Raw genomic sequence first — 55,395 nt, 5'->3', positions numbered from 1 at the left:
CGGCTGCACGACCAGACCAGGGCGCCCCGTGCCGACCTCTGCGTGCTCCTCCGCTGCACACTCCGGGTTGTCGCGCAGCGTGCTGATCCGCCAGGACACTTCGTCCCAGGCGCGGGCCAGGTCGGTCGTCGGCTCGTCCAGTGCAGTGGATCCGGCGATCGTGACGGTGAGGTTCGGGGCGACCGTCGGGGCCCCGACGAAGTGCGCGAGGTCGGTCAATCCCGTTTCGTGCAAGGCCTTTTCGACATCCTTGCGGCGGGCGGCCGGCACCTCGAGGACCGCGCCGAGCTCCTCGGCGAAGAGGGAGGCGACGGACGGCACGTCGATGCTCGCGCCGCAACCGCCCGCAATGGCCATCTCGGTGACGGTCGCCCAGAGGCCGCCGTCGGACCGGTCGTGGTAGGCGCTGACCAGGTCGTCGGTGCGCAACCGGTCGAGCAACCGCACGAGAGCGAGCAGCTGCGCAGGATCGACGAGATCCGCTGGTGCGCCGCCGAATTCGCCCTGCACCTGGGCTGCGACAGAGCCACCCAGACGTGCCTTGCCGGCACCCAGGTCGATCAGCAGCAGCTCGGTCTCGTCCTGCGGGTGCAGCTGCGGCGTCAGCGTGCCGCGGACCTCCGGAAGTGACGCGAACGCAGTGACGACGAGCGAGACGGGGGAGCGGACCTCCCGCTGCTCGTCGTCGGCATCCCACCGGGTGCTCATCGACAACGAGTCCTTGCCGACCGGCACCCCGATGCCCAGCGCCGGGCATAGCTCCTTCGCCACGGCGTGCACGGTGTCGAAGAGCGCGGCGTCCTCACCCTCGCGGCCGCATGCGGCCATCCAGTTGCAGGACAGCTTGACGCCCTCGAGGCTGGAGACCGGTGCCGCGAGCAGGTTGGTGATCGCCTCGCCGACCGCCATCCGGCCGGATGCCGGAGCGTCGATGGAGGCGATCGGTGTGCGCTCGCCGGTGGACATCGCCTGACCGCTGAATCCGACCAGGTCCGAGAGAGTTACGGCCACATCGGCGACCGGGACCTGCCAGGGACCGACCATCTGGTCGCGGTGGGTGAGGCCGCCGACGGTGCGGTCGCCAATGGTGACCAGGAAGCGCTTGGACGCGACGGTCGGGTGGCGCAGGACGTCATACGCGAGGGTGCGCAGGTCGGCCGTCGCCAGGTCCAGCTCGGCGCTCGCACGCTGAACGCGCTTCGCGTCACGGGTCATCTTCGGCGGCTTGCCGAGCAGCACCTCCATCGGCATGTCGATTGGAGTCGCTCCTGCGTCGGTACTCGACCCGCTTTCGACGACCAGTTGGCCATCGTCGGAGGCGGTGCCGACCACGGCGAACGGGCAGCGCTCGCGGGCGGCCAGCTCGGTGAAGCGCTCCAGCGAATCCGGAGCAATCGCAAGCACATAACGCTCTTGCGACTCGTTGCACCAGATCTCCTTCGGCGACAGGCCCTTCTCCTCCAACGGGACCGCTGCGAGGTCGAAGCGCGCACCAAGGCCGGCGTCGTCCACCAGCTCGGGGAAGGCGTTGGACAGGCCGCCGGCGCCGACATCGTGGATCGCCAGGACGGGGTTGTCCGCGCCGAGCGACCAGCAGTGGTTGATGACCTCCTGCGCGCGACGCTCGATCTCCGGGTTGCCGCGTTGCACGGAGTCGAAGTCGAGGTCGGCAGCGTTGTCACCGGACGCCATCGAGGAGGCGGCACCGCCGCCCATGCCGATGCGCATGCCCGGCCCGCCGAGCTGGATCAGCAGGGAACCGCTGGGGAAACGGACCTTGTCGGTCTGCTCCGCGCTGATCGCGCCGAGGCCGCCGGCACTCATGATCGGCTTGTGATAGCCGCGGCGGATGCCGTCGACGGTCTGCTCGTAGACCCGGAAGAAGCCGCCGAGCCCCGGCCGGCCGAACTCGTTGTTGAAGGCCGCTGCTCCGATGGGGCCGTCGAGCATGATGTCCAGCGGTGTGGCGAGATGGTCCGGGGCGCCATACGACTCGCGCTCCCAGGGCTCGTCGGTGCCGGGCAGGTGCAGGTTGGAGACGACGAAGCCGGTCAGGCCCGCCTTGGGTTGGGAGCCGCGCCCGGTGGCTCCCTCGTCGCGGATCTCGCCGCCGGCTCCGGTCGCCGTGCCGGCGAACGGCGAGATGGCGGTCGGGTGATTGTGCGTCTCGACCTTCATCAGCACGTGCACGTCATCGGGCCGCTCGACGTATTTGCTTGGTGCGTCAGGGGATTCGGGCAGCCAGCGGGTGGCCGGGCCGCCCTGCATGATCGAGGCGTTGTCCTTGTAGGCGACGACCGTGCCCTCGCCGGAGACCTGCTCGGTGTGCCGGATCATCCCGAAGAGGGAGGTCGTCTGCGGCTCACCGTCGATGACGAAGTCGGCGTTGAAGATCTTGTGCCGGCAGTGCTCGGAGTTGGCCTGCGCGAACATCATCAGCTCGACGTCGGACGGGTTGCGCTGCAGACCGCGGAACGCCTCGACGAGGTAGTCGATCTCGTCGTCCGACAGCGCCAGGCCGAGCTCGACATTTGCGGTCTCGACGGCGGAGCGTCCGTCGCCGAGCACGTCGATCCGCTGCATCGGCTCGGTGTCCGGGTCGTCGAAGAGTGCGTATGCCGCCGCACGCGACGGCAGCACACTCTGCGTCATCCGATCGTGCAGGACGGCGGCCACGGCCTCCAGCTCGGCTTCGCCGAGCGGGGTGGTCGCCAGCTGGAACTCGGTGATCCGCTCGATCCGCCGGACGTCCAGCCCGCAGCTGTGCGCGATGTCGGTCGCCTTGGAGGCCCACGGCGAGACGGTGCCGAGTCGAGGGCTGACGACGAGCGTCATGGGGGCGTCAGCTCCGTCAGTGCAGTGAGGGAGCGACTCGTGCGCCGGGCCGTAGGTCAGCAGCTCGCGCAGGTGCTGCTCGGTGGGCTCGTCGATCGCGTCATCGGTGGCGACGAGGTGCACGAATCGAGCACTGACCGCGGAGATCTGCGGTGCGATGGCGCGCAACCGGGTCAGCAGTGTGGCCGCGCGGAACGGCGAGAGTGCCGCGCCTCCGTCGAATGTGGTCAGCACCATGCCGTGGGTGGGCGTCATGGGATGTAAGAGCTCCTCGACGAGGCGGGTATGACGGTCACCCAAGGGTATCGAGCGGGCTCAGCGCACCAGCCCGTAGACCCGGTCGACGTGCAGGTGGAGCGGGATCCGCTTGTCGGCGACCATCGCCTGGCGGTATTCGTCCCAGTCGGGGTGCTCGCCGCCGACTGCCCGGTAGATCGAGATGAGTTCCTCGACGCTGTCGTCGTCGGGTGCGGCCGCCACGGGCAGGACGGTCGCCGTCACGTCGGCGGCGGCATACGACCAGCCCTGCTTGCCATTGACGAGGATCGTCGCGCGCGAGTCCCTGCGCAGGTTGGCGGTCTTCGCCCGTCCGTCGGTGACCGACACCCGGATCAGGTCGCGCTCGCGGTCGTAGGTGTAGCTGACGTTGGACAGCTGCGGCCGGCCGTCGCGGCGGATGGTTGCGAGGGTGGCGAGGTTGTTATCCGCGATGAGGTCGCGGAGGGCGTCGTCGCTCATAGGAGCTCCTTCGGGGTGTTGGTCAACTCGTTGACGAGCTGCACCTCTCAAGAGTTGAGAGGTGTTGTCGGTTTGTCAACGGTCGCGAATGCCGGTGGCATCCGGTCGGTTTCGCGGACGGGGCTGCGCTGGGTTTCGATACGGCTTCGGCTAGCGCCTCGGCCTACTCAACCAGCTTGTGGCTCAGTCCCTGATCGTGCGGCGGCGGGAGCGCGGCTGACACTTCTTGCACCAGAACAGGTTTCGGCCCGCGAGGACCTTGGTGCTGACCGGTGTGCCGCACACCAGGCACTCCTGGCCGGCGCGGCGGTAGACGTAGACCTCGCCGCCGTGCGCGTCGACGCGTGGATCGCGGCCCATCGCCTCGGGTGTGTGCTCGGGGTAGACGGTGTCGATGCGGCCGTCGCGCACACCGAGCGGCATCAGCTCGACCAGGTCGTCCCAGAGCAGGTCGAACTCCGCGCCGCGCAGGAACTTGCCGGGCATGAACGGGTCGATGTGGTGCCGATAGAGCGTCTCGGCGCGATAGATGTTGCCGACACCGGCGAAGATCTTCTGGTCCACCATCAACACGCCGATCGGACTGCTGGACCTACGGATCCGGGCTCTGGCGATCTCCGGATCGGCATCCGCGCGCAGCGGGTCGGGGCCGAGCTTGGCGACGGTTGCGGCGATCTGCTCGGGGGTGCTGAGCTCGCAGACGTTGGGTCCGCGCAGCTCCATCGTCACGTCGGGTGCGAAGGCGGTGAGGCGCCACCGGGCGTTCTCGGTCTGCGGGTCCGCTTCTGGGAAGAAGAAGAACTTCCCGATCAGTCCGAGGTGGATGTGCACCTGCTCGGTGAGGCCTTCGAACGCGATGTACATGTGCTTGCCGAAGGCCTGCGCGGTGTCGAAGACATGCCCGTCGACGAGGTCGGCGCCGGTGAATTTGCCCTGTGGAGAGGTGGATCGGACCTCGTGCTGCCCGAACTCGCGGTTGAGCTCACCGCTGATGCGGTGAGTGACATGTCCCTCCGGCATACGCTCAGGAAGCGGCGCGTGCGGACTTCAACCCGCTGCCCGCCGGCGCGAAGCCGGGGTCGTCCCCGATCGATACCTGCTTGTTGGTGGCGTCGACGAAAACGACCGAGCCCTTGAAGTCGCGCGCCTCGGTGTCCTCGACCTGGCCGTAGCCGATGATGATCACCAGGTCGTCGGGCTTGACCAGGTGCGCCGCGGCGCCGTTGATGCCGATGATCCCGCTGCCCGCCTCGCCGGTGATGACGTATGTCGAGAGGCGATTGCCGTTGGTGATGTCGACGACGTCGACCTTCTCGCCCTCGAGCAGGTCCGATGCCTGCATGAGGTCCGCGTCGATCGTGATCGAGCCGACGTAGTCGAGGTCTGCCTGGGTCACGGTGGCGCGGTGGATCTTGGACTTCATCATCGTCCGGAGCATGCGTTGAGGTTCTTTCGTGGTCTCGCCCCGGCGACAGGACGGCAGGATTGGAACGCGTCGATCGTACCCGCGCCGCCAGAAGTTGACTCTCACACCGTGTCAGGGCCGAGACTCCTGGTCATGGCCGACACCTCGAAGCTGATGTCCATCGGTGAGTTCTCCGGTGCGACCCGCATCAGTGTGCGAATGCTGCGCTACTACGACGCGAACGACGTGCTGACGCCCGCCGACGTCGACCCGGTCACGGGATATCGGCGGTATGACGCACGCCAGCTCGCCATCGCATCGCGCATCCGCAGGCTGCGGGACTCAGGATTCGGCGTGTCCGCCATCGGTGCCCTTCTCGACAGTGTCGGGACTCCAGCGTTCGACCGTGCCCTGCAGATGCAACGCCGCACGCTCGTGGACGACGTGGCAGCGGCACGGGACCGACTGCGAGCACTCGATCGAATGCTCGCCGAATCCTCGAACGCAAAGGAATCAGCCATGTCCGACATCACGGTCGAACTCGTCGACCTGCCTGCCACAACCGTCGTCAGCCTGAGGGGCACCGTCGCGAGCTACGCGGCCGAGGGCACCCTCTGGGCGGACTTCATGCCCGCGATCGGTGCCCAGCAGCCGCCCATCATCGGGCCGGGCGGCTGCATCGAGCACGATGGTGAGTTCCGCGAGGCGGACGTCACCGAGTCGGTGTTCCTGCCGGTGCCGCCCGGCACGACAGCCGCAGAACCACTGACTGTGCTCGACCTGCCGGCACGGCGGGCGGTCGTGGCACGGGCCGTCGGCCCGTATGGCGAGGCCATCACTGCCGCGCACGAAGCGATCGCCCGGTTCGTCGCCGACAACGACCTACACGTCGCGTATGCCGCCGACGACGTCGCGACCCATGGGTTCAACATCTACGACACCGATCCGTCCTCGACGAAGCCCGAGGACTCCGTGACGCGGGTGCATGTGCCGGTGAGCTGAGACTTCAGCGTGCCCGCCAGGCGCCGAGCTCCGGCGGGGGCGGTGACGGTATGACGTCCTCGTCGGTGAACGGTTTCGCGGTGCCTTCGAGCGTCTTTGCCGGCCGGGCGGTCGTGGTGGCGGCCAATCGCGTTGCGCGGTGACGGATCTCGTCGAGATCGTGTGGGCTGTCGCTCGCGATCACGACGTAGTTGCCGAACCGTCGGCCCTTCATCACATCGGCGAGTGCCAGCACGACCGCATGGTCGAAACGTGTGGCGACCGTGGCCAAGGATCGGGCCAGGTGTCGACGATTCGGCTCGTCGGCGAGGTTCAGCAGCAAGAGGCCACCGGGTTTCAGCACTCGGCGGTAGTGCGTTATCGCGTTGGGGGACAACAGGTTTGCCGGCACACGTCCCTCGTCATACGCATCGATCACGATGGCGTCAGCGGAGTCGTCGCGCAGTGCGGCGACACCGCTGGCGCCGTCCTGCGGGCGGACGCGGATGCGGTGGTTGCGGGGGAGTGGCAGCTCACGTCGCACCGCCTCGGTGAGAGCCGCGTCCGGCTCAAGCACGATCTGCGGTGACCCCGGCCGGGTGTGCTGCACGTAGCGGGCGAGGGTGAGTCCGGCACCGCCGACGTGGGTGATGCCTGTCGGGCCCGGCGGGAGCAGATCGATGCCTATCGCGAGCTGGGCGACGTATTCGAAGACGAGCAGCTCCGGGTCGTGCAGGTCGACGTGTGACTGCGGGTGGCCGTCGCGCAGCACCGTGACGCCGCCGCGCTCGTCCTGCTGGAAGTCGAAGTGCGGCTCGTCCGTCATCGCGTCAGGGTATGTCGCCCAGTTCGTGCCAACCCTCAACGGTGCGGGTTCGTTCACGCCACGCGGCCACCGCGTCGCCGTGAGGGTCCCAACGGTGCGTGAAGTCCGTCAGCCATCGGCATCGGCGGATCATGGTGTCCTTGCGCAGGGTCCAGGGTGGCGTCGAGCCGTAGGCGTCGAAGAAGACGGGCAACTCGTTCACCACGTCAGGATGATGCATCCGGACGATCCACTCGCACCAGGCGATGTCCGTGACGGGGTCGCCGATCCCGCTGAACTCCCAATCGAGAACCGCCGTGGCACTGCCCGAGTCGGCATCGAACAGCAGGTTGTTCGGTCCGAAGTCTCCATGCTGGATCACCTGACCGGGCGTAGCCGTCGGATCGACCAGTCGCGGGTCGAGCGAGTGCAGCCGGCGAAGTATTCGACCGGACTCCGAAAGCACAGTTCGAGCACTGCCGGCGGCGATCAGATCTTGCCCGTGCGCACCGTCGATGTATGTCGTCTCCAACCAGCCCGCACCAACTCGGTGGACCGGTGGCACGGGCAGCTGACCGCGAAGTGCGCTCAGAGCACGGTGTTCGGCGGCTTGCCGCCGTTCGGCATCGGGCCCGGCATACACCTTCCGGACAGCGTCGCCCCGATGGTCGGTCCGGTTGGTGTATCCGTGCTTCACGTCTCTGAGCGTCTCACCGGGAGCTTCGAGCGTCGCGTTCGACCGTGCGCCCGTTGAGTCGTTGCAGCTCGAGCTTCGCGTAGCCGCGTCGAATGTCGAGGGCGTGGTGCTCAAGGTCGTGCAGCAAGTGGTGGAGCATCCAAGCCGGTGTGGCTGGGAAGTCGCCTCCGACGTCGATGGGTCGGTGCAGGTCGGTGCCGGCGACGCTGTCGAGCAGCGACCTCGCCTTCACCAAACCATCTGCGAGATCAGCAATCGCACACCTCGGTTCGGGTTTCCCGGTGTCGATCACGGAAATCGACTCTCCGAGTAGTTCTAGGCAATGGGCGGTGTACTCATCAGTCGACCAGGTTTCCGGAGTGGGGCGTTCGGTGGCGCGGGGGTCGTCGACGAGGCTTCGCAGCATTGCAATGCTCGCCGGAATGTCGACGTCCACGTTGGCTCGTCGACTGTCGAATCCGCATTCGTCGCACAGTTCATCGAGGTGCCCTGTGCCGAAGTCGCGCCATCCATAGCTCATGACGGTCAACGTATGGGGTTCCAATCGCATCGATGCGGCGTCGAATCGCCCGGGCGTGGCGTGCGCCCGGCGTGCTGAACCAGTGAATGATGTGTCGTATGCGGATTACGTATGACAGCGACGTCAATGCGGCATACATCGCTCTTGTCGAAAGCATCGGCGCGGGCGAGGTCGCGCTGACTCATGTCGCTGAGGTGTCCTCCATTGGCCGGTCGGTCAACCTCGACTTCGACTCGGATGGTCGACTGCTGGGCGTCGAAGTCCTGGGCGCGAATACTGGCTTGCGCGCAGAAACGCTGCACAGCGCTGGGCGCGCCGGACCGTCGGAGTGAGGCTGGCGCAGATCTGTGCCGTCAGACGTCACCCTCGTCCTCGCGGTCGCGTTCTCGTAGGTCGTGGTTGAAGAGGATGGTCATGAGGGTGCGTTCGGGGTGTGAGTGGGTGGGTGGTGGTTGGCCTGGTGGTGCGGGTGGTCGGCTGGTGGCGGTGAGTCCGGCGGTTTGGGTGGTGGTGTGGCCGGCGTGTCCGGTGACGGTGTAGTCGGGGTGTTCTTTGACGTAGTTGCACCACTCGCAGAGGCCTTGGCCGTTGCGTTCTGATGTTTCGCCGCCGTCGGTGTGGCGGGTGATGTGGTCGGTGTGTCGGACCGGTGCCGAGCACCAGGGGGTGCGGCAGGTCTGGTCGCGGAAGAGGATGAGTCTGGCCAGGAGTCCGGGGTAGTGACGGGCGCGGGTGTCCATGCCGATGATGTCGCCGGTGCCGGGGTGGGTGAACAGTCTGCGGATCTGTGGGCCGGTGGGGTCGCCGGTGGTGCACCATTCGCGGACGAGGTCGGCGGGGACGGGGCCGTAGCCGGGCACGTGCGCGGGGGCGTCGCCGAGCAGGGTGTCGGTCGGCATGATCAGGTTGACGGTGACACCGAATGCGTCCTGGTGGCGGGCGCGTCCGGTGATGCGTTCGGTGAGGGTGTCGGCCAGGACGTGGTCGCGCGCCGGTGCCGGGTGGCCTTGCGCTGCCGCATCGGCTCTGGCGGTGTCCGCGGCGGCGTTCAACGCTGCCATGCAGGCGAGGCCGTCTTTGACGGGGAGGAACGCGGACAGTCGGCACATGTTGTCGGGCGCGGGTCGCAGGCTGACCCGCCGGTCCTTCTCGGCGTGTTTGCGGCGGTCGGCGATGGTTTCGGGTGCGACCTGGCATGCCTGTTCTTTGGCGAGGTGTGTCAGCCGGCGGCCGGTGACGGTGCCGAGGTCGTCCCGGATGCCGTGGTCGACCTGGGCGCGTTCGGCGTGGGTCAGGCCGGAAGTCTCCTGCACGACCTGGTGTGCGTCGTGTTCGGAGATGACTCCTGCGGCCAGTGCGGTCAAGGTGTGTGGCATGTCTTCGGTCAGGGCGTGGGCCAGGTTCACGAACTGGCTGCCGCGATGTGGGGTGCACCGGCGGGCGAACCCGACCTGGGACCCGACCAGGCGCCTGGTGGCTTTGCGGGCGATCCCGCGTGCGTCGTCGGTGTCTTGTTGTTGCTCGTGGGCGGCGACCACGACGTGTGCGAGGCGGGCACTGATGGCGTTTTGTAGCTCGGACAGGGCTCGTGCTTGGGCCCACAGGTCCTCGGTGCCCGCGCCGCTATCGTCGCTCACGGTGGTGGCGGGGAGGGGGTCGTCGAGGCGGTCGTGGAATGCCCGGACCGCGGCGGCGTCGAGCACCGTGGTGCCGCCGTCGTCGTTCGATCCGTGCTCGTACATAAGTTCGAGTATGTCACGAATCATTAGGCATAGCAATAGTTTTCGGCGACGAGTGTTATCCACATCCCCCCTCGCTCGGCGGCATGATCGGCGGGGATGTGGACAACCTGGTCGGTGTCAGTGGCTCGCCATACGCTCGAGTTCATGACTGACGCACCCGCCATCGGCATCTGTTTCGACCGCAGCTTCCCGGCGTCGGAAGTGGCCGACTACGCCCGCCGAGCGGAGGCTGCCGGCCTGCAGGAGCTCTGGCTCATCGAGGACTGCTTCTTCACCACCGCGCCCCCATTGGCAGCGGTCGCGCTGACCAGCACGGAGCGGTTGCGCGTCGGGCTCGGCATCCTCCCTGCCGTGGCGCGGACCGCTGCAGTGACCGCGATGGAGATCGCCACGCTGGCCAGCCTCGCGCCGGGCAGGGTGATCGGCGGCATCGGCCACGGCGTGCAGCCCTGGATGCAGCAGATGGGGGTTCGACCGGCGTCGCCGGTGACAGCTCTGGAGGAAGTGCTGACCAGCGTGCGTCGGTTGCTGGCGGGCGAAACTCTTGATGTGTCAGGCGAATACGTGACAGCGCGCGAAGTGGCCCTGGAGCACCCGCCGCCACCGATCCCGCAGGTTCTGGCAGGGGTGCGGGGGCCGAAGTCGCTCGCCATGGCCGGGCGTTCGGCCGACGGAGTGCTGCTCGACGGACCGTGCGCCATCGACTACTTCGAGCTGACGAAGTCTCTCTGCGGACGTGACACCAGCGTCTTCTCCTACCGCTGTTTCGCCACCCTGTGCGTCTCTGATGATCGCCGTGAAGCCCGCCGTGTGGTCGCGCCCTTCCTGGCCGAGATGGTCGGCTTCGGGCATCTCGGTGTGACGTCGCTGTCGTTCTACGACGAGCTGCGTGAGCTCACCACGCGGCACCCGGACGACTGGGCGGACAGGGCGCCCGATCAGTGGTGGACGCGCATCGGTGCCATCGGCGACGTCGACGATGCCATGGCGTATGTCGGCGCCATGGCCGACGCCGGAATCGACAGCATCAGCTTCTTCCCGGCCGACGAGCTGCAGATCGCGCACGGGCAACTGGAGACCGCAGGGGTGATCGCCCGCCAGCTGCATGCGGGAGGATGACAGCTCGAGAAGGAGCTGGTCGATGGCAGCACGGAAGATCGACGCCGCGGAAGGGCGTGCGGCAGTCCTGGCATGGTGTGCCGACCCCACAGTCGGTCGCAAAGTGCTCGCGACCGCGGTGCGTTTCAGCTTGCAGGAGCTGGAGCTGCAAGCACCCGGTCGGAGTGTCGAAGTGCGGGTGCCGCCGTTCGGAGCGGTCCAGGTGATCGAAGGGCTGACGCACCGACGCGGCACACCGCCCAATGTCGTTGAGTTGAGTGCTGATTCGTGGCTCAAGCTCGTGGTGGGCGACACCACCTGGGAGGAAGCCGAGGAGGCCGCGACGGTGTCCGCCTCCGGATCGCGTTCGGACCTGTCGCCATACCTGCCGCTGATCCGGCGCCCCGCATAGGCTGGCCGCATGCGCGTTGGCATCACGATGCTGCCGGAGGCCCGGTGGGCCGACATGGAGCCGAAGTGGCGTGCGGCCGAGGAGTTCGGCTTCGATCACGCCTGGACCTACGACCACCTGGTCTGGGGAGGGTTGCCCGACTCCCCGTGGTTCGGCACCACTCCCACGCTGACCGCCGCCGCGATGGTGACCTCGACGATCCGGCTCGGCACGTTCGTCACGTCGCCGAACTTCCGGCACCCGGTCACCTTTGCGCGGGACGTGCTCGCGCTCGACGACATCTCCGGTGGCAGATTCTTGTGCGGCATCGGCCGCGGCGGAGACCTCGACTCCGGTCTGCTCGGCGAGTCGCTCACGGTGGCCGAACGCACCGGCCGATTCTTCGAATTCACCCGGCTGCTCGACCAAGTGCTCACCGAGGATCACGTCACGTATGACGGGAAGTACTTCACCGCGCACGACTCCCGCAACAAGCCCGGCTGCATCCAGCAACCGCGCGTGCCCTTCCTCATCGCGGCCAACGCGCCCAAGGCGATGCGACTGGCCGCAGAGGTCGGCCAGGGTTGGGTGACCTACGGGAAACCCACTGGCAATGAAGAGGATTGGTGGCGCGGGCTGCGCGAGGCGAGCAATCGTATGACGGCCGAGCTCGAGGCCGCCGGCCGAGCCGGTGAGCCCTTCGAGCGACACCTCAACGCCGACGGAGCACGTGGGTCTGTCTACGAGAGCGTGGACCGATTCGAGGATGCGGTCGGTCGTGCACGAGAGGCCGGCTTCACCGACCTCATCACCCACTGGCCGCGCCCCGACAAGCCCTACGCGGCAACGGTCGACGTGCTGGAAACCGTTGCCGCGCAGGTGCTTCCGAAGCTCAGTTGACGGCGACCCCGGCGCTCTCGTTGCCTGCGCCGTCGACGGCGCTGACGACATACACCTGGTTGTGGCTGCTTCCCGAGCGATCGGTCCACGTGTTGTGGCGCGGGTCGGCGGGGATCACGGCCGCTAAATGACGCGCATCGGCGAGGTCGCGGCTCTTGGCGTGAGAGTGCTTGCCCTCCACCGGAATCCGGTAGATCGCGAAGTGCGAGGTGTCGCGTGAACCCGTGCGCCACCGCAACTCGTCCCCGTGACGACGCAGGTCCGAGACGCGCGACGGCGGTCGGCGCTTGAGCCATGGGCTGGTCGGCAGCAACGCGGGACGGGAATACCAGGTCTCGTTCAGCAGAGTGGTGGCGCCGAGCTCATCGGCGCGCACCGGGACTGCAGAGAAGTAGATGTTCCCTTGCACCTGTGGGTATTTCGCGTTGAACTCCAGATGCGACGAGAGCTCCTCGGGGTTCAGCCAATGCGGGTCGACAGCACCGTTGGTGTTGACCTTGTAGGTCGCCTGGCCGATGTAGAGGTGCACCGGAGTGCCCCGCACGACGTCGGACCACCACGGGACGAGTTTTGCGTAGTCGGCAGGTGCAAAGCCGATCGACCAGTAGATCTGCGGGCAGATGTAGTCGATCCAGCCCTTCTTCACCCAGCCGCGAGTGTCGGCATACAGGTCGTCGTAGGTCTCGGCGCCGGCTGTCGTGTCGGAGCCGGTTGGGTCGGTCGCCTTGTTACGCCATACGGCGAACGGCGATACACCGAACTGGCACAACGGTTTTGCGCGCTTGATGCGACGCCCCAGGGTGACCATCAGATCGTCGATGTTGGAGCGCCGCCAGTCGTCCAGCGACCTGCCGCGTCCGTACTTGGCGTACTGGTCCTCGTCGTGGAAGATCTTGCCCTCGACCGGGTATGGGTAGAAGTAGTCGTCGAAGTGGACAGCGTCGATGTCGTATCGACGAACGGCGTCCATGATCGCGTTGACGACGAAGCGACGAACCTCGGGCAAGCCTGGGTTGTAGTAGAGCTTGCCGCCATACGGGAGCACCCAATCGGGGTGTCGGCGAGCCGGGTGGGACGGGATCAGTGTGCTCGGGTCCTCCGTCATTGCAGCACGGAACGGGTTGAACCAGGCGTGCAACTCCAGGTTTCGCTTGTGCGCCTCCTCGACGGCGAAGCCCAGTGGGTCGTAACCGGGGGCCTTGCCCTGCTCGCCGGTCAGCCAGGCGGACCAGGGTTCGTAGCGGGACGGCCACAGTGCGTCAGCGGTCGGCCGGACCTGGAGCACGACGACGTTGTGCCGTTGTTGCTGCGCGAGGTCCAGCCACGCGATCAACTCCGACTTCTGTTGGTCGGCCGTGAGCCCCGGCTTCGACGGCCAGTCGATATTCGCCACGACCGACAGCCACATCGAGCGGAGCTCGTGCTTCGGCATCGTCGGGTCGGTGCGGAATTGGCCCGGGTGTGGTTGGGGCACAACGTAATTGTGCGCGTGGCCGGGCTTGGCGGCTGCGCTGCAGGTCGTCGCTGCCGCCACCAGTGGGGCGGCAGCGACGCCGAGCAGGACACTGCGTCGAGCGGGGGTGTTCGGCGTGGGATCCAGGGACATCGCAACTCCTCATTCAGGGGGTATGCCGACCCTGTCACCACCAGNGGGGGGGGCCCGCGACGCCGAGCAGGACACTGCGTCGAGCGGGGGTGTTCGGCGTGGGATCCAGGGACATCGCAACTCCTCATTCAGGGGGTATGCCGACCCTGTCACCACCAGCCCCGCGCTGGGTGGTTTACGTGCTGCCTATTTGTCGGGAAAATTCCTAACGCTTGGACGGGTCCCAGTGCCGGAAGCCCGCAGCGGAGGCTGCCTGCTCGTCGCGGAAGTAGACCTCGGCCTCCTCGGAGTCGTATGACGGCGACTCGGTGGAGTGGAAGATCATCGTGTCGGCGTTGCCCTTGATCCATCCCTGCGGACCCGACCCGTCGTCCGCCGGCGCGGCCGATCCGGGACCGAACGGACCGTCCGTTGCGTCGTCGGTGGGCGCTGCCGGGCTCGACTGCTCAGAGCTCGGTTCAGGGCTCGACTGCTCCGGGGCTCCGCCGAACTCAACCAGCGGGAGCGGTGGCGTGTCCCAGTCATCTCCGCCGGAGGACTTGGCAGCAGGCGGTGCGGGCTGTGCCGGTGCGTCGGCATCCGCTTCGGCCGGCTTGGTCTCCGCGGCCGGCGTTGCGGCGTCGTCGAGCGCGGGCGGTGGCGTGTCCCAGTCATCTCCGCCGGATGCGGTGTCGGCGGGTGCGGTGTCACTGCTCGCCTCCGCAGGGTCAGCAGTGTTCGGAGTGTCGTCGAGCGGGGGTGGCGGGGCGTCCCAGTCGTCGCCGGACGAGGTGTCAGTGGTTGCCGGGGTGGACGACGCTGCCGTGCTCGGGGTGTCGTCGAGTGCCGGTGGCGGAGCCTCCCAGTCGTCGCCGGACGAGGTGTCAGTGGTTGCCGGGGTGGACGACGCTGCAGCGCTCGGGGTGTCGTCGAGCGGAGGTGGTGGGGCGTCCCAGTCGTCGCCGGAGGAGGTGTCGGTGCTTGCCGGGGTGGAGGACGCTGCGGTGCTCGGGGTGTCGTCGAGTGCCGGTGGCGGAGCATCCCAGTCGTCGCCGGACGAGGTGTCAGTGGTTGCCGGGGTGGACGCCGCTGCAGCGCTCGGGGTGTCGTCGAGTGCCGGTGGCGGAGCCTCCCAGTCGTCGCCGGACGAGGTGTCAGTGGTTGCCGGGGTGGACGACGCTGCAGCGCTCGGGCTGTCGTCGAGTGCCGGAGGCGGGGCGTCCCAGTCGTCGTCCGCGGCGGGCTGCTGCTCATCGAGTGCGGGCGGCGGAGCATCCCAATCGTCGTCAGCGGGTGCCGTCTTCGGCTCAGTCCTGGATCCGGTGTTCGACCCCGCGGCGGCGGCACCGTCATCCAGGGCCGGGGGAGCGGCGTCCCAGTCGTCGGCGTCGGAGGCCGGCTCAGCGGGTGCGGCCGGTTCATCGGCGGATTTGCCGTCGGCAGGCGACGCTTTGGACGCCTTGTCGTCCGAGCCTGCAGTGGCGGCTGCCGCAGCGACGCCACCGGCAGCTGCAGCGCCGCCGGCAACCGCGGCGGTCTTCGCGCCGGACGACTTCTCCTCGGCGGGAGCCTCGGCGCTGTCCTGCAGCGCTTCCGTGTCTGCGGTGTCCGCGGTGCTGACCTTGTGGTCACTGCTGACGCCGTCGATGCCCACCGAGCGGCCATGCTTCGGGTCGCGCAGCAGCAGCCACAACACGACTGCGATCAGGACGGCGATCAGGGCCAGGACCAGCCACACCATGCGGAACACCTCTGCCTTGGACGGAATGCTGACGGGAGAACTAGCGCCTCACCCTAACGATTACCAAGACCGGCTGCCGACCTGTCCTACCCGTTGGTAACAACAGCGACCCCAGCTTGTCCGGGTCCGGTCGGAGGGTGCGGCATACCTCCCGCAGGGCAACGACTACCGTTCTCCGGGTGACCCAGCAGGATGGCCCGGACGGCCCGCAGCAGGAGCCGCGGTTGGTGCGACGCCGCACCCCCAACTTCGTGCGCTTCATCGTCACCGGAGCGGTCGTCGGCTTCATCGTCGGCTTGATCATCGCCTCGACCGGGCCGGACACCCAGGGCTACTCGGATCGCACCGGCATGGTGCTGATCGGCGGGATCCTCGCTGCCTTCGGCGCCCTCGCCGGCGCCATCGTCGCGCTCGTGCTGGAACGCGTGGTCAATCGGCGCTGAGGAGTGGACCTCGACCGGCCCAACCATCCCGCTGTGACACACTGGAGCCGTGGCGCGTGGAGATGGACGGCTGACGCACGATCTCTTGGCTGACGAGAAGGGGCCGCAGGACGAATGCGGGGTCTTCGGAGTCTGGGCTCCCGGTGAAGAGGTCGCCAAACTCACCTATTTCGGGCTCTATGCCCTGCAACACCGCGGGCAGGAGTCGGCGGGCATCGCGACGAGCGACGGTCACAGCATCCTGGTCTACAAGGACATGGGGCTGGTGTCGCAGGTCTTCGACGAGGCCAGCCTGACCTCGCTGCGCGGGCATCTCGCCATCGGGCACACGCGTTACTCCACAACAGGCGGCAGCACCTGGGAGAACGCCCAGCCCACCCTCGGCGGCAGTGACCGGGGCACGGTCGCGCTCGCGCACAACGGCAACCTGATCAACTCCGCCGAGCTGCGCGACATGGTCGACGAGCAACTCGACGGCCGCGCTGCGCGCGGTGAGCTGGCCCGCGGCAACACCTCCGACACCGCCGTCGTCACGGCGTTGCTGTCCGAGAACCCCGACAAGCCGCTGGAGGACACCGCGCTGGAGGTGCTGCCCAAGCTGCGCGGCGCCTTCTGCTTCGTCTTCATGGACGAGCACACGTTGTATGCCGCCCGCGACCCGTATGGCGTGCGGCCGCTCGCCCTCGGCCGGCTCGAGCGGGGTTGGGTCGTGGCGTCCGAGACCGCGGCGCTGCAGACCATCGGCGCCAGCGTGGTCCGCGAGGTCGAGCCCGGTGAGCTCATCGCGATCGACGAATACGGTTTGCGCAGCCACAAGTTCGCCGAGCCCAAGCCCAAGGGCTGTGTCTTCGAATACGTCTACCTCGCGCGACCGGACGCCGTGATGCGCGACCGTGTCGTGCACGAGGCACGGGTCGAGATGGGCCGGGTGCTGGCCCGCGAGCACCCGATCGACGCCGACCTGGTCATCGGTGTTCCCGAGTCGGGGGTGCCTGCCGCGACCGGTTATGCGCAGGAGTCCGGCATACCGTTCGGCCAGGGCTTCGTGAAGAACGCCTATGTCGGCCGCACGTTCATCCAGCCCAGCCAGACGCTGCGGCAACTCGGCATCCGGCTGAAGCTCAACCCGCTGCAGCACGCCGTCAAGGGCAAGCGACTGCTGGTCGTCGACGACTCGATCGTCCGCGGCAACACCCAGCGCGCCCAGATCCGGATGCTCCGGGAGGCCGGCGCCGCCGAGATCCACGTGCGCATCTCCTCGCCGCCGATCAAGTGGCCGTGCTTCTACGGCATCGACTTCGCCACCCGCGCTGAGCTGATCGCGACCGGCCTCGGCGTCGACGAGATCTGCGCCTCGATCGGTGCCGACTCGCTGGGCTACATCTCCGAGGACGGCATGATCGCCGCCACCAAGCAGCCCAAGAGCGAGCTGTGCAGCGCGTGCTTCACCGGCGAATACCCGATCGAGCTGCCCGAGGACGGCCGCATCGGCAAGCACGTCCTGGAGACGCTGCCGATCGACGTGCGCACCGGCCACGACACCGATGTCGAGCTCGCCGACGAGGACCGCCGCAGTGACGCCGAAGGCGTGTCCCTCGGAGTGTCCGGCGGCGCCCAGAACTCCCTGCTGCAGCCCTGACCCGCCGTCATACCCCCGAAGGACTCCGATGTCTGAAACCCCGCAGATCACGTATGCCGCAGCCGGTGTCGACGTCGAGGCGGGTGACAAGGCCGTCGAGCTGATGAAGGCGTCCGTGCGACGCGCGACCCGGCCCGAGGTGATCGGCGGACTCGGTGGATTCGCAGGACTTTTCGACGCCTCGGCGATCGCCCGCTTCACGCATCCGGTGCTCGCGACCTCGACGGATGGGGTCGGCACCAAGGTCGCGATCGCCCAGGCGATGGACGTGCACAACACCATCGGCTTCGACCTGGTCGGCATGGTCGTCGACGACATCGTGGTCTGCGGCGCGGAGCCGCTGTTCATGACCGACTACATCGCGACCGGCAAGGTCGTGCCCGAGCGGATCGCGGCGATCGTGCAGGGCATCGCCGCCGCGTGTGAGCAGGCGGGCGTCGCCCTGGTCGGCGGCGAGACCGCAGAGCATCCCGGGCTGCTGGAGCCGAGCGAGTATGACGTAGCCGGTGCCGCCACCGGCGCCGCCGAGCGCTCCAAGCTGCTCACCCCGGACCTCGTGCAGGCCGGTGACGTGGTGGTCGGCATACCGTCCAGCGGCCTGCACTCCAACGGCTTCTCGCTCGTGCGACGCGTCATCGCCGAAGCGGGCTGGTCACTGGACCGGGACGTGCCGGAGTTCGGCCGCACACTCGGGGAGGAGTTGCTGACCCCGACCCGCGTGTATGCCGCCGACCTGTTGCGTTTGATCGAGGCGCTGCCGGTGCACGCACTGTCGCACGTGACCGGTGGCGGCCTCGCGGCAAATCTCGCGCGGGTGCTGCCGACCGGCCTCACCGCGGTCGTCAACCGGAGCAGCTGGACGCCGCCGGCGGTCTTCTCGGTGATCGGTCAGCTCGGCAACGTGCCCGCAGCAGACATCGAGCGCACGCTCAACCAGGGCGTCGGCTTCGCTGCCGTCCTGCCGCAGGACGCGGTCGACGACGCGCTGGCGATGCTCACCGCGTGCGATCTGCCCAGCTGGGTGATGGGCACAGTCGAGCGCACCGACGCCGTCGACACCGACGCAGCACCGATCGTGACCGGTGCCAAGGGCGCCGAGTCCGGTGGTGCACAGTTGATCGGCGCCCACGCGCAGTGATCCGCACGTTGCCCTGTTGGGCAGCGTGGCCGTCGGGGAACGACGGATCCACGGGCGGCAAGCCCGTGGATGCGGTGAGTTGCGTTGTGAGAGGCCCCGTCAGCTCGGGGCGGGGTCAATCGCGGTGCGATGCCCAATCTGCGTAGTCGCCGTAGTCGTCGTCATCACGCGACATGTCGGCTTCCTCTGCGCTCTTGTGAGAAGACTTCGAGCTGAGTTCACGCTCGAGTGCATCCAGATCTGTGTCGGGAGAGAAGTACTTCAACTCCCGGGCCACCTTGGTCTGTTTTGCCTTAGCCCGGCCGCGCCCCATGGCGAGACCCCCTCATGTGTGTTGCCGGGGTGCGACCAGACGGGACGCCGTGCGTGCACGGACCCGCCCTCGGACCCCGGGATCCTCGGTCTATGTCGTGAGGTAAACGGTACCTCAGCCGTCAGACATTCCAAGCATCGACCGGTGCCTCACCTCACAGATCGGCGTTGTCGTCGCGTCCACGCAGGCGAATCAGCGCCGCAAACCCGCCCACGACCAGCAGTGCGAGCACGACGGCGCCGATGATCAGCAGCGGCTCGTTGTTGGTCCGGTCGGTCGGCCGCTGGAAATTCGGCACGGTCGTCTGGTAGCTCGTCTCGGGCGAAGTCGCACCGCTGCCGCGCTGCAGACCGGTCGCCGTCGAGGTGGCGTCGGACGCCGGCCCGGATGACGTGTCCGACTTCTTCGCTGCAGCCGCGTTGATCGAGTATTTGAAGTTGCCGCTCACCGGGTGCCCGTCGGCGGAGGTGACCCGCCATACGACCCGGACCGTGCCGGGCACCTTGGTGGATTTCAGCCGCTGGGTGACCACGTCCTCGGCGATCTGCGGCTTCCCGGACTGCAGCTGGGTGCCTGCCGCGTCGGTCACCCGGATGGCGATGCCGGTGTCGCTCACGCTGTCGCTGAACGTCAGCCGCAGCGACGCGGGCGCCGTGTGCAGGTCGGTGCCGGCGTCCGGGTGCGAGCCGACGAGTTGGTCGTGGGCGGCTGCGGGACCGGCACCCGCGAGCCAGAGCGCGATGAGCAGAGGCAGGGCGAGCACGAGACCGAGGCGGGGACGCATGCGCTCGATTATGACGATCGAGCCCGTGCGTCCCCGCCGCCAGGTCGCGGTCAGTGCAGTTGCACCGTCGTCGCGTCGTCGAAGAGGTCGCTGCCGTTGAAGTCGATCGCGGTGGCTTTCACACCGACCGGCATGTCGTAGACGAGCACGCCGTCGACGGCGTTGCCGGGGTTGATCTCCTCGAGGAAGACGTCGTTGTTCTTCATCGAGAGCTCCGCCGTGGTGTCCGGTGAGTAGGTCTTGTTGTCGGCATCCTTGATCTTCTGCTCGGAGTCGAGCAGAAGCTCGGAGTCGTTGCCGACGTTGCGGACGGTGACGTAGACGAGGGTGTAGCGGCCCTGCGCCTTCTCGGTCAGATACTGCTGCCCGACCGTTGTCCGGTCACGCACCACCTTGGTGACGGTGAACTGCAGGTCGCCGGACTTGACCGGGGTTCCGATGCCCGGCGCGGCGTTCTTCTTCTCCGCCGTCTTCTTCGCCGCGGCCTTCGTCGCGGCGGGTTGACCTGAGCCCGCCGCCGTGTCCGCAGCGGTCTCGCCGGCTGTGGGCGCAGCGCTGGACTGCGGGTCCGACCCGCCCGCGCCGGCCGTCGCCGCGCTGCCGATGACGATCACCGCGAAGACGCCCAGCAGTCCGGTGAGGACCTTGTGACGGGCGAACCAATTGCGCTTCTTCGGCGCCGGTGCGGGAGGCGCCGGCGGGAGGTTGCCACCGGCATACGGCGGCCGGCCGCTCCACTGCATGGGGTTCTGCTGGTCGTTCGGGCCGCCCTGGGGCCCCTGCTGCTGGTTCATGGTTGCTCCTCCGTTGTGGTCGTTCGGTGATGCACCCAGTGGACCGTCGGAGGGGCTGCCGGGGCTTCCGGCGACCGGCTCGTCATACCTCCACCGATCGGTGGAGGCCGGGTGAGCCGGGTGGTGGAGACGCGGCGTCGGTGGGGCGCCATACAGTTCGGTCATGCAGACCGGATCCGAGGCTCAGTGGTGGCGATCGCCACGCCTACGACGCGGTGTCGTGTCCGGTCTGATCGTCGCGCTGTGCGTGGGCACCCAGGTGCTGACGGTGTCCTACGCGCAATACCGCCACGAGGGCATCACCGAGCAGTCGGTCGCGGACGCGGCACAGCTGTCCGACCGCTTTGTCCCTGCAGCGCTCGTCGCGCTCGCGGCGGCCGTCGTGCTCATCTGGCGGCACCGTTGGCCGGTCTGGATCTCACTGGGGATCAGTGTGGCCACGATCGCCCTGCCGCTCGACGCGATCACGCCGCTCTTCGCGCTGTATGCCGTGCTGCTGGCCGCTTCCGGTCCGTGGCTGTGGGTGAGCGTCGCCGCCGCGACCGCCGCCGAGTTGGCGAGCGTATGGCGCGACGGCACCGGCACCCAGGTCTCGTCGTGGGCGCGCGGCCTCTTCTCGATGGATGACGGCGCGACCTTCCCGTGGTGGCTGGTCGTGCTGGAGACCGTGGGTTTCCTCGCGGTGACCATCGGTCTGGCGATGCTGGTGCGCAGCCGGCGCGCGTTGCGGGTCAGCGAGGTCAAGGAGGTCCGCAGCGAGACCAAGCTGCACGCCCTGGGCGAGGAGGTCGCCCGGCAGGCCGAGCGCGAGCGCATCGCTCGGGAGGTGCATGACGCGCTCGGGCACCGGCTGTCGCTGCTGTCCTTGCACGCGTCCGGTCTCGAGATGGCCGCCGACGACCCCAAGCTCGCCAAGAGCGCGGCGCTGGTCCGCGAGGGCGCCCAGGAGTCGATGGCCGACCTGCGGTCGCTGCTGGCGGTGCTGCGGCAGCCGGGTGACCCCGACATCAGCACCGCGCTGCCCACGCTCGTCGACCTCCCGCAGCTGATCGACGAGTCACTCGCGGCGGGCAGTCCCGTGGCGTCAGCGGTCTTCCTCGACCGGGGAGCAGAGCTGCACGAGCAGGTCAGCCGCAGCGCCTACCGCATCACCCAGGAGCTGCTCACCAACGCCCGCAAGCATGCGCCGGGTGTCCCGGTGCGCCTGCAGATCGACGGCGGCCCGGACAAGGGCGTGCAGATCAGCACCGCCAACCGGTCACCGCATCCGGACGATCGCACGATCCGCCCCGGCAACGGCCTGACCGGCCTGCACGAGCGGGTGCAGCAGTCCGGCGGCGAGTCGTGGGTGTGGGTGGATGATGATGGCGCCTTCCGCACGCTGGTGCGGTTGCCGTGGCAGTGGAAGGGATCCGCAGGTGAGTGACGCGCAGGTGAGTGGAGCCGGGGCAGTGCAGCCGATCCGGGTGCTGCTCGTCGACGACGATCCGTTGGTGTGCTCGGGGCTGGAGCTGATCCTGTCCAGCACCGACGACATCGAGGTCGTCGGGACCGCGAACGACGGCGACGAAGCCGTGGCGGCGGTGCAGCGGCACTTCCCGGACGTGGTGCTGCTCGACGTGCGGATGCCACGGGTGGACGGCATCGCAGCCACCAGGGCGCTGGTCGCGCTGCCGAAGCCACCGCGCGTGCTGGTGCTGACCACCTTCGATGCCGACGACATCGTGATGCGTGCCATCGGTGCCGGCGCGGCGGGCTTCCTGCTGAAGACCTCCGCCGCGCCCGAGATCATCGCGGCGATCCGCAACGTGCACGCAGGTGACGGTGCGCTGTCGCCGCGCAGCGCCCGCCGCGTCTTCGAGCAGGTCGGCGACGACGCTGCCGAGCGCAGCCTCGCGCGTGCGGCGATCGCGGGGCTGACCGACCGCGAGCGCGACGTCGTGCGGCTGGTCGTCGAGGGGCTGAGCAACCAGGCCATCGGAGCCCAGCTGTATGTCGGGGAGGCGACCGTCAAGTCGCACCTGTCGTCCGCGCAGCGCAAGCTCGGTGTCGAGGGACGCGTGCGACTGGCCGTGGTCGCGACGAAGGCCGGGTTGGTGTGATGACGAACGCAACGGATCAGCAGACGGCCGCGCGGAGTCGGCATGCCCCGGGCCGCGTCGTACTAGCCGCAGTGGTGGCGATCAGCCTGGCCGTGAACGTCGGCGGTTGGGTCGCCTACAACCGGCGCGGTTCCGGGCTCGGCCTGGCGACCTTGCTGCTGATGATCATGTTGATCGTCATGGTGACGGCGGTGGCCGGTGCACTGGTCGTGTGGTTCTGGCGGAAGCCGGGCAGCAGCCTTGCGCAGTTGATCTTCGGAGCGGCGCTGGCGGTGTTGTCGGTGGGGCTGCTCGGGGTGAACTCGTGGTACCTGTGGACGACCGAGGTGTGCCGCACCTGCGTATGAGGCCACGAGAAGAGCCGCACCCGGGTCGGGTGCGGCTCTCTTCGTACGTTGTGCTCGGTGGCCAGAGACGGGGTCGAACCGCCGACCTAGCGATTTTCAGTCGCTCGCTCTACCAACTGAGCTATCTGGCCTTGTGCTGGTCTAACGTCCCTTCGGAAAGGGATGGCGACCCCGACGGGACTCGAACCCGCGACCTCCGCCGTGACAGGGCGGCGCGCTAACCAACTGCGCTACGGGGCCTTGCGGCCTTCTTACTTTCGTGCAACCTGCATCATCGCATGAGCGATGCGTATCCCCAACGGGATTCGAACCCGTGCTACCGCCGTGAAAGGGCGGGGTCCTAGGCCGCTAGACGATGGGGACTTCATCTTCGACGACCAGTCCTCAAGCGTTAGCCACCTCGGCTGGTGTCGAGGACTTGAAAACTATAAGGGAGCGTCGCCCGATCCACCAAAACGGGGTGGTCAGGACTTCGCCGCCCAGTCGAGGAGGCGGTCCTTCGGCCACGTGTTGACGATGCGATCGAGAGGCACCCCGAGCCGTTGCGCGCGCTCGCAGCCGTACTCCACGAAGTCCAGCTGCCCCGGAGCGTGCGCGTCGCTGTCGATGGAGAAGAGGCATCCGGCGTTGAGGGCCAGTGCGATCAGCTCGTCCGGCGGGTCCTGGCGTTCGGGCCGCGAGTTGATCTCCACGGCGACGTCGTGCTCGGCGCATTCGGTGAAGACCGCCTCGGCATCGAAGGCGGACTGCTCCCGGCGCAGTGCCTTGCCGCGGCGCTCGCCGTCGACCATCCGGCCGGTGCAGTGGCCGAGGATGTTGGTGCGCGGGTTGCGCACCGCGCCGATCATCCGGCGGGTCATCGGCGCCTTGGCCATCTTCAGCTTCGAGTGCACGGACGCGACCCGGACATCGAGTTTCGCCAGCATCGCGTCGGTCTGGTCCAGCGAACCGTCGTCGAGGATGTCGACCTCGATGCCCTTGAGCAACGTGAAGTCGCCGGTGCGCTCGTTGATGCGGTCGATCAGTTTCAGTTGCCTGGTGAGCCGTTCGGCGCTGAGCCCGTTCGCGACCCGCAGCGAGGGGGAGTGGTCGGTGAGCACCTGGTATTCATGGCCGAGTTCCATTGCGGTGGCGACCATTTCGGGGACCGGCGAGCCTCCGTCACTCCAGTCCGAATGGCTGTGGCAGTCGCCGCGCAGTGCATCGCGATAGCGTTCGCCGCCCTCGACGAGTCGCTCGTGATTCTTCGCCTCCAGGCTGGTCAGGTATGCCGGGCGCTCACCCGCCAGCGCCTCGCGGATGACCGCCTCGGTCGACTTCCCGATGCCCGGCAGGTCGTGCAGCGTGCCGTCGCCGACCCGTTGCTCCAGCTCCTCGCGGGGTGTGCCGATCACCGTGTCGGCGGCCTGGCGGAATGCCTTGACGCGGTAGGTCCCTGCGCGCGATCGCTCCAGCAGGAAGGCGATCCGGCGCAGCGCGTCGATCGGTTCGATGGGTTCCTCGTCCGGCATACGACCAGCTTGCCGGATGCGCGGGCCGGCGTGTCCCGAAGTACCGACGGTCGGTCTGTCGGGACGGGTTGGGCGTGGTTTGCTGTCCCGAAGTGCCGACGGTCGTGATCTCGGGACAGGTTCCGCGGCGATGCGTGTCCCGAAGTGCCGACGGTCGTCGGCTGGGTACAAATTTTCTGCGGTGGCTTACCCTTCCCTCCGTGCGGATCTGGATCATGGTGCCCCTGCTGGTCGCCGGCATCGCCTGGGCGTGGTGGGTGCGCCGCCGGATGCAGCAGTCGCAGTTGCACTGGCTGATCGATCGGGCGCGGGACAGCACCGCGAAGGCGCGGGCGTTCACCGTGAGCACGCAGACTGTGGCGGCGCTGGTGGCGGTCGTCGTCCTGGTGGTGGCGCTGTGGGCCGAGCAGACGCATCGGGCGTTCTGGGTGCGAGTTCCCCTCGCGTTGTTGGTGATCTCGGTCTACGTGCCGTTCGCGACGCAGCTGGCTCCGGTCCGTTTTCGGCTCGGCAAGCTGCGTCGCTCGCCGCAGCAGCGGATGGTCGAGATGGGCGCCCGGCCACCGATCGCCGAGGCGATCGCGCGTGCCGGCAAACCCTTCGCGTTCGTCGGGTCGCTGATCTTCCTGGCCGCGGTCACCGTGCTCGCGTGGCACCACGTGCGATGAGGCCGGCGTAGCGGTCGAGGTCGACGTTGCCGCCGGACAGGATGACGCCGACCTTCGCGCCGGACATCGACGGGGCGAGAGTCTTCGCCGCCGCGAGCGCGAGGGCGCCGGTCGGCTCGACGACCAACTTGCAGGTGTGCGCGAGAGACCGCATGGCAGCGACGAGTTCGTCGTCCGTCACGCGCACGATGTCCTCGACGAGCTCACGGATGATCGGGAAGGTCAGCTCGCCGAGCGCCGTCGTCTGCGCGCCGTCGGCGAGCGTGTCCGGCACAGGGATGGTGACGATCTCACCGGAGTCGAAGGACTGTTTGCCGTCATCCCCGGCAGCCGGTTCAGCGCCGAAAATCCTTGTGTCCTGGCGCATCCCGCGCGTGGCGACCGCCGTGCCGCTGAGCAGCCCACCGCCGCCGAGCGGCGCGATCACCACGTCGAGGTCGGGCGCTTCCTCCAACAGCTCGAGCGCGGCCGTGCCTTGTCCGGCAGCGATGTGCGGGTGGTCGAACGGCGGTATGACGGTGCGGCCCTCGCGCTCGGCCAAGTCCCGTGCGATCGCGGCACGGTCCTCGGTGCGGCGGTCGTAAGGGACGACCGTGGCGCCATACCCCTTGGTGGCAGTGAGTTTGATCGCCGGCGCATCCGTCGGCATCACGATGGTCGCGGGGATGTCGAGCAGGCGCGCTGCGAGCGCGACCGCCTGCGCGTGATTGCCGGAGGAGAACGCCACGACGCCGGCTGCGCGTGCGTCGTCGTCGAGTCGGCTGAGCGCGTTGTAGGCGCCGCGGAACTTGAAAGCCCCCATCCGCTGGAGGTTTTCGCACTTCAGGTGCAGCTCGATCCCGAGCTCGTCATCCAGCCGGGACGACGTCACGACCGGGGTGCGGTGTGCGACGCCGTCCAGCGTGCAGGCGGCGTCCTGGACATCGCCGAGGTGGAACGCGCTCACGGGGTGTTCTCGGGGTGCGCCTCCTGCTCGGCCGAGGCCGGCAGAGTCGAGTTGGCCGGCTTGGCCGCGACCGACGGCTTCGGCGTGGCCTGCTGCCGCTCGGTCGCCGGCGGCTCCTGCTCGGTCGACCGCGACCGGTCCTGGATCGTCTTCACGGTGAACATCAGCGCGACGACTCCCACGGCCATCACCACGCGCGGAGCCTTGACCCCGTGCCGGACGAGGAACGCCTCGATCTTGTCGTCGGCCTTCATCCCGAGCCCGGAAGTGACCAGCATCAGGCCGCCGGTGGCGGCCGCGAGCACATCGCTGGCGCTGACCGCCTTGTGCAGCGGGTGGTCGTCGGGCAGGTCGTCGCCGCGGACGACGAAGAAGAGCGTGCCCGCGGTGCCGACGGAATTTGCCCAGCGCAGGCCGCGCCGTGCCCATTTCGGGAAGCGGGCCGGCCGGACCAGGGTGATCACACCGGCGGTTGCGGCCGACGCGAGGTTGAGGGCAGTGGTCTGCTTCGAGGACGCCATGGAAAAACCTTAGAGCGTGCTCAGTGCGTCGCCGGTCGGCACCACCGTCTGCGCCGCCGCATGTGCCCGGCGCAGCATCGGACCGGCGAGCAGCGCGAGCACGCACGCCAGACCGCCGGCGGTGACCGTGACGGCGAAGGATGCGGTCGCGCCGGAGATGTCGCCGAGCCGGCCTGCGACGGCCGCACCCACGGCATACCCGAGACCGGTGGCGGCAGCCAGCAGGGTCATCGCGACACCGGTCCGCGACGGCGGCGTCAGCTGCTCGCCGAGCGTGAACGTCGTGATCATGTATGGCGCGACGCAGCAGCCGAGCACGATCAGCACCGGGCACAGCAGGCTGAGAGCGTCGATGAGCAGCAGCGGCGTGGACAGCACGAAGAGCCCGGCCGCGGTCGCGCGCCACCGGGTGACGTAACCGATCCGCGCGGGCAGCGCCGCCATACTCAGCCCGGCGACGACGCTGCCGATGCCCAGCAGCGCCTGGATCAGCCCGGCGACGCCGGGATGACCGGCTGCCGTCGCGATGACGGTCGCGCCGGTCTGCACCGATCCGAAGATCATCCCGATGATCAACTGCGCCGCCATCAAGGTGATCAGCGCGGGCGTCAGCACGCGAGCGGTCGCGGTGACACCGGTGCGCGAGGAGCGCAGCCGCGCCGTCGGATGTATGCCGAACCACGTGCCGAAGACCGCCAACAGTGCCGCGGCCGTGCAGATGCCGACGCCCGGATCGACGACGGCGGCGATGGACCCGACCAGTGCCGGGCCGAGCACGAACGACGCCTCGTCGGCCGACCCCTCGTAGGAGAACGCCGTGTCGATCAGCCGCAACGACGAGTCCGAACGGCCGCTGGAGCTGATGATCGGTCGCCAACGCACTCGCGCCAGGGGACCGGTCTGCGGGATGAAGAAGCCGCCGACGGCTGCCGCTGCCGCGGCCCAGATCCAGTGGATGCCGCTCTCCGCAGCGACCACGACGGCCACGAGGCCGAGTGCGGCGATGAGCGACTGGGTGAGCACGACCGTGCGTTGGCCGAGGCGGTCGGAGGCGGCACCGAGCAGCGGCGACCCGATCGCGTTGGCGACCGCGAGCGCACCCGCGGTTGCGCCGCCGGCGCCGTAGCTGTCGCTGGTGTGGGCGACCAGGAGCAGGACGCCCATCTGGCTCATCGCGAGTGGCAGGCGGGCGAGGAACGCCACGACGATGTAGGTGCGTCCGGTCAGGCCGAAGAGATGTCGGTATGACGAAACAGGTGACACGGGAGGGGCTGCCTTTCGAAAGGGTCGACGGATGCTGCTGCGCGACTTCCCGCCTCCAAGTCGCGCCCGGACCCTGTGCGCATCCCAGTTTACCGCCATTTCGACGGGCTCAATGACCTGATCTAGTAGCTCGATGACCGGAGTTGGGGGCTCAACGACCTCATGAGGTGGCCGAGCTTGTCGAGGTCACGGGTGTCATCTCGTACGGCGCGGGGGCTTGGGAATGCCGGGCGGGTTTGTCACGCTGGGGCTGGACGCCGGGCGGGGAGAGCACGGTGCCCGGCAGCTCGAGGGACGGGGACCCATGGCAGCACTGAGCAGACGGGATGCGCTGGTCGGAGGAGTGGCAGCAGGGGCAGCGGCCGCCCTGACCGGGTGCGGCATCGCCCCGGGCGCCGGGGGAGAGGACAACACTCCATCGGGTGCGAAAAGCTCTGCGGGCGCACGGGATTCACGATCCGCGGCATCGACTCCGGCAGCCCGCCTGATCGGTGACGGGTCGACCTCCGACACGGGTCCGCAACCGCACCAGCCGACTCCGCGCAAGCTGAAACCCGGTCAGGCGCCGCCGCAGTTCGTGGTCATCTCCTGGGACGGTGCGGGTGAGATCGACGGGCTCAACCTGCTGTCGCACTTCCGAGGGGTGGCGCGCGAGGTCGGTGCGTCGATGACGCTCTTCCTGTCCGGGCTGTTCCTGTTGCCGCGGGACAAGAAGCACCTCTACCACCCGCCGCAGCACGACGTCGGTGCCTCCGACATCGGCTATCTGGACGACGGCGACATACACGCCACGATCGAGAACATCGGTGAGGCGTGGAAGGAGGGCCACGAGATCGGCACGCACTTCAACGGCCACTTCTGCGGCCCGAAGGGCGTGAAGAAGTGGTCGTCGGCTGACTGGCGCAGCGAGATCGAGCAGGCCAAGTCGTTCGTCGAGCACTGGCGCACCAACACCGGTTTCACCGACCTGCCGCCGTTGCCCTTCGACTACGACAAGGAGCTCGTCGGCGGCCGCACACCATGCCTGGAGGGAGCCGACGACCTGCGGATCGCCGCCTCGAAGCTCGGCTGGCGATATGACAGCAGCAAGACCGGCATCCAGATGTGGCCGTCCAAGGATCGCAACCTGTGGGACCTGTCGATGCAGTCCATCCCGTTCGCGAGGCACACCGGCCAGGTCATCTCGATGGACTACAACATCATGTTCAACCAGACCGGCGGCACCACGCGCGGCGCACGCTCCAAGCGGCCGGGCTGGGAGCAGGAAGCGGTCGACACCTACCTCGCCGGGTTCAAGCGTGTCTACGACTCCAACCGGGCGCCGCTGATCATCGGCAACCACTTCGAGGGCTGGAACGGCGGCATCTACATGACGGCGGTCGAGAAGGTGATGCGCAAGATCGTCACCTATCCCGACGCTCGGATCGTGTCCTTCCGGCAGCTCATCGACTGGATCGAGGCGCAGGACCCGACGGTGCTCGCCAAGCTGCGGACCGTGCCCTACGGCAGCAAGCCGGTCGGTGGCTGGGAGCAGTTCCTGGCCGCATGAGGCGGCACGATGTAAGGATGACGCTGTGCGGTCCTTCCACGTCATAGCCAATCCGCTGTCCGGGGGCGGCCGAGCCGTCCACGCCGCCCGTGAGGTCGCCGCCGACATCGGCGATGCCGGCGGCACCGTCCGCATCACCTTCTCGCCGGGCATCGAGGCGGCCGACTCACTGGTGCGGGACACCGCGGCGGCCGGTGAGCTGGCGGTCGTCGTCGGCGGCGACGGCATGGTCAGCACCATGGCGGGTCCGCTGCACCAGTACGACGTCTCCGCGGCGATCATCCCGAGCGGCCGCGGCAACGACTTCGCCAGGCAGCTCGGCATACCCGAGAACGTCCATGACGCAACGCGTTTGGCCGTCGGCGGGGTCGAGCGGAAGGTCGATGCGATCGAGGTCGCCGACCGGGTGGTCGTCGGCAGTGTGTATGCCGGGGTCGACTCGCGCGTGTCCGAGCTGGTCAACTCCAGCTCCGGTCGACTGCCGTCGGCGGCGCAGTATCAACTTGCCTCGGTGCGCGGCCTGTTGGAGTTCAGCCCGCGCAACTACCGCGTGCAGGTCGATGGCGAGGTCTTCGAATACCGCGGCGTCACCGCCATTGCCGCGAATTCCGGCTACTACGGCAAAGGCATGCACGTCGCGCCGGAGGCCGACGTGCACGACGGGCTGCTCGACGTGGTGATGATCGCTGCCGGCAACCGGCTGAAGTTCGTGCGCTCGCTGCCGCAGCTCTACCGCGGCACCCACGTGCGCAACCCCGAGGTGACGGTGGCGCGCGGGGTGGAGGTCCGTATCGAGGCCGAGGGCGTGGAGGCGTATGCCGACGGTGAGCCCCTCGCTCCCGCGCCGGTCACCGCACGCGCGCTCAGTGGTGCGCTCCGTCTGCGGTTGAATAACTGAGACACACTCCCGCTACGACGAAGGAATCCCCATGGCTGCCAAGGGATATTGGATCGCTCGCGTCTCCGTGCACGACAACGAGGGCTATGCGGCATACGTCGCGAAGGCCAACCCGGTCTACAGCGCCCACGGCGGTGTCCCGATCATCCGCGGCGGGCAGTACGAAGGTGTCGAGGGCGAAGCCCGGCCGCGCAATGTGGTGATCGAATTCCCTTCGTACCAAGCGGCTTTGGACTGCTACAACTCGCCGGAGTATGCCGAGGCGCGCGCCATACGACAGCAGGCCGCCGACGGCGAGATCGTCGTGGTCGAGGGCTATGACACGCAGCCGAGCGCCTGACGCATCGGCACGAGCTTGGCGTCGGACTCGCGCAGCTCGGAGTCCGGCTGCGAGCCGGCCACGATGCCGCAGCCGGCGAATATCCTGATCTGTGACGGGTTTTCGAGCTCGCCGCAGCGCAGCGCGATGCCCCATTCGCCGTCGCCGTCGGCATCGAGCCAGCCGACCGGGCCGGCATACCGACCGCGGTCCATGCACTCGAGGTCGGCGATCAGGTCCCGTGCGGCGAGCGTCGGGGTGCCGCACACCGCGGCGGACGGGTGCAGCGATGCGGCCAGCGTCAGCGACGAGACGTCCTCGTGCAGCACACCTGCCACGTCCGTTGCCAGGTGCATGACGTTGGGCAGGTGCAGCACGAAGGGCGACTCGGGCACGTTCATCGACGAGCAGTGCGGCGACAGGGCGTCGGCGACCGAACGCACCGCGTATTCGTGCTCCTCCAGGTCCTTGCTCGACCGGGCGAGCGAGGCGGCGAGCGCGAGGTCGTGCTCGTCGTCGCCGGTGCGGCGGATGGTGCCGGCCAGCACGCGCGAGGTGACCAGGCCCTTCTGCCGGCGCAGCAGCATCTCCGGGGTCGCACCGATCAGTCCGTCGACGCTGTAGGTCCAGGTGTTGGGGTAGGACTCCGAGAGGTTGCGCAGCAGGTAGCGCGGGTCGATCGCGTCCTCGGTGCGGACCACGACGTCGCGCGCCATCACCACCTTGTCGAGCGCGCCGGACTGGATCCGCTGCACCGCCGTGCCCACGGCCGAGGTCCACTCGGCACCGCTGAGAGCCCCGTCGTGGACGTCGGAAATCGTTGGTGTCGCGGGCTTCTCGCCCCTCGGGAGATCAGGTGTCGCGGGCAGCTCCGCCGCCGTGCTGACCGTCGTGATCCACGCGACGCCGTTGCGTCGGCCGACCACGACCGAGGGGACGTGCAACACGCCGCCCGACTCCGAGGTCGCCGCGAAGGCGAAGGAGCCGACGGCGATCAGGCCGGCGCCGGGCAGGTCGACCTCTGCGCGCACCACCGCGTCGCGGACGATGCCGCGCCACCACTGCTCGGCGTCCTCGAAGCGGGACGTCCCGTGCGTCTGTATGGCGCTCGCGGTGCCCCAGCCGACGAAGCCATCGCCTTCGCGCAACCAACTCACGGGGGAGTCGGCGTCGGCAGGTATCAAGGAGACGAGATCACCCGGGTCCGGAATGCGCATCGAGCGCACCACCAGAGCCGGGTGGGTTTGCGGCAACGGCATGGTCACGACCGGACACCTTACGCCGCACGTGACTGTGGACCCGCTTTCGCCATACGTGACAATGACGGTTATGAATCGTGCGAGCCTCGACAAGCAGCCACGTGACGTCGCCAAGATGTTCGACCAGGTGGCGGCCCGCTACGACCTGACCAACGACGTCATGTCGATGGGGCAGGACCGTCGCTGGCGCAAGGTGGTCGTCGACTCGGTGGCGCCCCGTCCGGGCGATCTGATCCTCGACATCGCGGCCGGGACGGGCACCAGCAGTGAGCCGTTCGAGCGACTCGGCGCTCGCGTCGTGCCGGCGGATTTCTCCCTCGGCATGTTGCGCAAGGGCAAGCAGATGCGGCCCGACATGGCGTTCACCGCCGCGGACGCGATGCAGTTGCCCTTCGCCGACGGTGTCTTCGACGCGGTGACCATGTCGTTCGGCTTCCGCAACGTGCAGTCGACCGAGGAGACGCTGCGGGAGTTCCGGCGGGTGACCAAGCCGGGCGGCAAGGTGCTGATCTGCGAGTTCTCGACACCGACCAACGCAGCCTTCCGCAAGGTCTACAGCGAATACCTCATGACCGCGTTGCCGCGTGTCGCCCGCAAGGTCGGCTCCAACGCCGAGTCCTACGTCTATCTGGCCGAGTCGATCCAGGCCTGGCCGGACCAGGCGGGCATCGCCGCGCAGATGCAGGACGCCGGCTGGAGCAAGGTCGAATGGCGCAACCTGACCGGTGGCATCGTGGCCCTGCACCGCGCCACCAAACCGCAGAACCTCCTCGCCGACTGACGGTCGGGGTTAGGAGTGCCTTAGTAGGTTCACTGACCGTGCTGGGAATACAGTGCAGGGGTTAGTGAAGACGTTCACAAGCTAGAAAGTTTTCCGAGTGAGCCTCCCCGGCGTTAGCCCTGCCCTGGACGAGAGCGCCGACGTCATCGTCGTCGGTGCCGGCCCCGGGGGTTCAGCCACAGCTGCTTACCTTGCAATGGCCGGTCTCGACGTGCTGTTGCTGGAGAAGACCCACTTCCCCCGGGAGAAGGTCTGCGGCGACGGACTGACCCCGCGAGCCGTGCGTGAGCTGATCACGCTCGGTGTCCCCACCCCCGAAGAAGACGGCTGGATCAAGAACAAGGGCCTGCGGATCATCGGCGGCGGCATGCGCCTGCAGCTGGACTGGCCCGACGTCTCGAGCTTCCCGCCATACGGCCTGGTGCGCACCCGGCAGGACTTCGACGACATCCTGGCCAAGCACGCCGTCAAGCACGGTGCGCGGCTGCGCCAAGGCGTCAACGTCGGCGACGCGATCCGCGACGACCGCACCGGCGCGATCGTCGGGGTCCAGGCCAAGGAGATGGGCGAGAACGGTCGCCCGACCGGCCGCGCGTTGACCTACCGCGCCCCGCTGGTGATCGCCGCCGACGGCAACTCCTCACGGCTGTCGCTGGCGATGGGCCGCGACAAGCGTGACGACCGCCCGATGGGTGTCGCAGTGCGCACCTACTACACCAGCCCGCGGCACGACGACGACTACCTCGAGTCGTGGCTGGAGCTGTGGAGCAAGGACAAGAACGGCAAGCGGGTCCTGCTGCCCGGCTACGGCTGGATCTTCGGCGTGGGCGACGGCACCAGCAACGTCGGCCTCGGGATCCTCAACACCTCCAGTGCTTTCGGCAAGACCGACTACAAGGACGTCATGCGTCAGTGGGTCGCCACCATGCCGGAGGAGTGGACCTACAACGAAGAGACGATGGTCGGGCCGATCCGCGGCGCGGCGCTGCCGATGGGCTTCAACCGGCAGCCGCACTACGCCGACGGACTGATGCTGGTCGGCGACGCCGGCGGCATGGTCAACCCGTTCAACGGTGAGGGCATCGCCTACGCGATGGAGTCCGGCCGGCTGGCCGCCGAAGTGATCGCGCAGGCCTTCGGCCGGGCCGACGACGCCGGCCGCGAGCGGGTGCTGCAGTCCTACCCGATGGTCATGAAGGACGCCCTGGGCGGCTACTTCACGGTGGGCCGCTACTTCGCACAGTTGATCGGCCACCCGGAAATCATGCGTTTTGCTGTCCGTTACGGCTTGCCGCGCAAGACGATGATGCGATTCTTGTTGAAGGTGATGGCCAACCTCGGCGACGAGCACGGTGGCAAACTCGATGACCGAGTGATGTCGGTGTTGGCCCGCATGGTGCCGGCGGCATGACGACGTCTCAGGTCACCGGCTCGAACAATGACGTTCGGAAGGACTCGTAAGCAATGAACTACTCCTACGCACCGTTGTTGTTCTTCGCCGGCATCGGCGCCGCGTTCGCGATCTTCTCGGTGCTCGGCGCCAGCACGCTGGCCGGCCCGAAGCGCTACAACCGCGCCAAGGCCGACGCCTACGAGTGCGGCATCCAGCCCAGCCCGCACGCCGAGGGCGGCGGCCGCGTGCCGATCAAGTACTACCTGACGGCGATGCTGTTCATCATCTTCGACATCGAGTCGGTGTTCCTCTACCCGTTCGCGGTGTCGTTCGACCGGCTGGGCTTGTTCGCCCTCATCGAGATGGTGCTCTTCGTCGTGACCGTCTTCGTCGCCTACGCCTTCGTATGGCGCCGCGGCGGACTTGAGTGGGATTGAGGTCTGTCAGACATGGGAATCGAAGAGAAACTGCCCGCGGGCTTCCTGCTGACCACGGTCGAGCAGGTTGCCGGCTACATGCGCAAGAGCTCGGTCTGGCCGGCGACGTTCGGCCTGGCGTGCTGCGCGATCGAGATGATGGCCGTCGGCACACCCGACTACGACATCGCCCGCTTCGGCATGGAGCGCTTCAGTGCGACGCCGCGCCAGGCGGACCTGATGATCGTCGCCGGCCGGGTGAGCCAGAAGATGGCTCCGGTCGTGCGCCAGGTCTACGACCAGATGCCCGAGCCCAAGTGGGTCATCTCGATGGGCGTGTGCGCCAGTTCCGGCGGCATGTTCAACAACTACGCGATCGTGCAGGGTGTCGACCACGTCATCCCGGTCGACATCTATCTGCCGGGTTGTCCGCCGCGGCCGGAGATGCTGATGAACGCCATCATCGAGCTGCACAAGCAGATCCAGAACACCAAGCTCGGCGTCAACCGGGTCGAGGCCGCGCGCGCTGCCGAGCAGGCTGCGATGGCCGCAACCCCGACGCACCAGATGAAAGGCCTGCTGGCGTGAGTGACGAGACGGAGCGCAGCAGCGAGGAGACGACGACCGACGCGGTGACGCCGGGCGAGATCGTCGAGCGGTCCACCGTCGGCGAGCCGATCAAGATCGCCGAGCGCCGTGGCATGTTCGGGTCGTCCCTCGGCAACGACACCAGCGGGTATGGCGGGCTGAACCGCCCCGTGCTCTTCCCGGGCACGGCCGGCAAGCCCTACGGCAGCTACTTCGACGACGTGACCGAGGCACTCGAGGCGGCACTGACCCGGCACGGCGGCGACTACGACGCCGCCGTCGAGCGGGTCGTCGTGGACCGCGGCGAGCTGACCCTCTTCATCGCCCGTGAGCACCTACCGCTGGTCGCACGCGCGCTGCGTGACGAGCCGGACCTACGCTTCGAGCAGTGCATGGGCGTCAGCGGTGTGCACTACCCGGAGGACACCGGTCGCGAGTTGCACGCCTGCTATCACTTCACCTCGATCACCAACGGCAGCAGGCGTGTTCGCCTCGAGGTCGCCGTGCCCGACGCCGACCCGCACCTGCCGTCGATCGTCGAGACCTACCCCGGTGCCGACTGGCACGAGCGGGAGACCTGGGACATGTTCGGCCTGATCTTCGACGGTCACCCGGCACTGACCCGGATCCTGATGCCGGACGACTGGCCGGGTCACCCGCAACGCAAGGACTACCCGCTCGGCGGCATACCCGTCGAGTACAAGGGAGCGACGGTGCCCCCGGCGGACGACAGGAGGTCCTACAAGTGACCGCTCAGACTGATCCCTTCGGCGCCACCACCCACGACGTCGACGACGACACCCCGGTCCTCAACGCGGTCGGCGGTGACTGGGACGACTTGGTCGACGAGGCCGCCGCGCTCCACGAGGAGCGGATCGTCGTCAACATGGGTCCGCAGCACCCGTCGACGCACGGCGTGCTGCGCCTGGTCCTCGAGCTGGACGGCGAGACGGTGACCGAGGCCCGCGCGGGCATCGGCTACCTGCACACCGGCATCGAGAAGAACATGGAGTTCCGCACCTGGACGCAGGGCGTGACCTTCTGCACGCGCATGGACTACGTCATGCCGATCTTCAACGAGGCGGTCTACTGCCTGGCCACGGAGAAGCTGCTCGGCATCACCGATCAGATCCCCGAGCGCGCACAGGTGATCCGCGTGCTGATGATGGAGCTGCAGCGCGTGGCCTCGCACCTGGTGGCGCTGGCCACGGGCGGTATGGAGCTGGGCGCGACCACCGTCATGACCGTCGGTTTCCGTGAGCGCGAGCGCATCCTGCGGATCTTCGAGGCGATCAGCGGCCTGCGGATGAACCACGCCTACATCCGTCCCGGCGGTGTCGCCGGTGACCTGCCCGCGGGCACCATCGACCAGGTCCGGGAGAACCTCCCGTTGCTGCGCAAGGGGATCGGCGAGATCGAGGCGCTCTTCAACGAGAACCCGATCCTCAAGGCGCGCATGGTCGACGTCGGCTACCTCGACCTCACCGGTTGTATGGCGCTGGGCGTCACCGGGCCGGTCCTGCGGTCGACCGGCCTGCCGCACGACCTGCGCAAGTCTGACCCTTACTGCGGCTACGAGACCTACGACTTCGATGTCCCGGTCCGGGACACCTCCGACGCCTACGCCCGTTACCGGCTGCGTGTCGACGAGATGTACGAGTCGCTGCGCATCGTCGAGCAGGCGATCCAGCGTCTGGACGACAACCCCGGACCGGTCATGGTCGCGGACAAGAAGATCGCCTGGCCGGCGCAGCTGTCGGTCGGCTCGGACGGCCAGGGCAACAGCCTGGACCACATCCGGGAGATCATGGGCGAGTCGATGGAGTCCCTCATCCACCACTTCAAGCTGGTGACCGAGGGCTTCCGAGTCCCGCCGGGCCAGGCATATTCCGCGGTCGAGAGCCCCAAGGGTGAGCTCGGCTGCCACGCCGTCTCCGACGGTGGCACGCGGCCCTACCGGGCGCACTTCCGCGACCCGTCCTTCAACAACCTGCAGGCCGTCGCCGCGATGGCCGAGGGCGGCTCGGTCGCCGACGTCATCGTGGCCGTGGCGAGCATTGATCCAGTCATGGGAGGCGTTGACCGATGACAGAGATGAACCAGGTGCACCCCGAGGACCGGGCGCACGCGTCCAACGCGATCCTGCACCCGCAGACGCCGCTGCACGCGACCGAGGAGCCCTACACCGACGAGCAGCTCGCGCAGCTGAGCGCGGACATGGACGAGGTCATCGCGCGCTACCCGGTGAAGCGCTCGGCGTTGTTGCCGATGCTGCACCTGGTGCAGAGCGTCGACGGTTTCGTGACCGGTCGCGGTGTGCGGTTGTGCGCGGAGAAGCTGGAGCTGTCCGACGCCGAGGTCAGCGGTGTCGCGACCTTCTACACCCAGTACAAGCGCCACCCCAACGGTGACTACACCATCGGTGTCTGCACCAACACGTTGTGCGCGGTCATGGGCGGTGACCTGATCTTCGACACGCTGTCCGAGCACTTGGGCATCGGCCACGACGAGACCACCGAGGACGGCTCGATCACGCTGGAGCGGGTCGAGTGCAACGCCGCCTGCGACTACGCCCCCGTCGTGATGGCCAACTGGGAGTTCTTCGACAAGCAGACCCCCGAGTCCGCGGTGCAGATGGCCGACGACCTGCGGGCGGGCAAGGACGTCGCGCCGACGCGCGGCGCCGCCAAGGTCTGCAAGTTCAAGCACATCGAGCGTGTGCTGGCCGGTTTCCCCGACGAGCACGCCAATGAAGGTGTCGGCGCCGGCGAGCAGTCACTGGAGGGCCTGCGGCTGGCACACCAGAACGACTGGCGTGCACCCGGTGACGAGGGCGGTCCGCTCTCGGAGGAAGCACACCAGAACACCGCGACCACCACGGAGACCGGCGGCCCACTGCCGGGTCACCCGCAGAGTTCTGCCGAAGGGCAGGAGGACTGATGGCTACCACCCTCACCCCGGTGCTCACCAAGCACTGGGACGACCCGCGCAGTTGGACGCTGGAGACCTACCGCCGCGAAGGCGGCTACCGCGCGCTCGACAAGGCGCTGACGATGGACCCCGCGGCACTGATCGATGAGGTCAAGAACTCCGGCCTCCGTGGTCGAGGTGGCGCCGGCTTCCCCAGCGGCCTGAAGTGGTCGTTCCTGCCCAAGCCGGACGGCGGTCCGCGCTACCTGGTGGTCAACGCCGACGAGTCCGAGCCGGGCACCTGCAAGGACATCCCGCTCATGATGGCGACGCCGCACACCCTCCTGGAGGGCGTGGCGATCACGTCATACGCCATCGGCTGCCACCACGCGTTCATCTACCTGCGCGGTGAGGTCGTGCACGTCTACCGCAGGCTGATGAACGCCGTGCAGGAGGCGTATGACGCCGGCCTGCTCGGCAAGGACATCAATGGCACCGGCTTCGACCTAGACGTCACGGTGCACGCAGGCGCGGGCGCCTACGAGTGTGGTGAGGAGACCGCGCTGCTGGACTCGCTCGAGGGACGGCGCGGCCAGCCCCGACTGAAGCCGCCGTTCCCCGCGGTGGAGGGCCTCTACGCCCGACCCACTGTGGTCAACAACGTCGAGTCGATCGCGTCGGTTCCCAGCATCGTGGCCAACGGCGCCGACTGGTTCGGCAGCATGGGCACCGAGAAGTCCAAGGGCTTCGGCATCTTCAGCCTGTCCGGTCACGTGACCCGGCCCGGCCAGTACGAAGCACCGCTCGGCATCACGCTGCGGGAGCTGCTGGACATGGCCGGTGGCGTCCGCGAGGGCCACGAGCTGAAGTTCTGGACGCCCGGCGGCTCGTCGACACCGATCTTCACCGCCGAGCACCTCGACGTGCCGCTCGACTTCGACTCGGTCGCCGCGGCCGGCTCGATGCTGGGCACCCGCGCGCTGCAGATCTTCGACGAGACGGTCTCGGTGGTGCACGCCGTCGCCCGCTGGACCGACTTCTACGCGCACGAGTCCTGCGGCAAGTGCACGCCGTGCCGTGAAGGCACCTACTGGATGAAGCAGATCATGACCCGGCTGGAGCACGGCAAGGGCACGGACGAGGACATCGAGACCCTGCTCGACGTCTGCGACAACATCTTCGGCCGGTCGTTCTGTGCGCTCGGCGACGCATCCACCTCGCCGGTCACCTCCGGCATCCAGCACTTCCGTGAGGAGTTCGAGCTCGGCACCCACACGCCGTGGTGGGAGGCGTTCCCGCCGGAGAACTCCGCACTCTTCCCGGTTCCGCAGAAGGAGGCCGCGTCCGTATGACGACCGTCGCCGATGACAAGACGCCGGACGCACCGCCGGTCGACCAGGTCAGCCTGGAGATCGATGGTGTGCCGGTCACGGTGCCCAAGGGCACCTTGGTGATCCGTGCGGCCGAGCAGGTCGGCATCCAGATCCCGCGTTTCTGCGATCACCCGCTGCTGGACCCGGTCGGCGCCTGCCGCCAGTGTCTGGTCGAGGTGCCCGACGCCGGCAACGGCCGGGGTATGCCGAAGCCGCAGACCTCCTGCACGCTCGCGGTCGCCGAGGGCATGAAGGTCGAGACGCAGCAGACCTCCGCCGTGGCCGACAAGGCGCAGCACGGTCAGATGGAGTTCCTGCTGATCAACCACCCGCTGGACTGCCCGGTCTGTGACAAGGGCGGTGAGTGCCCGCTGCAGAACCAGGCGATGTCCAACGGCCGGCCCAAGAGCCGGTTCGTCGACGTCAAGCGCACCTACCCCAAGCCGATCAACATCTCCTCCCAGGTGTTGCTCGACCGGGACCGCTGCATCCTGTGCGCCCGCTGCACCCGCTTCTCCGACCAGATCGCTGGCGACCCGTTCATCGCGCTCATCGAGCGCGGTGCGCTGCAGCAGGTCGGCATCTACGAGGAGAAGCCCTTCCAGTCCTACTTCTCCGGCAACACCGTGCAGATCTGCCCGGTGGGTGCGCTGACCGGTGCGGCATACCGCTTCCGCTCCCGGCCGTTCGACCTGGTGTCGACCCCATCGGTGTGTGAGCACTGCGCGAGCGGTTGCTCGATCCGCACCGACCACCGCCGCGGTGTGGTGCTGCGTCGGATGGCGTTGGAGGACAACGCGGTCAACGAGGAATGGAACTGCGACAAGGGCCGCTGGGCGTTCAAGTACGCCACCACCAAGCGGCTGGAGACCCCGCTGGTCCGTGACGAGAGCGGCGACCTGCGGGTCGCGTCCTGGCCCGAGGCGCTGGACGTCGCGGCCAAGGGCCTCGCTGCGGCCAAGGGGGCAGGCGGTGTCGGTGTGCTCACCGGCGGCCGCGTGAGCGTCGAGGACGCCTACGCCTACAGCAAATTCGCCCGTATGGCGCTCGACACCAACGACATCGACTTCCGCGCGCGGCCGCTGTCCGCGGAGGAGTCCGACTTCCTCGCGAGCTCGGTCGTGACGACCGGCCCGGACGGTGTGGGCGACGCGAAGGCTGTCACGTTCACCGACCTGGAGACCGCGCCGTCGGTGCTGCTGGTCGGGTTCGAGCCCGAGGAGGAGTCGCCGATCATCTTCCTGCGGTTGCGCAAGGGCAACCGCAAGAACGGCGTCAAAGTCATGTCCGTCGCGCCGTTCGTGACGCGCGGCCTGACCAAGATGGGCGGCTCGCTGATCGCGGCCGCTCCCGGCACCGAGGCCGAGGTGCTCGACGCGATCACCGCGGCCAGCGGTGACCTGGCGGAGACCTTCCAGGCGCTCAGCGCCGACTCGATCATCCTGGTCGGTGAGCGGATGGCGACCGTGCCCGGCGCACTGTCGTCCGTTCTCGCCCTGGCCGAGGCCAAGGGTGCCCGCGTCGGGTGGGTCCCGCGCCGGGCCGGCGAGCGCGGTGCGCTGGAGGCCGGTGCGATCGGCAACCTGCTGCCCGGCGGTCGTCCGGTCGAGGACGCCGCAGCGCGCAGTGAGGTCGGCACCGTCTGGGGCGCGACCGAGCTGCCCGAGCAGACCGGTCGGGACACCGATCAGATCCTGCAGGCTGCCGCGTCTGGCGAGCTCGCCGGACTGGTCGTCGGTGGCGTCGACCCCCGCGACCTGACGGCCCAGCAGGTCGTGCAGGACGCGTTGGACAAGGCGTTCGTGGTCTCGCTGGAGGTCCGCGAGAGTCCTGTTGCGCCATACGCCGACGTGGTGTTGCCGGTGGCAGCACAGCAGGAGAAGGCCGGCTCGTTCGTCAACTGGGAGGGTCGCGTGCGGCCCTTCGAGAAGGCCCTGGAGAGCACCGACATCCCCGACTTCCGTGCCCTGGATCTGCTGGCTGCGGAGCTCGGTGAGTTCCTCGGCACCCGCTCGGTGGCGCAGGTGCGCGCCGAGATGCAGGAGCTGGGTGCGTTCACCGGCGAGCGTCCGTCCCGGCCGCGGGTGCGGTCGCGCGGTGTGCCCCGCCCGCTGATCGGCGAAGCGGTCCTCGCGACCTGGACACACCTGCTCGACAAGGGTGTGCTGCAGGACGGCGAGCCCTACCTCGCCGGCACGGCCGTGGCGTCCGTCGCCCGGGTGTCGTCGGCGACTGCGGCGAGTGTCGGTGCCGGTGACGGTGACCGCCTGACGGTCTCGACCAAGGAGGGTGCGATCACCCTGCCGGTCGTCATCACCGAGATGCCCGACTACGTCGTGTGGCTGCCGACCAATTCGACCGACAGCGCGGTGCGTGCCACGCTCGGTGCCGACGGTGGCGCGATCGTCACGCTGGCCAAGGCGCCGGCGACCGTCGAGCAGTCCGACTCCGAGGAGAGTGCGCAGTGAACATGGTGGCCCTGGCAGCTGCCAGCACCGACAATCCGGCCGCCGATTTCAGCGACACCCCGTGGTGGTTGTCCCTGCTGAAGGCGTTGTTCCTGTTCGTCTTCCTGCTGCTCAACACGCTGCTGGTGATCTGGTTCGAGCGCCGGGTGATCGGCCGGATGCAGCAGCGTCCCGGCCCCAACCGGGCGGGCCCGTTCGGTTTGTTGCAGACCCTGGCTGACGGCGTGAAGCTGGCGCTGAAGGAGGACATCACCCCGCGCAAGGCGGACAAGTTGATGTTCATCCTGGCGCCGATCATCGCCGGTGCGATGGCGTTCGTGTCGTTCGCGATCATCCCGTTGTCGGGCAACGTGTGGATGTTCGGTCACTACACGCCGCTGCAGTTGACGGACGTGCCGGTCGCGGTGCTGCTGGTGCTCGCGGTCGCGGGTGTCGGTGTCTACGGCATCGTGCTGGCCGGCTGGTCGTCGGGTTCGACCTACCCGCTGTTGGGTGGGTTGCGGTCCAGCGCCCAGGTGATCTCGTATGAGATCGCGATGGGTCTGGCCCTGGTCGCGGTCTTCCTGTATGCGGGGTCGATGTCGACCAGTCAGATCGTGCTGGCGCAGAAGGACCTGTGGTTCATCATCCCGGCGTTCTTCTCCTTCGGCGTTTACATCATCACCATGGTCGGGGAGACCAACCGGTTGCCGTTCGACCTGGCCGAGGGTGAGGGCGAGCTGACCGGTGGTTTTCACACCGAGTACTCCTCGCTGAAGTTCGCGATGTTCTTCCTGGGCGAGTACGTCAACATGTTCACCGTCTCCGGCCTGGCGACCACGTTGTTCCTGGGCGGCTGGCAGGCACCTCCGGGCATCGCCGCCATCGGTGATGGCATGTTCAACGGTGGCTGGTGGGGCCTGTTGTGGTTCGTCATCAAGCTGTGGCTGTTCATGTTCTTCTTCGTCTGGCTGCGTGGTTCGTTGCCGCGGGTGCGCTACGACCAGTTCATGAAGCTGGGCTGGAAGGTCCTGATCCCGACCACCCTGGTGTGGGTGGTGGCGGTGGCGTTCCTGCGCGCCTCCAACGAGGGCTTCCTGGGTGACTCGATGGTCCTGGGCGGCCGACTGCACCGGTCGACGCTGATCACCATCGTCGTGATCGTGCTGCTGGTGCTGGCCGTGGCCTGGATCTACGACTACAAGGCCGCCGCCAAGGAGAAGGCCATCCCGCCGACACCGACCGAGGTCGACCCCTTCGCGGGCGGCTACCCGGTCCCGCCGCTGCCCGGCCAGACGCTGCGTGAGCCCGCGCCCGCGCTGACCCCGTCGGCGGCATACCAACCCGAGAGTTCCCAGAACGAGACCGATTCCGAGGAGGAAGAGACTCGTGGCTGACAAGAACAAGCCGTCCAACAAGCCGGCCGGATCACACGCTGCATCCGAGGACCAGCCCGGATTCCTGTCCGAGTTGTTCGCACCGGTGGCAGGCTTCGGCGTCACCTTCGCGACGATGTTCCGCAAGGTCGCCACCGCGGAGTACCCCGAGGAGAAGCGTCCGACGCAGCTGCGCTACCACGGGCGCCACCAGCTCAACCGGCACCCGGACGGGCTGGAGAAGTGCGTCGGTTGCGAGCTGTGCGCGTGGGCGTGCCCGGCGGACGCCATACTCGTCGAGGGCGCGGACAACGACGACGCCACCGGGCAGCGGTTCTCGCCCGGTGAGCGTTACGGCCGCGTCTACCAGATCAACTACCTGCGGTGCATCTTCTGCGGGCTGTGCATCGAGGCGTGCCCGACACGTGCGCTGACGATGACCAACGAGTACGAACTCGCCGACAACAACCGCGCGGACCTGATCTTCACCAAGGATCAGCTGCTGGCACCGTTGCAGTCCGGTATGGCGCCCGCCCCGCACCCGATGGTCGAGGGCATGGACGAGAAGGACTACTACAAGGGCCGGGTGACCGGCGCCACGAGCGCCCAGGAGGACTGGGTTCGCGAGCACGACGGCGATCAGGAAGGAGCCGACGCATGAGGCTCGGTGGTGCGGAGGCGACGCTGTTCTTCTTCGGCGCTCCGCTCGCGGTCATCGGTGCGCTGGCGCTGCTCTTCGCTCGCAAGGCGGTCCACGCCGCCATGGGTATGGCGCTGACGATGGTCATGCTCGGTGTCTTCTACATCGCCGAGCAGGCCGAGTTCCTCGGGATCATCCAGGTCTTCGTCTACTCCGGCGCCGTGATGATGCTCTTCCTCTTCGTGGTCATGCTGGTCGGTGTCGACTCCTCCGACTCGCTGGTCGAGACGATCAAGGGCCAGCGTGTGGCCGGCATACTCCTGGCTCTTGCGGTGATGACCAGCATGCTGGTCAGCGTCGCCAAGATCAGCTTCGGCGGCGCCAAGGGGCTGGACAAGGTCAACGAGAGCACCGGCAACGTCAGCGGCCTGGCCAACCTGATCTTCGGCCCCTACGTGTGGGCCTTCGAGGTCACCTCGGCGCTGCTGATCACCGCCGCCATCGGCGCGATGCTGTTGGCGCACCGGGAGCGGCTGCTGCCGAAGGCATCGCAGGCCGACTGGTCGCGTGGCCGGGTGCGCCGCAACGAGTTCGTCGCCGGTCTGCCGGTGCCGGGTGTCTACGCCCGGCACAACGCGGCCGACGTCCCGGCGCTGCTGCCGGACGGCTCGCCGGCCGAGGAGTCGGTGCAACGCGTGCTCAAGGCGCGTGGCCAGGTCGGTGCGGCCGACGGCTACGTCGCAGCGGCCCAAGAGATAGAGGGAGAGGCCGGCAACATGACCCGCAAGGAAGTGGCCGAACCACGAGGTGATCTGTAAGCCATGACGCTCACGTCCTACATCTACCTCTCGGTGATCCTGTTCTCGATCGGCGCCGCCGTCGTGCTGCTGCGCCGCAACGCGATCATCGTGTTCATGGGTGTCGAGCTGATGCTCAACGCCGCCAACCTCGCGTTCGTGACCTTCGCCCGCATGCAGGGATCACTCGACGGCCAGGTGATCGCGCTGTTCGTGATGGTCGTCGCTGCTGCCGAGGTCGTGGTCGGTCTGGCGATCATCATGGCCATCTTCCGCGCCCGCAGGTCCGTGTCGGTCGACGACGCCAACCTGCTGAAGCTGTGAGTTCAGGAGACATTTCGTGACGATCCATGACGCCACCGGTGTGGCATCGATCGGCTGGCTGATGATCGGCCTGCCCGCCCTGGGCGCAGCACTGCTGATGCTCGGCGGCAAGAAGCTGGACAAGGCCGGTCCCTACCTGGCGGTGCTGCTGTCCTGGGCCTCGTTCGTGATCGGCCTGCTGGTGCTGCTGCAGCTGCGCGGCAAGCCGGCCGACGACCGGTCGATGCACCTGCACCTCTACTCCTGGCTGCCGGCCGGGAAGATCAACCTCGACGCGGGGCTGCTGCTGGACCAGCTGTCGCTGACCTTCGTCATGCTGATCACCTTCGTCGGCTCGCTGATCCTGGTCTACTCGCTGGGCTACATGGAGCACGACCCCGACAAGCGCCGGTTCTTCGCCTACCTCAACCTGTTCGTGGCCAGCATGTTGCTGCTGGTCCTCGCCGACTCCTACCTCCTGCTGTTCGTCGGCTGGGAGGGCGTGGGCCTGGCGTCATACCTGCTGATCGGCTTCTGGAACTGGAACCCCGCCTACGCGACGGCCGCCAACAAGGCGTTCTTCCTCAACCGCATCGGTGACATGGGCATGCTCATCGCGATGTTCGTGATGTTCTGGGCATGGGGCAGCCTCGACTTCGCGCACGTCGACGCCGCCGTCGAGGGCACCGGCAAGGGCACGCTGCTCGCGATCGGGCTGGCGCTGCTGGTGGCCGCCTGCGGTAAGTCCGCGCAGTTCCCGTTGCAGTCCTGGCTGGGCGACGCGATGGCCGGGCCGACACCGGTCTCCGCGCTGATCCACGCCGCGACGATGGTCACCGCCGGTGTCTACCTGATCGTGCGCAGCCACGTGATCTTCGACGCCTCCGAGGACGCGCGCCTCGCGGTCTGCATCGTCGGTGCGATCACCCTGATGGGCGGGGCGATCATCGGCTGTGCCAAGGACGACCTCAAGAAGGCCCTGGCCGCCTCGACCATGTCGCAGATCGGCTACATGGTGCTGGCTGCGGGTCTCGGCCCGGTCGGTTACGCCTTCGCGATCTTCCACCTGGTGACACACGGCTTCTTCAAGGCCGGCCTCTTCCTCGGCGCCGGTTCGGTCATGCACGGCATGAACGACCAGGTCGACATGCGTCGCTTCGGCGGGCTCGGCGCGGTCATGAAGATCACCGCGGTCACCTTCGGCCTGGGCTTCCTGGCGATCATCGGCTTCCCCGGCCTGTCCGGGTTCTGGTCCAAGGACAAGATCATCGAGGCCGCCTTCGAGGGCACCGGCTGGAAGCCGTGGGTATTCGGCCTGTCGGCGCTGATCGCCGCCGGCGTCACCGCGTTCTACATGTCGCGGATGTTCTTCATGACCTTCCTGGGCAAGCGTCGCTGGACCGAGGACGTGCACCCGCACGAGTCCCCGCTGACGATGACCATCCCGATGATGGTGCTGGCGATCGGCTCGGCCTTCCTCGGCCTCATCCTCGGCCCGACCGGCATCATCACCGACTGGCTGGAGCCGGTCGTGGGTGAGCACGAGGGCAGCGAACACGTTCTCGGCGCCGCGCCGCTGATGGTCGCCACCGTCGTGCTGATGATCATCGGCATCGCGGTCGCCTGGAAGATGTACTGGCGTGACGACGTGCCGATCACTCCACCGGTGGGCTCCCCGCTCACCCAGGCGGCGCGTCGCGACCTCGGCCAGGACGACTTCAACCAGGCCGTGGTCCAGCGCCCCGGCCTGCACCTGACCCGCTCGCTGGTCTTCTTCGACAACAAGGTCGTCGACGGCGTCGGGAACGGCTCTGCCGCCGGGATCGGTGGCAGCTCGGCTCGACTGAAGAAGATGCAGAACGGATACGTGCGTACTTACTCCCTGACGATGCTCCTGGGCGTCGTCGCAATCCTCGGCGCCTGGTGGGTGGTGCAGTGATGTCGGACTTTCCCTGGCTGACGACGCTCGGCGTCATACCCCTGGTGGGCGCCGTCGTCATCGGGCTGCTGCCCAAGGGCTCGACCCGCAACTCGCGGGTCGTTGCGCTGGCCTTCTCGCTGATCACCCTGGTGGTCGGCGTGGTCGCGGCGCTGCAGTTCAAGACCGGTGGCGGTCACGGGCAGTTCCAGCTGACCGAGACCCACTCCTGGATCCCGCAGTTCGGGGTCTCCTACGCAGTCGGTGTCGACGGTATGGCGCTGACGCTCATCCTGATGAGCCTGGTTCTGGTGCCGATCGCGCTGATCGCCGCCTGGAACGACGTGCCCGACGGCGGCCGCCGCGAGCAGGGCTACTTCGCGCTGATCCTGGTGGTCGAGACCTTCATGATCGGTGTGTTCGCTGCGACCGACGTCTTCCTCTTCTACGTCTTCTTCGAGGCGATGCTCGTCCCGATCTACTTCCTGATCGGGCTGTACGGCGGGGCACGCCGGCAGTATGCCGCGGTGAAGTTCCTGCTCTTCTCGCTGCTCGGCGGGCTGATCATGCTGGTCGCGGTCATCGCGCTCTACCAGCAGGGCCCCGGCGGCGACCACGGCTTCCTGGTCGGTGAGCTGACCGGGCTGCACATGTCGGAGGGCACCGAGCGGTTGCTGTTCGTCGGGTTCTTCTTCGCCTTCGCGATCAAGGCGCCGATGTGGCCGGTGCACACCTGGCTGCCGGACGCCGCGACCGAAGCCAAGCCGGCTGTCGCCGTGCTGCTGGTCGCGGTGCTGGACAAGGTCGGCACCTTCGGGATGATCCGCTTCTGCCTGCAGCTCTTCCCGGACGCCAGCAAGTGGGCGACCCCGGTCGTGATCATCCTGGCGGTCATCTCGATCATCTACGGAGCGATCGCGGCCATCGGCCAGAACGACATGATGCGGCTGATCGCCTACACCTCGGTGAGCCACTTCGGCCTCATCGTGCTGGGCATCTTCGCGGTGACGCAGACCTCGATGATCGGCTCGCAGCTCTACATGATCAACCACGGCTTCACCACCGCCGCGTTGTTCCTCTTCGTGGGCTTCCTGATCATCCGCGGCAAGAGCAAGAACATCACCGACTACGGCGGCTGGCAGCGCACCACCCCGATCCTCGGTGGCGTCTTCCTGACCGCAGGACTGTCGGCGCTGTCGCTGCCCGGCCTGAACTCCTTCGTCTCGGAGTTCCTGGTCCTGGTCGGCTCGTTCCAGCGCTACCCGGTCGCGGCCGGCATCGCGGTGGTCGTCGTGGTCCTCGCGGCGCTCTACATCCTGCTGATGTACAAGAACGTCTTCACCGGCCCGAAGCAGGCGCTGGCCGCCGGCCCGGACGGCACACTCGCCCTGGGCGCGGACGGCCTGCGGCCGAAGACCGGCATCACCACCACGCTGTTCGACGAGCCGGAGATCGAGAAGGACGACGTCCCGGCCGAGGCTCGGGTGCGCGGCTCCGCCATACAGGACCTGAACGCACGTGAGCGACTCGTCGCAGGCGTCCTCATCGCGATCATGCTCGTGCTCGGCTTCTTCCCGAAGCCCGCGCTCGACCTGTTGCGGCCGGCCGTGGACTCCACCCTGCAGCACGTTCATGTCCACGACCCGGCACCGCATGCCGGCGTCACCATCGAGGGGAGCAGCAAGTGACCTCGCCCGCCACGTTCACCCAGGCACACATCTCGTATGCCGCTGTCGTGCCGATGCTCGTGATCTTCGGCGCGGCCCTGGTGGGTGTCCTCGTCGAGGCATTCCTGCCCCGCGCACAGCGTTACTGGGCCCAGCTCGGCGTCACCGTGATCGGCCTGGTCGCCAGCTTCCTGACCCTGGTGCTGATCTCGCGCAACAACAAGGGCATCACCGCGGCCGACGCCGTCGTGATCGACGGTCCCGCGCTGCTGCTGCAGGGCACCATCCTGGTGATCTCGTTCCTGGCGGTGCTGCTGATGGCCGAGCGCTTCGGCGGCGGCTCCGCGGATGCCTTCACCCAGTCGGGCGCCTCGGTGCCGGGGTCGCCGATGGAGACCAACGCGGTCCGGCTCGGTGCGACCTCGACGGAGTTCTTCCCGCTGGTGCTCTTCTCGGTCGGCGGCATGATGCTCTTCGTCGCGGCCGGTGACCTGCTGGTGATGTTCATCGCGCTCGAGGTGCTCTCGCTGCCGCTCTACATCCTGACCGGCCTGGCGCGCCGTCGCCGCCTGCTGTCGCAGGAGGCGTCGCTGAAGTACTTCCTGCTCGGTGCGTTCTCCTCGGCGTTCTTCCTCTTCGGTTCGGCACTGATCTTCGGTGCGACCGGCTCGATCCACTTTGGCAAGATCGCCGACGCGGTCGGGACCGTGAGCGGACGCGACGACATCCTCATCCCCGGCATGCTGCTGGTCGCCGTCGGTCTGCTCTTCAAGGTCAGCGCGGTGCCGTTCCACACCTGGGCGCCGGACGTCTACCAGGGTGCTCCCAGCCCGGTCAGCGGCTTCATGGCCACGACGGTCAAGGTCGCCGGATTCGGTGCACTGCTGCGCGTGTTCTACGTCGCGCTGGAGGGGCTGCGCTGGAACTGGCAGCCGATCGTCGCGATCGTCGCCGTGCTGACGATGGTCATCGGTGCGGTCTTCGCGGTCACCCAGACCGACATGAAGCGACTGCTGGCCTACAGCTCGATCTCGCACGCCGGCTTCCTGCTGGTGGGCGTCGTCGCACTGAACAAGACCGGTCTGTCCGGGACGATGTTCTACCTGGTCGCCTACAGCTTCACCACGCTGGCGGCGTTCGGGATGGTGCCGCTGGTGCGGTCGGCCGGCTCGGAGGCGACGCACCTGTCGCAGTGGGCCGGACTGGGCAAGTCCAGCCCGATCCTCGCCGCGACGTTCTCGTTCCTGTTGCTCGGCTTCGCCGGCATACCGCTGACGTCGGGGTTCACCGCGAAGTTCGCGCTGTTCTCCGGGGCGGTCGGTCACGGGTCCACCTGGCTGGTGGTCGTCGCGATGCTGATGAGCGCGGTCACCGCGTTCGTCTACATCCGGATCATCGTGCTGATGTACTTCTCCGACCCGACCGGTGATACGCAGGTGCTGATGCCGTCGGCGATGACCGGCATCGCAGTGACCGTGGGTGCGCTCGCGACGCTGGTGCTCGGTGTTGCCCCGGCGCCGTTGCTCAACCTCGCGCAGCACTCGTCGCTCTTCCTGCGATGAAAGCGCACGTCGGTCGAGTAGGGCGAGGCGCTGGCCGAGCCCGTATCGAGACCACGTGCGTCTCGTCGAGGAGACCATCATGAGTAGAGCCGCTGCTCTGATGCCGTCGGCCAGCGAGGCGCTGACCGAGCGGCTCACCGAGGGTCTCGTGGCCGTCGACTCCCGGCTGACCGCCGTGGTCCAGCACGAGGACGAGTTCATCGCCGATGCGTCGCAGCACCTGCTGACCGGGGGCAAGCGATTCCGGCCGCTGCTGACGCTGCTGGCGTCGGAGCTGGGCACCGGCATCAACGACGCGGTCGTGGACGCGGCCGTCGGCGTCGAGTTGACGCACATCGCCTCGCTCTATCACGACGACGTCATGGACGCAGCCGAGCGACGGCACGGCAAGGCGAGTGTCAACGCGCAATACGACAACATCACCGCCGTCATCGTGGGCGACCTGCTCTTCGGGCGGGCCTCGGAGATCGTGGCGGGGCTGGGCAGCGAGGCTGCGCGCATCCAGGCGCAGACCTTCGTGCGGTTGTGCGCCGGGCAGATCCGTGACGACCGGCAGGCGCCGGCCGACGCCGATCCGATGGAGCACTACCTGGGCGTGCTGGCCGACAAGACCGGGTCGCTGATCGCCACGGCCGCGCGGTATGGCGCGATGTTCGGTGGCTGTCCGGCCGAGACGGTCGAGATCATGCGCCGCTACGGTGAATACATCGGCATGGTCTTCCAGCTGTCCGACGACGTGCTCGACATCGTGTCCGACGAGTCCGGTAAGACGCCGGGCACCGACCTGCGCGAGGGTGTCACCACGTTGCCGGTGCTCTATGTGCGTGCGTCGAAGGACCCCGCGGATGCCCGGTTGCAGGATCTCGTGGCGCGTCCGTTGACCGACGATGCCGAGCACGCGGAGGCGTTGAAGCTCTTGCGGGAACACCCCGCGCTGGAGCAGGCTCGTCGTCATACAGCTGCCGTCGCGGAGCAGGCGACCGCGCTGCTGGAGCCACTCGGGGACAGCGACGCGCTGGCGGTGTTGCGAGACCTGCCGGGGCAGGTCGCGTCGCGCACCGTCTGAGGCGCACGACCGCTGCAAAAGTCCCGCACGTCATCGTGGTCAACCGTCCAACTTCGGGTCTAGACTAACTCCATGCCACGCCTATCCGCCGAGGACCGCAGGGTCGAGCTCGTCGATGCCACCGTGCGCGTCGCCGTTGCCGAGGGACTGGATGCCGCGACCGTGCGACGGATCGCGCAGGAGGCGGGTGTGCCGTTGGGCACGGTGCACTACTGCTTCGGCTCCAAGGCCGCGTTGATCAGTGCGGTCGCGGACAGCATCGAGCAACCCGACATCGACACCGGGCTGCTGGAGTCGATGCCGACCGAGCAGGCGCTGGTGGCTGCCTTCCGGGCCTACTGGCAGCAGATCGGCAGCGACCGCCGCCGGCAGCTGCTCATCTACGAGCTCCTCGCGCACCTGTCGCGTGGTGACGAGGACAGCCGCGAGATCGCCCGGCGGCTGCTGGACCGGACGTACGGCGCCGTCCTGACGGTGGTCCGGGCGTTCGCCGCGGAGCAGGGTCGCACCCTGCCGGTCGAGCCGGAGTTGTTGGCGCGACTGGTGATTGCCGTGACCGACGGGGTCAGTCTGGCGTGGATCGTCACCAGTGACGACACTCAGGCGCAGGCGGTGATGGAGACATTCGCCAGGATGCTCGCGACGGTCATCGACATGAGCGCGGTGCAAGCGTGAAGCTCCCGTTGCGGAAGGCAAGGCAGGACCCGGGAGCTGTTTGGGGTGCCGTCAGCGGCGTCGGCGCACCGGTCGCCGTCCTCGACCTGGCGGCCTGTGAGCACAACATCGCCGAGATGCGGTCTCGCGCCCGTGAGCTGCCGATTCGATTGGCATCGAAGTCGATTCGAGTCCGGGGCGTCCTGGACAAAGTGCTGGCCGAGCCCGGCTATCACGGTGTGTTGTCCTACTCCGCCGCTGAAGCGTGCTGGCTGGCAAGGCACGGCGTGGACGACGTGCTGGTCGCCTATCCGACCGTGGACACCGCTGCGATCGGCGAGATCGCCGCCGACGAGGAGCTGCGGGCGCGGATCACGCTGATGGTCGACCTGCCGGCTCATCTGCGGCTGATCGAGGCCGCGGGCTCGGGCCGGCCGGTGCGCGTCTGCCTGGATGTCGACAGCTCGTTGGAGATCGGTCCCGCGCACCTCGGCGTGCACCGGTCGAGCGTGCACACCGCGCGGGAAGCGGGCGAATTCGCCCGGCTGGCAGCGGATTCCGCGGCCGTCGAGCTGGTCGGCCTGATGTTCTACGACGCACAGATCGCGGGTCTGCAGGACACCGGGCCCGCCATACGCATGGTGAAGCGGAAGTCCGCCGATGACTTGCGGGTGCGCCGCCAGGAGGTGCGCGCGGCGGTCGAGCAGCACGCCGAGCTGGAGCTGGTCAATGCCGGCGGCACCGGCAGCTTGCACGCCGATTGGGATGCCTCCGTCACCGAGCTCGCTGCGGGGTCAGGCCTTTTCACGCCCACGTCGTTCGATGCGTATGACGAGACGGATCTGCGGCCGGCCGCCTACTTCGCGTCGCCGGTGGTGCGCAAACCGCGACCGGACATCGCGGTGACCTTCAGCGGTGGCTATGCCGCCTCCGGAGTCGCAGGTCCGTCGCGGACGCCGCGGCCGGTGCACCCCGAGGGGTTGTCGCTGATCCGCAACGAAGGTGCCGGGGAAGTGCAGACACCGTTGCGCGGCAAGGCTGCTCGTCGCCTGGAGGTCGGTGACCTGGTGTGGTTCCGGCATGCGAAGGCCGGTGAGATGTGCGAGCGCTTCAACGAGATCCTGCTGGTCCGTGACGGTGAGGTCCAGGACCGGCTGCCGACCTATCGCGGAGAGGGAAAGAACTTTGGCTGAGTGGAGCAACTGGGCAGGCACCGTCACCAGTCGACCGCGGGAGACGGTGATGGTGCGCGACCTACCGCACCTGCAGCTGCTGTGTGAGGAGTCCATGCGCTCCGGGCGCCGGGTCAAGGCGGTGGGCGCGGGGCACTCCTTCACCGGGATCGCCGAGCCGACCGACGTGCTGGTGCGGATGGACCGGCTGTCCGGTGTGCGGTCGGTCGACGAGGCGACCGGTCGGGTGTGGGTGCACGCGGGCACGCCGCTGCACGTGCTCGGCCCGGAGCTGCAGCGGCGCGGGCTCGCGATGACCAACCTCGGGGACATCGACCGGCAGACCATCGCCGGCGCTGTCTCGACCGGCACGCACGGCACGGGTGTCGGATTCACCGGGCTGGCAGGGCAATTGACCGGCGTGGAGCTGGTGCAGGCCGATGGGTCACTGCTGCGGGTGACCGAGACCGAGAACCCCGAGCTGCTGCCGGCCGTGGCGCTCAGCCTCGGTGCGCTGGGGATCGTGACCGCGCTGGAGATCCAGTGCGTCCCGAAGTTCCTGCTGCGCGCAGTGGAGGCACCGGCGTCGTTCGACGAAGTGCTCGATGGACTCGACGAACGCGTCGACGGCACAGACCATTTTGAGTTCTACTGGTTCCCGCACACCGACCGGGTGCTGACCAAGAGCAACACGCGTGTCTCCGACGAGTCGCGGCGCGCCCCGTTGCCGGCCTGGCGATCCCGGTTGGACGACGACCTGCTGTCGAACAAGCTCTTCGGTGCTCTCAACAAAGCCACGACTCGCGCGCCGCGCGTCATACCTGCGATCAATCAGGTCTCCGCCCGCGCGCTGTCGCGGCGGGAGTTCACCGACTGGTCCTACCGGGTCTTCGCGTCCGAGCGGGACGTGGTCTTCCGGGAGAGCGAGATGGCGATCCCGCGCGAGGCGGTGCCGGACGTGTTGCGGGAGTTGCGGACCTGGTTGTCGCGCCGGGTCGAGGTCGTGGCGTTCCCCGTCGAGGTGCGTTTCGCCGCCTCGGACGACCTGTGGCTGTCGACCGCGCACGGGCGGGAGTCGGGCTACATCGCCATACATCAGTATGTCGGGCGCGACCACCGCCGCTATTTCGAGGCGTTCTGGTCGCTGCTGGACGGGCTGGGTGCGCGTCCCCACTGGGGCAAGATGCACGACCTCGGTGCCGACGAATTGCGTTCGCGTTACCCGAAGTTCGACGAGTTCGTCGCACTGCGCGACCGGCTCGACCCCGAGCGGGTCTTCAGCAACACCTACCTCGACCGCGTCCTCGGCTGACCTCCGCCCCTTTTCACCGAGAGGCCCCCGGATCGCCGAGAGGCCCCCCGATTCCGGGCCGAAATCCGGTCCAACCGGGGTCCTCTGGGTCAACGGGGGGCCTGTCGGTTTGTCTGTGGGCTCTGTGGATCACCTATGTATCCTTGCGGTTACGTAACTGTATGGGTACATTCGACACATGGACGCAGTGCTTCAAGCGTTGGCGGATCCGAGTCGGCGCACCGTGTTGGAGATCCTGCGCGATCACGAGGCGACGGCCGGGGAACTGGCCGAAGCGTTGCCGATCGCGCGTCCCGGTGTCTCGCGTCACCTGCGGGTGCTGCGAGAAGCGGGGTTGGTCGATGTGCGCCAGGACGCTCAACGGCGGATCTACGCGCTGCGCCCGGAAGCGCTTGTGCCGGTTGACGATTGGCTGGAGGGCTACCGAGCCCTGTGGCGGAACCGCCTCGATGCGCTGCACACCGAAGTCGCCCGAGGGAAGAAGGCACGCAAGTGAAAACCATTGCCACGACACGCAAACTGGACGACACACATGGTGCGGTCCGCGTGGAGGACGTCTACGACACCGACATCGATGACCTGTGGGAGGCATGCACGAACCCGGAGCGGCTCGCGCGCTGGATCGCGGAGGTGTCCGGCGACCTTCGCGAGGGTGGCACGGTCCAGATGACCTACACGAGCAGCGCCTCCGGTCCGTCGAGGATCGAGATCTGTGAGCGCCCGAACCACGTGCTGCTGGTCCACGAGGCCGACGAGGACGGAAACGAGGGCGAGACCGAAGCGTGGCTGACCGCCGAAGGAGCGAAGACGCGCTTGGTGGTGGAGCAGCGCGGGTTGCCTCGCGACGGCATGCACTTCTACTGCGCCGGCTGGCAGGCCCACCTGGAGGACCTTGCGACGACTCTCGCGAGTGGTGAGCCGGTGCACCCCGGCGGTTGGTCCGACCAGCGCCCGGCTGCGGGGTTCGACGCGCGGTTCCAGGAGCTCATCCCGGTCTACGAGATGGCGACCGCGGACGCCGAGGCCTGAGGACGCTCAGATGGCGCAGTTCTCCGCGGCCCGCGCCAGCCGTCGGGCACGGGTGCTTG

General features: G+C 68.0%; 56 protein-coding genes and 3 tRNA genes (2 of these 59 only partly in view). 37 read left to right on the top strand and 22 right to left on the bottom strand.

Annotated elements, in window-relative coordinates; all coding sequences use genetic code 11:
* From purL to panD, 4 genes are all read right to left on the bottom strand, one after another.
* A protein-coding gene (gene purL, locus ACSZL9_RS08765; RefSeq protein ID WP_446665067.1) for a phosphoribosylformylglycinamidine synthase crosses the window boundary here: on the bottom strand, window positions 1-3,090 show its 5' portion. The gene continues 813 nt to the left of window position 1, outside the view; the window shows 3,090 of its 3,903 coding nt (coding positions 1-3,090); the start codon lies at window positions 3,088-3,090; its stop codon lies off the left edge, out of view.
* Between the two features lie 60 nt (window positions 3,091-3,150).
* Entirely contained in the window at window positions 3,151-3,573 is a 423-nt protein-coding gene (locus ACSZL9_RS08760) for a PPOX class F420-dependent oxidoreductase (RefSeq protein ID WP_446665066.1), read from the bottom strand.
* A 183-nt stretch (window positions 3,574-3,756) separates the two neighbouring features.
* The gene (locus tag ACSZL9_RS08755; protein WP_446665065.1) at window positions 3,757-4,593 is read right to left on the bottom strand and encodes an Fpg/Nei family DNA glycosylase; all 837 of its coding nucleotides are present in this window, start codon (window positions 4,591-4,593) and stop codon (window positions 3,757-3,759) included.
* Between the two features lie 4 nt (window positions 4,594-4,597).
* Window positions 4,598-5,011, bottom strand: a complete 414-nt coding sequence (gene panD / locus ACSZL9_RS08750; protein WP_446665064.1) for an aspartate 1-decarboxylase — start codon at window positions 5,009-5,011, stop codon at window positions 4,598-4,600.
* 120 nt (window positions 5,012-5,131) lie between these two features.
* Here panD and ACSZL9_RS08745 point away from each other — a divergent pair, with 120 nt between their 5' ends.
* A complete protein-coding gene (locus ACSZL9_RS08745; RefSeq protein ID WP_446665063.1) occupies window positions 5,132-5,980 on the top strand; it encodes a MerR family transcriptional regulator in 849 nt (282 codons plus the stop codon).
* 4 nt (window positions 5,981-5,984) lie between these two features.
* Here ACSZL9_RS08745 and ACSZL9_RS08740 read toward each other — a convergent pair whose 3' ends face one another.
* The 3 genes from ACSZL9_RS08740 to ACSZL9_RS08730 are packed head-to-tail and all read right to left on the bottom strand — an operon-like array spanning window position 5,985 to window position 7,981.
* Window positions 5,985-6,785 (bottom strand): spermidine synthase, encoded by an 801-nt coding sequence (locus ACSZL9_RS08740; protein WP_446665062.1) that lies wholly within the window; start codon window positions 6,783-6,785, stop codon window positions 5,985-5,987.
* Window positions 6,786-6,789: 4 nt separating this feature from the next.
* Window positions 6,790-7,461 carry a phosphotransferase family protein gene (locus ACSZL9_RS08735; protein ID WP_446665061.1) on the bottom strand — a complete coding sequence of 224 codons (672 nt, stop codon included), beginning with the start codon at window positions 7,459-7,461 and terminating at the stop codon, window positions 6,790-6,792.
* A gap of 13 nt (window positions 7,462-7,474) precedes the next feature.
* On the bottom strand, window positions 7,475-7,981 hold the full coding sequence (locus ACSZL9_RS08730; protein WP_446665060.1) for a hypothetical protein: 507 nt from the start codon (window positions 7,979-7,981) through the stop codon (window positions 7,475-7,477).
* Window positions 7,982-8,079: 98 nt separating this feature from the next.
* Here ACSZL9_RS08730 and ACSZL9_RS08725 point away from each other — a divergent pair, with 98 nt between their 5' ends.
* Window positions 8,080-8,313 carry a DUF2283 domain-containing protein gene (locus tag ACSZL9_RS08725; protein WP_446665059.1) on the top strand — a complete coding sequence of 78 codons (234 nt, stop codon included), beginning with the start codon at window positions 8,080-8,082 and terminating at the stop codon, window positions 8,311-8,313.
* Window positions 8,314-8,334: 21 nt separating this feature from the next.
* Here the strand turns inward: ACSZL9_RS08725 and ACSZL9_RS08720 are convergent, their stop codons facing one another.
* Window positions 8,335-9,723, bottom strand: coding sequence for a DUF222 domain-containing protein (locus ACSZL9_RS08720; RefSeq protein WP_446665058.1), 1,389 nt, complete (start codon window positions 9,721-9,723; stop codon window positions 8,335-8,337).
* A 144-nt stretch (window positions 9,724-9,867) separates the two neighbouring features.
* On the opposite strand from ACSZL9_RS08720, the gene ACSZL9_RS08715 reads away from it, so the two are divergent.
* The 3 genes from ACSZL9_RS08715 to ACSZL9_RS08705 are packed head-to-tail and all read left to right on the top strand — an operon-like array spanning window position 9,868 to window position 12,112.
* Window positions 9,868-10,842: an LLM class flavin-dependent oxidoreductase gene (locus ACSZL9_RS08715; protein ID WP_446665057.1), complete on the top strand. Its 975-nt coding sequence runs from the start codon at window positions 9,868-9,870 to the stop codon at window positions 10,840-10,842.
* Between the two features lie 22 nt (window positions 10,843-10,864).
* Complete coding sequence (locus tag ACSZL9_RS08710; protein ID WP_446665056.1) at window positions 10,865-11,233, top strand: sterol carrier family protein; 369 nt, start codon at window positions 10,865-10,867, stop codon at window positions 11,231-11,233.
* A 9-nt stretch (window positions 11,234-11,242) separates the two neighbouring features.
* Window positions 11,243-12,112 carry an LLM class flavin-dependent oxidoreductase gene (locus ACSZL9_RS08705; RefSeq protein WP_446665055.1) on the top strand — a complete coding sequence of 290 codons (870 nt, stop codon included), beginning with the start codon at window positions 11,243-11,245 and terminating at the stop codon, window positions 12,110-12,112.
* Here ACSZL9_RS08705 and ACSZL9_RS08700 read toward each other — a convergent pair.
* Both ACSZL9_RS08700 and ACSZL9_RS08695 read right to left on the bottom strand, forming a co-directional pair.
* Window positions 12,105-13,718 (bottom strand): glycoside hydrolase family 10 protein, encoded by a 1,614-nt coding sequence (locus ACSZL9_RS08700; protein WP_446665054.1) that lies wholly within the window; start codon window positions 13,716-13,718, stop codon window positions 12,105-12,107. The genes ACSZL9_RS08705 and ACSZL9_RS08700 overlap by 8 nt on opposite strands.
* A gap of 205 nt (window positions 13,719-13,923) precedes the next feature.
* On the bottom strand, window positions 13,924-15,438 hold the full coding sequence (locus ACSZL9_RS08695) for a sunset domain-containing protein (RefSeq protein ID WP_446665053.1): 1,515 nt from the start codon (window positions 15,436-15,438) through the stop codon (window positions 13,924-13,926).
* Between the two features lie 179 nt (window positions 15,439-15,617).
* Here ACSZL9_RS08695 and ACSZL9_RS08690 point away from each other — a divergent pair, with 179 nt between their 5' ends.
* Genes ACSZL9_RS08690 through purM form a run of 3 tightly spaced genes read left to right on the top strand, consistent with a single transcriptional unit; the run spans window position 15,618 to window position 18,658 of the window.
* Window positions 15,618-15,881, top strand: a complete 264-nt coding sequence (locus ACSZL9_RS08690) for a hypothetical protein (RefSeq protein ID WP_446665052.1) — start codon at window positions 15,618-15,620, stop codon at window positions 15,879-15,881.
* 49 nt (window positions 15,882-15,930) lie between these two features.
* Entirely contained in the window at window positions 15,931-17,520 is a 1,590-nt protein-coding gene (gene purF / locus ACSZL9_RS08685) for an amidophosphoribosyltransferase (RefSeq protein WP_446665051.1), read from the top strand.
* Window positions 17,521-17,548: 28 nt separating this feature from the next.
* A complete protein-coding gene (purM, locus tag ACSZL9_RS08680; protein WP_446665050.1) occupies window positions 17,549-18,658 on the top strand; it encodes a phosphoribosylformylglycinamidine cyclo-ligase in 1,110 nt (369 codons plus the stop codon).
* A 115-nt stretch (window positions 18,659-18,773) separates the two neighbouring features.
* Here the strand turns inward: purM and ACSZL9_RS08675 are convergent, their stop codons facing one another.
* The 3 genes from ACSZL9_RS08675 to ACSZL9_RS08665 form a co-directional block, all read right to left on the bottom strand.
* Window positions 18,774-18,971 carry a DUF3073 domain-containing protein gene (locus tag ACSZL9_RS08675; protein WP_446665049.1) on the bottom strand — a complete coding sequence of 66 codons (198 nt, stop codon included), beginning with the start codon at window positions 18,969-18,971 and terminating at the stop codon, window positions 18,774-18,776.
* Window positions 18,972-19,125: 154 nt separating this feature from the next.
* On the bottom strand, window positions 19,126-19,755 hold the full coding sequence (locus tag ACSZL9_RS08670) for a copper resistance CopC family protein (protein WP_446665048.1): 630 nt from the start codon (window positions 19,753-19,755) through the stop codon (window positions 19,126-19,128).
* A gap of 50 nt (window positions 19,756-19,805) precedes the next feature.
* On the bottom strand, window positions 19,806-20,549 hold the full coding sequence (locus ACSZL9_RS08665; protein ID WP_446665047.1) for a DUF4352 domain-containing protein: 744 nt from the start codon (window positions 20,547-20,549) through the stop codon (window positions 19,806-19,808).
* Window positions 20,550-20,712: 163 nt separating this feature from the next.
* On the opposite strand from ACSZL9_RS08665, the gene ACSZL9_RS08660 reads away from it, so the two are divergent.
* The 3 genes from ACSZL9_RS08660 to ACSZL9_RS08650 are packed head-to-tail and all read left to right on the top strand — an operon-like array spanning window position 20,713 to window position 22,998.
* Window positions 20,713-21,975, top strand: coding sequence for a sensor histidine kinase (locus tag ACSZL9_RS08660; protein ID WP_446665046.1), 1,263 nt, complete (start codon window positions 20,713-20,715; stop codon window positions 21,973-21,975).
* Window positions 21,968-22,651 (top strand): response regulator, encoded by a 684-nt coding sequence (locus ACSZL9_RS08655; RefSeq protein ID WP_446665045.1) that lies wholly within the window; start codon window positions 21,968-21,970, stop codon window positions 22,649-22,651. Before ACSZL9_RS08660 ends, ACSZL9_RS08655 begins: the two co-directional genes overlap by 8 nt.
* Window positions 22,651-22,998 carry a hypothetical protein gene (locus ACSZL9_RS08650; RefSeq protein WP_446665044.1) on the top strand — a complete coding sequence of 116 codons (348 nt, stop codon included), beginning with the start codon at window positions 22,651-22,653 and terminating at the stop codon, window positions 22,996-22,998. The genes ACSZL9_RS08655 and ACSZL9_RS08650 overlap by 1 nt, the downstream gene beginning before the upstream one ends.
* A 58-nt stretch (window positions 22,999-23,056) precedes the next feature.
* On the opposite strand, the gene ACSZL9_RS08645 is transcribed toward ACSZL9_RS08650, so the two are convergent.
* From ACSZL9_RS08645 to ACSZL9_RS08630, 4 genes are all read right to left on the bottom strand, one after another.
* Window positions 23,057-23,129 (bottom strand) — tRNA-Phe (locus ACSZL9_RS08645).
* 32 nt (window positions 23,130-23,161) lie between these two features.
* Window positions 23,162-23,238 (bottom strand) — tRNA-Asp (locus ACSZL9_RS08640).
* A gap of 50 nt (window positions 23,239-23,288) precedes the next feature.
* Window positions 23,289-23,361: transfer RNA gene (locus ACSZL9_RS08635), tRNA-Glu, on the bottom strand.
* A 101-nt stretch (window positions 23,362-23,462) separates the two neighbouring features.
* Complete coding sequence (locus tag ACSZL9_RS08630; RefSeq protein ID WP_446665043.1) at window positions 23,463-24,509, bottom strand: PHP domain-containing protein; 1,047 nt, start codon at window positions 24,507-24,509, stop codon at window positions 23,463-23,465.
* Between the two features lie 200 nt (window positions 24,510-24,709).
* Between ACSZL9_RS08630 and ACSZL9_RS08625 the strand changes: the two genes are divergently transcribed.
* Window positions 24,710-25,177: a hypothetical protein gene (locus ACSZL9_RS08625; protein ID WP_446665042.1), complete on the top strand. Its 468-nt coding sequence runs from the start codon at window positions 24,710-24,712 to the stop codon at window positions 25,175-25,177.
* Here ACSZL9_RS08625 and ACSZL9_RS08620 read toward each other — a convergent pair.
* From ACSZL9_RS08620 to ACSZL9_RS08610, 3 genes are read right to left on the bottom strand one after another with little or no spacing between them, the layout of a single operon-like run.
* On the bottom strand, window positions 25,146-26,123 hold the full coding sequence (locus tag ACSZL9_RS08620) for a threo-3-hydroxy-L-aspartate ammonia-lyase (protein WP_446665041.1): 978 nt from the start codon (window positions 26,121-26,123) through the stop codon (window positions 25,146-25,148). The genes ACSZL9_RS08625 and ACSZL9_RS08620 overlap by 32 nt on opposite strands.
* Window positions 26,120-26,644 carry a hypothetical protein gene (locus ACSZL9_RS08615; protein WP_446665040.1) on the bottom strand — a complete coding sequence of 175 codons (525 nt, stop codon included), beginning with the start codon at window positions 26,642-26,644 and terminating at the stop codon, window positions 26,120-26,122. The genes ACSZL9_RS08620 and ACSZL9_RS08615 overlap by 4 nt, the downstream gene beginning before the upstream one ends.
* A 9-nt stretch (window positions 26,645-26,653) precedes the next feature.
* A complete protein-coding gene (locus ACSZL9_RS08610) occupies window positions 26,654-27,907 on the bottom strand; it encodes an MFS transporter (RefSeq protein WP_446665039.1) in 1,254 nt (417 codons plus the stop codon).
* A gap of 304 nt (window positions 27,908-28,211) precedes the next feature.
* Here ACSZL9_RS08610 and ACSZL9_RS08605 point away from each other — a divergent pair, with 304 nt between their 5' ends.
* Genes ACSZL9_RS08605 through ACSZL9_RS08595 form a run of 3 tightly spaced genes read left to right on the top strand, consistent with a single transcriptional unit; the run spans window position 28,212 to window position 30,694 of the window.
* Window positions 28,212-29,456 carry a hypothetical protein gene (locus tag ACSZL9_RS08605; protein WP_446665038.1) on the top strand — a complete coding sequence of 415 codons (1,245 nt, stop codon included), beginning with the start codon at window positions 28,212-28,214 and terminating at the stop codon, window positions 29,454-29,456.
* A 25-nt stretch (window positions 29,457-29,481) separates the two neighbouring features.
* The gene (locus ACSZL9_RS08600) at window positions 29,482-30,354 is read left to right on the top strand and encodes a diacylglycerol/lipid kinase family protein (RefSeq protein WP_446665037.1); all 873 of its coding nucleotides are present in this window, start codon (window positions 29,482-29,484) and stop codon (window positions 30,352-30,354) included.
* A gap of 31 nt (window positions 30,355-30,385) precedes the next feature.
* A complete protein-coding gene (locus tag ACSZL9_RS08595; RefSeq protein ID WP_446665036.1) occupies window positions 30,386-30,694 on the top strand; it encodes a DUF1330 domain-containing protein in 309 nt (102 codons plus the stop codon).
* Here the strand turns inward: ACSZL9_RS08595 and ACSZL9_RS08590 are convergent.
* On the bottom strand, window positions 30,670-31,932 hold the full coding sequence (locus tag ACSZL9_RS08590) for an isochorismate synthase (protein WP_446665035.1): 1,263 nt from the start codon (window positions 31,930-31,932) through the stop codon (window positions 30,670-30,672). The genes ACSZL9_RS08595 and ACSZL9_RS08590 overlap by 25 nt on opposite strands.
* A 70-nt stretch (window positions 31,933-32,002) precedes the next feature.
* On the opposite strand from ACSZL9_RS08590, the gene ACSZL9_RS08585 reads away from it, so the two are divergent.
* The 22 genes from ACSZL9_RS08585 to ACSZL9_RS08480 all read left to right on the top strand — a co-directional run bounded on the left by ACSZL9_RS08585 (window position 32,003) and on the right by ACSZL9_RS08480 (window position 55,336).
* A complete protein-coding gene (locus ACSZL9_RS08585) occupies window positions 32,003-32,713 on the top strand; it encodes a demethylmenaquinone methyltransferase (protein ID WP_446665034.1) in 711 nt (236 codons plus the stop codon).
* 97 nt (window positions 32,714-32,810) lie between these two features.
* Window positions 32,811-34,124, top strand: coding sequence for a geranylgeranyl reductase family protein (locus tag ACSZL9_RS08580; protein WP_446665033.1), 1,314 nt, complete (start codon window positions 32,811-32,813; stop codon window positions 34,122-34,124).
* Window positions 34,125-34,177: 53 nt separating this feature from the next.
* Window positions 34,178-34,543 carry an NADH-quinone oxidoreductase subunit A gene (locus tag ACSZL9_RS08575; RefSeq protein ID WP_188836748.1) on the top strand — a complete coding sequence of 122 codons (366 nt, stop codon included), beginning with the start codon at window positions 34,178-34,180 and terminating at the stop codon, window positions 34,541-34,543.
* A 12-nt stretch (window positions 34,544-34,555) separates the two neighbouring features.
* Entirely contained in the window at window positions 34,556-35,110 is a 555-nt protein-coding gene (locus tag ACSZL9_RS08570) for a NuoB/complex I 20 kDa subunit family protein (protein WP_446665032.1), read from the top strand.
* Window positions 35,107-35,859 carry an NADH-quinone oxidoreductase subunit C gene (locus tag ACSZL9_RS08565; RefSeq protein ID WP_446665031.1) on the top strand — a complete coding sequence of 251 codons (753 nt, stop codon included), beginning with the start codon at window positions 35,107-35,109 and terminating at the stop codon, window positions 35,857-35,859. Before ACSZL9_RS08570 ends, ACSZL9_RS08565 begins: the two co-directional genes overlap by 4 nt.
* The gene (locus ACSZL9_RS08560) at window positions 35,856-37,199 is read left to right on the top strand and encodes an NADH-quinone oxidoreductase subunit D (RefSeq protein WP_446665030.1); all 1,344 of its coding nucleotides are present in this window, start codon (window positions 35,856-35,858) and stop codon (window positions 37,197-37,199) included. The genes ACSZL9_RS08565 and ACSZL9_RS08560 overlap by 4 nt, the downstream gene beginning before the upstream one ends.
* Window positions 37,196-38,050 (top strand): NADH-quinone oxidoreductase subunit NuoE, encoded by an 855-nt coding sequence (gene nuoE / locus ACSZL9_RS08555; RefSeq protein ID WP_446665029.1) that lies wholly within the window; start codon window positions 37,196-37,198, stop codon window positions 38,048-38,050. The genes ACSZL9_RS08560 and nuoE overlap by 4 nt, the downstream gene beginning before the upstream one ends.
* The gene (gene nuoF / locus ACSZL9_RS08550; RefSeq protein ID WP_446665028.1) at window positions 38,050-39,372 is read left to right on the top strand and encodes an NADH-quinone oxidoreductase subunit NuoF; all 1,323 of its coding nucleotides are present in this window, start codon (window positions 38,050-38,052) and stop codon (window positions 39,370-39,372) included. The genes nuoE and nuoF overlap by 1 nt, the downstream gene beginning before the upstream one ends.
* Window positions 39,369-41,861: an NADH-quinone oxidoreductase subunit G gene (locus tag ACSZL9_RS08545; protein WP_446665027.1), complete on the top strand. Its 2,493-nt coding sequence runs from the start codon at window positions 39,369-39,371 to the stop codon at window positions 41,859-41,861. Before nuoF ends, ACSZL9_RS08545 begins: the two co-directional genes overlap by 4 nt.
* Before the next feature lie 2 nt (window positions 41,862-41,863).
* A complete protein-coding gene (nuoH, locus tag ACSZL9_RS08540; RefSeq protein ID WP_446665127.1) occupies window positions 41,864-43,237 on the top strand; it encodes an NADH-quinone oxidoreductase subunit NuoH in 1,374 nt (457 codons plus the stop codon).
* On the top strand, window positions 43,230-43,877 hold the full coding sequence (gene nuoI, locus ACSZL9_RS08535) for an NADH-quinone oxidoreductase subunit NuoI (protein ID WP_446665026.1): 648 nt from the start codon (window positions 43,230-43,232) through the stop codon (window positions 43,875-43,877). Before nuoH ends, nuoI begins: the two co-directional genes overlap by 8 nt.
* On the top strand, window positions 43,874-44,674 hold the full coding sequence (locus ACSZL9_RS08530; protein ID WP_446665025.1) for an NADH-quinone oxidoreductase subunit J: 801 nt from the start codon (window positions 43,874-43,876) through the stop codon (window positions 44,672-44,674). The genes nuoI and ACSZL9_RS08530 overlap by 4 nt, the downstream gene beginning before the upstream one ends.
* 3 nt (window positions 44,675-44,677) lie before the next feature.
* Window positions 44,678-44,977: an NADH-quinone oxidoreductase subunit NuoK gene (gene nuoK, locus ACSZL9_RS08525; protein WP_446665024.1), complete on the top strand. Its 300-nt coding sequence runs from the start codon at window positions 44,678-44,680 to the stop codon at window positions 44,975-44,977.
* A 61-nt stretch (window positions 44,978-45,038) separates the two neighbouring features.
* Window positions 45,039-46,895, top strand: a complete 1,857-nt coding sequence (gene nuoL, locus ACSZL9_RS08520) for an NADH-quinone oxidoreductase subunit L (protein ID WP_446665126.1) — start codon at window positions 45,039-45,041, stop codon at window positions 46,893-46,895.
* Complete coding sequence (locus ACSZL9_RS08515) at window positions 46,895-48,562, top strand: NADH-quinone oxidoreductase subunit M (RefSeq protein WP_446665023.1); 1,668 nt, start codon at window positions 46,895-46,897, stop codon at window positions 48,560-48,562. Before nuoL ends, ACSZL9_RS08515 begins: the two co-directional genes overlap by 1 nt.
* Complete coding sequence (nuoN, locus tag ACSZL9_RS08510) at window positions 48,559-50,103, top strand: NADH-quinone oxidoreductase subunit NuoN (protein WP_446665022.1); 1,545 nt, start codon at window positions 48,559-48,561, stop codon at window positions 50,101-50,103. The genes ACSZL9_RS08515 and nuoN overlap by 4 nt, the downstream gene beginning before the upstream one ends.
* A gap of 79 nt (window positions 50,104-50,182) precedes the next feature.
* Window positions 50,183-51,169 carry a polyprenyl synthetase family protein gene (locus ACSZL9_RS08505; protein WP_446665021.1) on the top strand — a complete coding sequence of 329 codons (987 nt, stop codon included), beginning with the start codon at window positions 50,183-50,185 and terminating at the stop codon, window positions 51,167-51,169.
* A gap of 72 nt (window positions 51,170-51,241) precedes the next feature.
* On the top strand, window positions 51,242-51,844 hold the full coding sequence (locus tag ACSZL9_RS08500; RefSeq protein ID WP_446665020.1) for a TetR/AcrR family transcriptional regulator: 603 nt from the start codon (window positions 51,242-51,244) through the stop codon (window positions 51,842-51,844).
* Window positions 51,841-53,016: an alanine racemase gene (locus ACSZL9_RS08495; RefSeq protein WP_446665019.1), complete on the top strand. Its 1,176-nt coding sequence runs from the start codon at window positions 51,841-51,843 to the stop codon at window positions 53,014-53,016. The genes ACSZL9_RS08500 and ACSZL9_RS08495 overlap by 4 nt, the downstream gene beginning before the upstream one ends.
* On the top strand, window positions 53,009-54,307 hold the full coding sequence (locus ACSZL9_RS08490; protein WP_446665018.1) for a D-arabinono-1,4-lactone oxidase: 1,299 nt from the start codon (window positions 53,009-53,011) through the stop codon (window positions 54,305-54,307). The genes ACSZL9_RS08495 and ACSZL9_RS08490 overlap by 8 nt, the downstream gene beginning before the upstream one ends.
* Before the next feature lie 178 nt (window positions 54,308-54,485).
* On the top strand, window positions 54,486-54,803 hold the full coding sequence (locus ACSZL9_RS08485) for an ArsR/SmtB family transcription factor (RefSeq protein ID WP_446665017.1): 318 nt from the start codon (window positions 54,486-54,488) through the stop codon (window positions 54,801-54,803).
* Entirely contained in the window at window positions 54,800-55,336 is a 537-nt protein-coding gene (locus ACSZL9_RS08480) for an SRPBCC family protein (protein ID WP_446665016.1), read from the top strand. Before ACSZL9_RS08485 ends, ACSZL9_RS08480 begins: the two co-directional genes overlap by 4 nt.
* A gap of 6 nt (window positions 55,337-55,342) precedes the next feature.
* Here ACSZL9_RS08480 and rarD read toward each other — a convergent pair whose 3' ends face one another.
* Window positions 55,343-55,395, bottom strand: the 3' end of a protein-coding gene (gene rarD, locus ACSZL9_RS08475; protein ID WP_446665015.1) for an EamA family transporter RarD. 916 nt of this gene lie beyond the right edge of the window; 53 of the gene's 969 nt are visible here — the last part of the coding sequence; its start codon lies beyond the right edge, outside the window; its stop codon occupies window positions 55,343-55,345.

It is taken from the genome of Flexivirga sp. B27 (assembly GCF_052905685.1).
The sequence above is the reverse complement of the archived record's forward strand: the minus strand, read 5'-3'. Positions and strand labels throughout refer to the sequence as shown.

Bases quoted from the DNA above. Each gene is read 5' to 3' on its own strand.
- ACSZL9_RS08715 (WP_446665057.1), top strand. From the start codon at position 9,868: ATGACTGACGCACCCGCCATCGGCATCTGTTTCGACCGCAGCTTCCCG.
- ACSZL9_RS08710 (WP_446665056.1), top strand. From the start codon at position 10,865: ATGGCAGCACGGAAGATCGACGCCGCGGAAGGGCGTGCGGCAGTCCTG.
- ACSZL9_RS08740 (WP_446665062.1), bottom strand. From the start codon at position 6,785: ATGACGGACGAGCCGCACTTCGACTTCCAGCAGGACGAGCGCGGCGGC.
- ACSZL9_RS08665 (WP_446665047.1), bottom strand. From the start codon at position 20,549: ATGAACCAGCAGCAGGGGCCCCAGGGCGGCCCGAACGACCAGCAGAAC.
- nuoE (WP_446665029.1), top strand. From the start codon at position 37,196: ATGACAGAGATGAACCAGGTGCACCCCGAGGACCGGGCGCACGCGTCC.
- ACSZL9_RS08605 (WP_446665038.1), top strand. From the start codon at position 28,212: ATGGCAGCACTGAGCAGACGGGATGCGCTGGTCGGAGGAGTGGCAGCA.
- ACSZL9_RS08585 (WP_446665034.1), top strand. From the start codon at position 32,003: ATGAATCGTGCGAGCCTCGACAAGCAGCCACGTGACGTCGCCAAGATG.
- nuoK (WP_446665024.1), top strand. From the start codon at position 44,678: ATGACGCTCACGTCCTACATCTACCTCTCGGTGATCCTGTTCTCGATC.
- ACSZL9_RS08700 (WP_446665054.1), bottom strand. From the start codon at position 13,718: ATGTCCCTGGATCCCACGCCGAACACCCCCGCTCGACGCAGTGTCCTG.
- ACSZL9_RS08500 (WP_446665020.1), top strand. From the start codon at position 51,242: ATGCCACGCCTATCCGCCGAGGACCGCAGGGTCGAGCTCGTCGATGCC.
- ACSZL9_RS08630 (WP_446665043.1), bottom strand. From the start codon at position 24,509: ATGCCGGACGAGGAACCCATCGAACCGATCGACGCGCTGCGCCGGATC.
- ACSZL9_RS08505 (WP_446665021.1), top strand. From the start codon at position 50,183: ATGAGTAGAGCCGCTGCTCTGATGCCGTCGGCCAGCGAGGCGCTGACC.
- ACSZL9_RS08615 (WP_446665040.1), bottom strand. From the start codon at position 26,644: ATGGCGTCCTCGAAGCAGACCACTGCCCTCAACCTCGCGTCGGCCGCA.
- ACSZL9_RS08545 (WP_446665027.1), top strand. From the start codon at position 39,369: ATGACGACCGTCGCCGATGACAAGACGCCGGACGCACCGCCGGTCGAC.
- ACSZL9_RS08695 (WP_446665053.1), bottom strand. From the start codon at position 15,438: ATGGTGTGGCTGGTCCTGGCCCTGATCGCCGTCCTGATCGCAGTCGTG.
- ACSZL9_RS08730 (WP_446665060.1), bottom strand. From the start codon at position 7,981: ATGAGCTATGGATGGCGCGACTTCGGCACAGGGCACCTCGATGAACTG.
- ACSZL9_RS08590 (WP_446665035.1), bottom strand. From the start codon at position 31,932: ATGCCGTTGCCGCAAACCCACCCGGCTCTGGTGGTGCGCTCGATGCGC.
- ACSZL9_RS08755 (WP_446665065.1), bottom strand. From the start codon at position 4,593: ATGCCGGAGGGACATGTCACTCACCGCATCAGCGGTGAGCTCAACCGC.
- ACSZL9_RS08660 (WP_446665046.1), top strand. From the start codon at position 20,713: ATGCAGACCGGATCCGAGGCTCAGTGGTGGCGATCGCCACGCCTACGA.
- ACSZL9_RS08720 (WP_446665058.1), bottom strand. From the start codon at position 9,723: ATGTACGAGCACGGATCGAACGACGACGGCGGCACCACGGTGCTCGAC.
- nuoF (WP_446665028.1), top strand. From the start codon at position 38,050: ATGGCTACCACCCTCACCCCGGTGCTCACCAAGCACTGGGACGACCCG.
- ACSZL9_RS08745 (WP_446665063.1), top strand. From the start codon at position 5,132: ATGGCCGACACCTCGAAGCTGATGTCCATCGGTGAGTTCTCCGGTGCG.
- ACSZL9_RS08530 (WP_446665025.1), top strand. From the start codon at position 43,874: ATGAGGCTCGGTGGTGCGGAGGCGACGCTGTTCTTCTTCGGCGCTCCG.
- ACSZL9_RS08760 (WP_446665066.1), bottom strand. From the start codon at position 3,573: ATGAGCGACGACGCCCTCCGCGACCTCATCGCGGATAACAACCTCGCC.
- ACSZL9_RS08485 (WP_446665017.1), top strand. From the start codon at position 54,486: ATGGACGCAGTGCTTCAAGCGTTGGCGGATCCGAGTCGGCGCACCGTG.
- ACSZL9_RS08675 (WP_446665049.1), bottom strand. From the start codon at position 18,971: ATGGGGCGCGGCCGGGCTAAGGCAAAACAGACCAAGGTGGCCCGGGAG.
- ACSZL9_RS08570 (WP_446665032.1), top strand. From the start codon at position 34,556: ATGGGAATCGAAGAGAAACTGCCCGCGGGCTTCCTGCTGACCACGGTC.
- ACSZL9_RS08670 (WP_446665048.1), bottom strand. From the start codon at position 19,755: ATGCGTCCCCGCCTCGGTCTCGTGCTCGCCCTGCCTCTGCTCATCGCG.
- ACSZL9_RS08515 (WP_446665023.1), top strand. From the start codon at position 46,895: ATGTCGGACTTTCCCTGGCTGACGACGCTCGGCGTCATACCCCTGGTG.
- ACSZL9_RS08575 (WP_188836748.1), top strand. From the start codon at position 34,178: ATGAACTACTCCTACGCACCGTTGTTGTTCTTCGCCGGCATCGGCGCC.
- ACSZL9_RS08650 (WP_446665044.1), top strand. From the start codon at position 22,651: ATGACGAACGCAACGGATCAGCAGACGGCCGCGCGGAGTCGGCATGCC.
- ACSZL9_RS08725 (WP_446665059.1), top strand. From the start codon at position 8,080: ATGCGGATTACGTATGACAGCGACGTCAATGCGGCATACATCGCTCTT.
- ACSZL9_RS08595 (WP_446665036.1), top strand. From the start codon at position 30,386: ATGGCTGCCAAGGGATATTGGATCGCTCGCGTCTCCGTGCACGACAAC.
- ACSZL9_RS08705 (WP_446665055.1), top strand. From the start codon at position 11,243: ATGCGCGTTGGCATCACGATGCTGCCGGAGGCCCGGTGGGCCGACATG.
- nuoH (WP_446665127.1), top strand. From the start codon at position 41,864: ATGGTGGCCCTGGCAGCTGCCAGCACCGACAATCCGGCCGCCGATTTC.
- panD (WP_446665064.1), bottom strand. From the start codon at position 5,011: ATGCTCCGGACGATGATGAAGTCCAAGATCCACCGCGCCACCGTGACC.
- nuoL (WP_446665126.1), top strand. From the start codon at position 45,039: ATGATCGGCCTGCCCGCCCTGGGCGCAGCACTGCTGATGCTCGGCGGC.
- purM (WP_446665050.1), top strand. From the start codon at position 17,549: ATGTCTGAAACCCCGCAGATCACGTATGCCGCAGCCGGTGTCGACGTC.